General features: G+C 34.4%; 65 protein-coding genes, 6 tRNA genes and 1 rRNA gene (1 of these 72 only partly in view). 28 read left to right on the top strand and 44 right to left on the bottom strand.

From position 1 onward, the window contains the following. Positions 1–682 carry the end of a leucyl aminopeptidase gene (locus C6989_RS04090; RefSeq protein WP_182126397.1) on the top strand. Its footprint begins 785 nt before the window's first position, so 682 of the gene's 1,467 nt are visible here — the last part of the coding sequence; its start codon lies off the left edge, out of view; it ends in the stop codon at positions 680–682. Between the two features lies 1 nt (position 683). On the opposite strand, the gene C6989_RS10210 is transcribed toward C6989_RS04090, so the two are convergent. Next, the gene (locus tag C6989_RS10210) at positions 684–812 is read right to left on the bottom strand and encodes a hypothetical protein (RefSeq protein ID WP_255464631.1); all 129 of its coding nucleotides are present in this window, start codon (positions 810–812) and stop codon (positions 684–686) included. Positions 813–867: 55 nt separating this feature from the next. Next, positions 868–987: ribosomal RNA gene (gene rrf, locus C6989_RS04085) — 5S ribosomal RNA — on the bottom strand. 91 nt (positions 988–1,078) lie between these two features. Here rrf and C6989_RS04080 point away from each other — a divergent pair. Next, positions 1,079–2,866, top strand: coding sequence for a ribosome biogenesis/translation initiation ATPase RLI (locus tag C6989_RS04080; protein WP_148702834.1), 1,788 nt, complete (start codon positions 1,079–1,081; stop codon positions 2,864–2,866). 5 nt (positions 2,867–2,871) lie between these two features. Next, positions 2,872–3,699, top strand: coding sequence for a class I SAM-dependent methyltransferase (locus tag C6989_RS04075; protein ID WP_148704110.1), 828 nt, complete (start codon positions 2,872–2,874; stop codon positions 3,697–3,699). A 1-nt stretch (position 3,700) separates the two neighbouring features. Here the strand turns inward: C6989_RS04075 and C6989_RS04070 are convergent, their stop codons facing one another. Together C6989_RS04070 and rimI are read right to left on the bottom strand one after the other, a co-directional pair. Further along, complete coding sequence (locus tag C6989_RS04070) at positions 3,701–3,919, bottom strand: transcriptional regulator (RefSeq protein WP_148702833.1); 219 nt, start codon at positions 3,917–3,919, stop codon at positions 3,701–3,703. Positions 3,920–3,956: 37 nt separating this feature from the next. Then, entirely contained in the window at positions 3,957–4,454 is a 498-nt protein-coding gene (gene rimI, locus C6989_RS04065) for a ribosomal protein S18-alanine N-acetyltransferase (protein WP_148702832.1), read from the bottom strand. 75 nt (positions 4,455–4,529) lie between these two features. On the opposite strand from rimI, the gene C6989_RS04060 reads away from it, so the two are divergent. Further along, positions 4,530–5,636, top strand: coding sequence for a site-2 protease family protein (locus C6989_RS04060; RefSeq protein WP_182126396.1), 1,107 nt, complete (start codon positions 4,530–4,532; stop codon positions 5,634–5,636). On the opposite strand, the gene C6989_RS04055 is transcribed toward C6989_RS04060, so the two are convergent. Continuing rightward, a complete protein-coding gene (locus C6989_RS04055) occupies positions 5,628–6,710 on the bottom strand; it encodes a nickel-dependent lactate racemase family protein (protein ID WP_182126395.1) in 1,083 nt (360 codons plus the stop codon). The genes C6989_RS04060 and C6989_RS04055 overlap by 9 nt on opposite strands. Positions 6,711–6,760: 50 nt before the next feature. On the opposite strand from C6989_RS04055, the gene pyrE reads away from it, so the two are divergent. Beyond that, complete coding sequence (gene pyrE, locus C6989_RS04050; protein ID WP_148702829.1) at positions 6,761–7,366, top strand: orotate phosphoribosyltransferase; 606 nt, start codon at positions 6,761–6,763, stop codon at positions 7,364–7,366. Positions 7,367–7,478: 112 nt separating this feature from the next. Here the strand turns inward: pyrE and C6989_RS04045 are convergent. Together C6989_RS04045 and C6989_RS04040 are read right to left on the bottom strand one after the other, a co-directional pair. Then, positions 7,479–7,552 (bottom strand) — tRNA-Ile (locus C6989_RS04045). 41 nt (positions 7,553–7,593) lie between these two features. Beyond that, positions 7,594–8,226 carry a TenA family transcriptional regulator gene (locus C6989_RS04040; RefSeq protein ID WP_148702828.1) on the bottom strand — a complete coding sequence of 211 codons (633 nt, stop codon included), beginning with the start codon at positions 8,224–8,226 and terminating at the stop codon, positions 7,594–7,596. 80 nt (positions 8,227–8,306) lie between these two features. Between C6989_RS04040 and C6989_RS04035 the strand changes: the two genes are divergently transcribed. Together C6989_RS04035 and C6989_RS04030 are read left to right on the top strand one after the other, a co-directional pair. Beyond that, positions 8,307–8,400, top strand: a tRNA-Glu gene (locus C6989_RS04035). 44 nt (positions 8,401–8,444) lie between these two features. Further along, positions 8,445–9,296, top strand: a complete 852-nt coding sequence (locus C6989_RS04030; protein ID WP_148702827.1) for a polyprenyl synthetase family protein — start codon at positions 8,445–8,447, stop codon at positions 9,294–9,296. Here the strand turns inward: C6989_RS04030 and C6989_RS04025 are convergent. From C6989_RS04025 to C6989_RS03975, 11 genes are read right to left on the bottom strand one after another with little or no spacing between them, the layout of a single operon-like run. After that, positions 9,286–10,770 (bottom strand): NADH-quinone oxidoreductase subunit N, encoded by a 1,485-nt coding sequence (locus C6989_RS04025; RefSeq protein ID WP_148702826.1) that lies wholly within the window; start codon positions 10,768–10,770, stop codon positions 9,286–9,288. The genes C6989_RS04030 and C6989_RS04025 overlap by 11 nt on opposite strands. A gap of 12 nt (positions 10,771–10,782) precedes the next feature. After that, on the bottom strand, positions 10,783–12,861 hold the full coding sequence (locus C6989_RS04020) for an NADH-quinone oxidoreductase subunit 5 family protein (protein WP_148702825.1): 2,079 nt from the start codon (positions 12,859–12,861) through the stop codon (positions 10,783–10,785). Between the two features lies 1 nt (position 12,862). Next, on the bottom strand, positions 12,863–14,416 hold the full coding sequence (locus C6989_RS04015) for a complex I subunit 4 family protein (RefSeq protein WP_148702824.1): 1,554 nt from the start codon (positions 14,414–14,416) through the stop codon (positions 12,863–12,865). Continuing rightward, positions 14,416–14,721, bottom strand: coding sequence for an NADH-quinone oxidoreductase subunit NuoK (gene nuoK / locus C6989_RS04010; RefSeq protein WP_148702823.1), 306 nt, complete (start codon positions 14,719–14,721; stop codon positions 14,416–14,418). The genes C6989_RS04015 and nuoK overlap by 1 nt, the downstream gene beginning before the upstream one ends. After that, entirely contained in the window at positions 14,702–15,214 is a 513-nt protein-coding gene (locus C6989_RS04005) for an NADH-quinone oxidoreductase subunit J family protein (RefSeq protein WP_148702822.1), read from the bottom strand. The genes nuoK and C6989_RS04005 overlap by 20 nt, the downstream gene beginning before the upstream one ends. Then, positions 15,207–15,704 carry an NADH-quinone oxidoreductase subunit I gene (locus C6989_RS04000; RefSeq protein ID WP_048069014.1) on the bottom strand — a complete coding sequence of 166 codons (498 nt, stop codon included), beginning with the start codon at positions 15,702–15,704 and terminating at the stop codon, positions 15,207–15,209. The genes C6989_RS04005 and C6989_RS04000 overlap by 8 nt, the downstream gene beginning before the upstream one ends. Beyond that, positions 15,704–17,002 (bottom strand): NADH-quinone oxidoreductase subunit NuoH, encoded by a 1,299-nt coding sequence (nuoH, locus tag C6989_RS03995; protein ID WP_182126394.1) that lies wholly within the window; start codon positions 17,000–17,002, stop codon positions 15,704–15,706. Before nuoH ends, C6989_RS04000 begins: the two co-directional genes overlap by 1 nt. After that, a complete protein-coding gene (locus tag C6989_RS03990; protein WP_148702820.1) occupies positions 17,003–18,139 on the bottom strand; it encodes an NADH-quinone oxidoreductase subunit D in 1,137 nt (378 codons plus the stop codon). It abuts the gene before it with no gap. A 2-nt stretch (positions 18,140–18,141) separates the two neighbouring features. After that, on the bottom strand, positions 18,142–18,747 hold the full coding sequence (locus C6989_RS03985) for an NADH-quinone oxidoreductase subunit C (RefSeq protein WP_148702819.1): 606 nt from the start codon (positions 18,745–18,747) through the stop codon (positions 18,142–18,144). Next, positions 18,747–19,271 (bottom strand): NADH-quinone oxidoreductase subunit B, encoded by a 525-nt coding sequence (gene nuoB / locus C6989_RS03980; protein ID WP_014962545.1) that lies wholly within the window; start codon positions 19,269–19,271, stop codon positions 18,747–18,749. The genes C6989_RS03985 and nuoB overlap by 1 nt, the downstream gene beginning before the upstream one ends. Before the next feature lie 40 nt (positions 19,272–19,311). After that, the gene (locus C6989_RS03975; RefSeq protein WP_048069033.1) at positions 19,312–19,644 is read right to left on the bottom strand and encodes an NADH-quinone oxidoreductase subunit A; all 333 of its coding nucleotides are present in this window, start codon (positions 19,642–19,644) and stop codon (positions 19,312–19,314) included. Positions 19,645–19,800: 156 nt separating this feature from the next. Between C6989_RS03975 and C6989_RS03970 the strand changes: the two genes are divergently transcribed. After that, a complete protein-coding gene (locus C6989_RS03970; protein ID WP_148702818.1) occupies positions 19,801–20,265 on the top strand; it encodes a redoxin domain-containing protein in 465 nt (154 codons plus the stop codon). A gap of 16 nt (positions 20,266–20,281) precedes the next feature. On the opposite strand, the gene C6989_RS03965 is transcribed toward C6989_RS03970, so the two are convergent. The 6 genes from C6989_RS03965 to C6989_RS10205 form a co-directional block, all read right to left on the bottom strand. After that, positions 20,282–20,794 (bottom strand): acyl-CoA carboxylase biotin carboxyl carrier protein subunit, encoded by a 513-nt coding sequence (locus tag C6989_RS03965; RefSeq protein ID WP_182126393.1) that lies wholly within the window; start codon positions 20,792–20,794, stop codon positions 20,282–20,284. 6 nt (positions 20,795–20,800) lie between these two features. Beyond that, positions 20,801–22,288, bottom strand: coding sequence for an acetyl-CoA carboxylase biotin carboxylase subunit (locus C6989_RS03960; protein ID WP_182126392.1), 1,488 nt, complete (start codon positions 22,286–22,288; stop codon positions 20,801–20,803). 6 nt (positions 22,289–22,294) lie between these two features. Next, positions 22,295–23,842 (bottom strand): acyl-CoA carboxylase subunit beta, encoded by a 1,548-nt coding sequence (locus C6989_RS03955; protein ID WP_148702815.1) that lies wholly within the window; start codon positions 23,840–23,842, stop codon positions 22,295–22,297. Between the two features lie 103 nt (positions 23,843–23,945). Then, complete coding sequence (locus C6989_RS03950) at positions 23,946–24,257, bottom strand: hypothetical protein (protein ID WP_255464630.1); 312 nt, start codon at positions 24,255–24,257, stop codon at positions 23,946–23,948. Then, positions 24,254–25,411: an AAA family ATPase gene (locus tag C6989_RS03945; RefSeq protein ID WP_148704108.1), complete on the bottom strand. Its 1,158-nt coding sequence runs from the start codon at positions 25,409–25,411 to the stop codon at positions 24,254–24,256. The genes C6989_RS03950 and C6989_RS03945 overlap by 4 nt, the downstream gene beginning before the upstream one ends. Before the next feature lie 8 nt (positions 25,412–25,419). Continuing rightward, positions 25,420–26,535, bottom strand: a complete 1,116-nt coding sequence (locus C6989_RS10205) for a hypothetical protein (protein WP_255464629.1) — start codon at positions 26,533–26,535, stop codon at positions 25,420–25,422. 82 nt (positions 26,536–26,617) lie between these two features. On the opposite strand from C6989_RS10205, the gene C6989_RS03935 reads away from it, so the two are divergent. The 3 genes from C6989_RS03935 to C6989_RS03925 all read left to right on the top strand — a co-directional run bounded on the left by C6989_RS03935 (position 26,618) and on the right by C6989_RS03925 (position 28,603). Further along, complete coding sequence (locus C6989_RS03935; RefSeq protein ID WP_148702814.1) at positions 26,618–27,418, top strand: inositol monophosphatase family protein; 801 nt, start codon at positions 26,618–26,620, stop codon at positions 27,416–27,418. A gap of 83 nt (positions 27,419–27,501) precedes the next feature. Next, on the top strand, positions 27,502–28,344 hold the full coding sequence (locus C6989_RS03930; RefSeq protein ID WP_148702813.1) for an FAD-binding oxidoreductase: 843 nt from the start codon (positions 27,502–27,504) through the stop codon (positions 28,342–28,344). 91 nt (positions 28,345–28,435) lie between these two features. Then, positions 28,436–28,603, top strand: coding sequence for a DUF1059 domain-containing protein (locus tag C6989_RS03925; RefSeq protein ID WP_014962534.1), 168 nt, complete (start codon positions 28,436–28,438; stop codon positions 28,601–28,603). A gap of 6 nt (positions 28,604–28,609) precedes the next feature. Here C6989_RS03925 and C6989_RS03920 read toward each other — a convergent pair whose 3' ends face one another. The 3 genes from C6989_RS03920 to C6989_RS03910 form a co-directional block, all read right to left on the bottom strand. After that, positions 28,610–29,686, bottom strand: a complete 1,077-nt coding sequence (locus C6989_RS03920) for a glutamyl-tRNA reductase (protein WP_148702812.1) — start codon at positions 29,684–29,686, stop codon at positions 28,610–28,612. A gap of 12 nt (positions 29,687–29,698) precedes the next feature. After that, positions 29,699–30,412 carry a hypothetical protein gene (locus C6989_RS03915; RefSeq protein WP_148702811.1) on the bottom strand — a complete coding sequence of 238 codons (714 nt, stop codon included), beginning with the start codon at positions 30,410–30,412 and terminating at the stop codon, positions 29,699–29,701. A gap of 136 nt (positions 30,413–30,548) precedes the next feature. Then, a tRNA-Asp gene (locus C6989_RS03910) sits at positions 30,549–30,626 on the bottom strand. A gap of 96 nt (positions 30,627–30,722) precedes the next feature. Here C6989_RS03910 and C6989_RS03905 point away from each other — a divergent pair. After that, positions 30,723–30,796: transfer RNA gene (locus tag C6989_RS03905), tRNA-Lys, on the top strand. A 16-nt stretch (positions 30,797–30,812) separates the two neighbouring features. On the opposite strand, the gene argH is transcribed toward C6989_RS03905, so the two are convergent. After that, positions 30,813–32,273 carry an argininosuccinate lyase gene (gene argH / locus C6989_RS03900; RefSeq protein WP_148702810.1) on the bottom strand — a complete coding sequence of 487 codons (1,461 nt, stop codon included), beginning with the start codon at positions 32,271–32,273 and terminating at the stop codon, positions 30,813–30,815. 49 nt (positions 32,274–32,322) lie between these two features. Between argH and C6989_RS03895 the strand changes: the two genes are divergently transcribed. Next, positions 32,323–32,646, top strand: coding sequence for a metal-sulfur cluster assembly factor (locus C6989_RS03895; protein ID WP_148702809.1), 324 nt, complete (start codon positions 32,323–32,325; stop codon positions 32,644–32,646). Here C6989_RS03895 and C6989_RS03890 read toward each other — a convergent pair. Genes C6989_RS03890 through C6989_RS03875 form a run of 4 tightly spaced genes read right to left on the bottom strand, consistent with a single transcriptional unit; the run spans position 32,643 to position 35,885 of the window. Further along, positions 32,643–33,392, bottom strand: a complete 750-nt coding sequence (locus tag C6989_RS03890; RefSeq protein ID WP_148702808.1) for a succinate dehydrogenase/fumarate reductase iron-sulfur subunit — start codon at positions 33,390–33,392, stop codon at positions 32,643–32,645. The two genes, C6989_RS03895 and C6989_RS03890, sit on opposite strands and share 4 nt — an antisense overlap. 2 nt (positions 33,393–33,394) lie before the next feature. Then, a complete protein-coding gene (locus C6989_RS03885) occupies positions 33,395–33,739 on the bottom strand; it encodes a succinate dehydrogenase/fumarate reductase transmembrane subunit (RefSeq protein WP_148702807.1) in 345 nt (114 codons plus the stop codon). 1 nt (position 33,740) lies between these two features. Continuing rightward, on the bottom strand, positions 33,741–34,172 hold the full coding sequence (locus tag C6989_RS03880; RefSeq protein WP_148702806.1) for a succinate dehydrogenase/fumarate reductase transmembrane subunit: 432 nt from the start codon (positions 34,170–34,172) through the stop codon (positions 33,741–33,743). Continuing rightward, positions 34,173–35,885: a succinate dehydrogenase/fumarate reductase flavoprotein subunit gene (locus C6989_RS03875; protein WP_182126391.1), complete on the bottom strand. Its 1,713-nt coding sequence runs from the start codon at positions 35,883–35,885 to the stop codon at positions 34,173–34,175. Positions 35,886–35,979: 94 nt separating this feature from the next. Between C6989_RS03875 and C6989_RS03870 the strand changes: the two genes are divergently transcribed. Together C6989_RS03870 and C6989_RS03865 are read left to right on the top strand one after the other, a co-directional pair. Continuing rightward, complete coding sequence (locus tag C6989_RS03870) at positions 35,980–36,489, top strand: PadR family transcriptional regulator (protein WP_182126390.1); 510 nt, start codon at positions 35,980–35,982, stop codon at positions 36,487–36,489. 288 nt (positions 36,490–36,777) lie between these two features. Continuing rightward, positions 36,778–37,626, top strand: a complete 849-nt coding sequence (locus tag C6989_RS03865) for an isocitrate lyase/PEP mutase family protein (protein WP_148704105.1) — start codon at positions 36,778–36,780, stop codon at positions 37,624–37,626. A gap of 25 nt (positions 37,627–37,651) precedes the next feature. Here the strand turns inward: C6989_RS03865 and C6989_RS03860 are convergent, their stop codons facing one another. Further along, positions 37,652–37,939 carry an AlbA family DNA/RNA-binding protein gene (locus tag C6989_RS03860; protein ID WP_016939700.1) on the bottom strand — a complete coding sequence of 96 codons (288 nt, stop codon included), beginning with the start codon at positions 37,937–37,939 and terminating at the stop codon, positions 37,652–37,654. A 115-nt stretch (positions 37,940–38,054) separates the two neighbouring features. Here C6989_RS03860 and C6989_RS03855 point away from each other — a divergent pair, with 115 nt between their 5' ends. Then, positions 38,055–38,594, top strand: a complete 540-nt coding sequence (locus tag C6989_RS03855) for a HEAT repeat domain-containing protein (RefSeq protein ID WP_148702804.1) — start codon at positions 38,055–38,057, stop codon at positions 38,592–38,594. Here C6989_RS03855 and C6989_RS03850 read toward each other — a convergent pair. After that, positions 38,595–38,668, bottom strand: a tRNA-Ala gene (locus C6989_RS03850). 123 nt (positions 38,669–38,791) lie between these two features. On the opposite strand from C6989_RS03850, the gene C6989_RS03845 reads away from it, so the two are divergent. The 6 genes from C6989_RS03845 to C6989_RS03820 are packed head-to-tail and all read left to right on the top strand — an operon-like array spanning position 38,792 to position 42,925. Then, entirely contained in the window at positions 38,792–39,637 is an 846-nt protein-coding gene (locus C6989_RS03845; protein WP_148702803.1) for a ferredoxin--NADP reductase, read from the top strand. Positions 39,638–39,688: 51 nt separating this feature from the next. Then, complete coding sequence (locus C6989_RS03840) at positions 39,689–40,291, top strand: hypothetical protein (RefSeq protein WP_148702802.1); 603 nt, start codon at positions 39,689–39,691, stop codon at positions 40,289–40,291. A gap of 34 nt (positions 40,292–40,325) precedes the next feature. Then, positions 40,326–41,243, top strand: coding sequence for a branched-chain amino acid transaminase (locus C6989_RS03835; RefSeq protein WP_148702801.1), 918 nt, complete (start codon positions 40,326–40,328; stop codon positions 41,241–41,243). Beyond that, the gene (locus tag C6989_RS03830; RefSeq protein ID WP_182126389.1) at positions 41,244–42,179 is read left to right on the top strand and encodes a Gfo/Idh/MocA family protein; all 936 of its coding nucleotides are present in this window, start codon (positions 41,244–41,246) and stop codon (positions 42,177–42,179) included. It begins immediately after the preceding gene. Next, entirely contained in the window at positions 42,176–42,445 is a 270-nt protein-coding gene (locus C6989_RS03825; RefSeq protein ID WP_148702799.1) for a Trm112 family protein, read from the top strand. The genes C6989_RS03830 and C6989_RS03825 overlap by 4 nt, the downstream gene beginning before the upstream one ends. Positions 42,446–42,448: 3 nt before the next feature. After that, positions 42,449–42,925: an acyltransferase gene (locus C6989_RS03820; RefSeq protein WP_148702798.1), complete on the top strand. Its 477-nt coding sequence runs from the start codon at positions 42,449–42,451 to the stop codon at positions 42,923–42,925. Here C6989_RS03820 and C6989_RS03815 read toward each other — a convergent pair. Genes C6989_RS03815 through C6989_RS03795 form a run of 5 tightly spaced genes read right to left on the bottom strand, consistent with a single transcriptional unit; the run spans position 42,922 to position 48,862 of the window. After that, positions 42,922–43,152: a hypothetical protein gene (locus C6989_RS03815; protein ID WP_148702797.1), complete on the bottom strand. Its 231-nt coding sequence runs from the start codon at positions 43,150–43,152 to the stop codon at positions 42,922–42,924. The genes C6989_RS03820 and C6989_RS03815 overlap by 4 nt on opposite strands. Beyond that, positions 43,149–44,141: an MraY family glycosyltransferase gene (locus C6989_RS03810; RefSeq protein WP_182126388.1), complete on the bottom strand. Its 993-nt coding sequence runs from the start codon at positions 44,139–44,141 to the stop codon at positions 43,149–43,151. Before C6989_RS03810 ends, C6989_RS03815 begins: the two co-directional genes overlap by 4 nt. Then, the gene (locus C6989_RS03805) at positions 44,138–46,267 is read right to left on the bottom strand and encodes a DEAD/DEAH box helicase (protein WP_182126387.1); all 2,130 of its coding nucleotides are present in this window, start codon (positions 46,265–46,267) and stop codon (positions 44,138–44,140) included. The genes C6989_RS03810 and C6989_RS03805 overlap by 4 nt, the downstream gene beginning before the upstream one ends. Further along, a complete protein-coding gene (locus C6989_RS03800) occupies positions 46,264–48,351 on the bottom strand; it encodes a minichromosome maintenance protein MCM (protein ID WP_148702794.1) in 2,088 nt (695 codons plus the stop codon). The genes C6989_RS03805 and C6989_RS03800 overlap by 4 nt, the downstream gene beginning before the upstream one ends. Further along, a complete protein-coding gene (locus tag C6989_RS03795; protein WP_148702793.1) occupies positions 48,344–48,862 on the bottom strand; it encodes a DNA replication protein Gins23 in 519 nt (172 codons plus the stop codon). Before C6989_RS03795 ends, C6989_RS03800 begins: the two co-directional genes overlap by 8 nt. 194 nt (positions 48,863–49,056) lie before the next feature. On the opposite strand from C6989_RS03795, the gene C6989_RS03790 reads away from it, so the two are divergent. After that, positions 49,057–50,007 carry a replication factor C small subunit gene (locus C6989_RS03790; protein ID WP_182126386.1) on the top strand — a complete coding sequence of 317 codons (951 nt, stop codon included), beginning with the start codon at positions 49,057–49,059 and terminating at the stop codon, positions 50,005–50,007. Between the two features lie 3 nt (positions 50,008–50,010). Here the strand turns inward: C6989_RS03790 and C6989_RS03785 are convergent. The 3 genes from C6989_RS03785 to C6989_RS03775 all read right to left on the bottom strand — a co-directional run bounded on the left by C6989_RS03785 (position 50,011) and on the right by C6989_RS03775 (position 51,319). Next, positions 50,011–50,094: transfer RNA gene (locus C6989_RS03785), tRNA-Ser, on the bottom strand. An 81-nt stretch (positions 50,095–50,175) separates the two neighbouring features. After that, positions 50,176–50,712 (bottom strand): 4Fe-4S dicluster domain-containing protein, encoded by a 537-nt coding sequence (locus tag C6989_RS03780; protein WP_148702791.1) that lies wholly within the window; start codon positions 50,710–50,712, stop codon positions 50,176–50,178. Between the two features lie 115 nt (positions 50,713–50,827). Beyond that, the gene (locus C6989_RS03775; protein WP_148702790.1) at positions 50,828–51,319 is read right to left on the bottom strand and encodes a 4Fe-4S dicluster domain-containing protein; all 492 of its coding nucleotides are present in this window, start codon (positions 51,317–51,319) and stop codon (positions 50,828–50,830) included. Between the two features lie 108 nt (positions 51,320–51,427). Here C6989_RS03775 and C6989_RS03770 point away from each other — a divergent pair, with 108 nt between their 5' ends. Beyond that, positions 51,428–52,093: a translation initiation factor IF-6 gene (locus tag C6989_RS03770; protein ID WP_148702789.1), complete on the top strand. Its 666-nt coding sequence runs from the start codon at positions 51,428–51,430 to the stop codon at positions 52,091–52,093. Here the strand turns inward: C6989_RS03770 and hisS are convergent. Then, positions 52,074–53,357 (bottom strand): histidine--tRNA ligase, encoded by a 1,284-nt coding sequence (hisS, locus tag C6989_RS03765; RefSeq protein WP_148702788.1) that lies wholly within the window; start codon positions 53,355–53,357, stop codon positions 52,074–52,076. The genes C6989_RS03770 and hisS overlap by 20 nt on opposite strands. Positions 53,358–53,437: 80 nt before the next feature. Between hisS and C6989_RS03760 the strand changes: the two genes are divergently transcribed. Then, the gene (locus C6989_RS03760) at positions 53,438–53,614 is read left to right on the top strand and encodes a DUF1059 domain-containing protein (protein ID WP_148702787.1); all 177 of its coding nucleotides are present in this window, start codon (positions 53,438–53,440) and stop codon (positions 53,612–53,614) included. 424 nt (positions 53,615–54,038) lie between these two features. Here the strand turns inward: C6989_RS03760 and C6989_RS03755 are convergent, their stop codons facing one another. Beyond that, positions 54,039–54,578, bottom strand: coding sequence for a DedA family protein (locus C6989_RS03755; RefSeq protein WP_148702786.1), 540 nt, complete (start codon positions 54,576–54,578; stop codon positions 54,039–54,041). Positions 54,579–54,678: 100 nt separating this feature from the next. Here C6989_RS03755 and C6989_RS03750 point away from each other — a divergent pair, with 100 nt between their 5' ends. The 3 genes from C6989_RS03750 to C6989_RS10200 form a co-directional block, all read left to right on the top strand. Further along, positions 54,679–55,047, top strand: a complete 369-nt coding sequence (locus C6989_RS03750; RefSeq protein ID WP_148702785.1) for a VOC family protein — start codon at positions 54,679–54,681, stop codon at positions 55,045–55,047. Positions 55,048–55,089: 42 nt separating this feature from the next. After that, positions 55,090–55,506 (top strand): archease, encoded by a 417-nt coding sequence (locus tag C6989_RS03745; protein WP_182126385.1) that lies wholly within the window; start codon positions 55,090–55,092, stop codon positions 55,504–55,506. Between the two features lie 78 nt (positions 55,507–55,584). Beyond that, on the top strand, positions 55,585–56,389 hold an 805-nt coding region (locus C6989_RS10200), incomplete at its 3' end, for an Ig domain-containing protein (protein ID WP_255464628.1).

Here is a 56,389-nt window from a genome sequence, read left to right as displayed (position 1 = left end):
TTCGTTAAAGCTTGGAGCAGGTATGGACGAAATGAAATTTGACAAATGTGGAGGTTGTACAGTTTTGGGAATTATGAAAGCAATATCAGAATTAAAATTACCAATCAATGTAATTGGAATTATCCCATCTGTTGAGAACATGCCAGGGGGGGAATCATACAGGCCTGGAGACATCATAAAATTATACAATGGGAAAACTGCTGAAATTCTCAACACAGATGCTGAAGGAAGATTGATTTTAGCTGATGCACTAGCGTATGGTGAAAAACATTATTCACCTAAAGCAATTATAGACTTTGCAACTTTAACTGGAGCATGTATTATCGCATTAGGCACTAATGTGGCAGGTATGGTTTCAAATAATGAAAAACTATCAAAAAAAATTTTTAAATCATCAAAAAACACTACAGAACAAATTTGGGAACTCCCATTAAATCAAGAGTTTATGGATATGATCAAGTCAGATGTAGCAGATATGAAAAATATGGGAATTGGTAGAGCTGCTGGAACAATAACTGCTGCAGCGTTCTTAAGAAATGCTATTGAAAATACACCATGGGTACATTTGGATATTGCAGGAGTTGCTTGGACACAAACAGCTACAAAAGAAAAATCATACAATCCAAAAGGCGCTACAGGTTTTGGAGTAAGATTGGTTTTAGACTATTTACAGAATATGTAGTTCAGTAACCTCTACTATTTCTATCAGGAGTTCCAACATTTGGATTTCTCCAACCATGTTTTTCCATCATGTGGTTTAATAGCCGAATATCATTATCACAATTTTCTCCACATACACTACAATTTGGCATTTGAAATCACATCAACCAAATTAATTGGATATTAAAAGATTGATTCAAAATTAGAAAATGCCAGCACTGTTGCTTCCCAAGGGCTCTCGCATCTTAGTAGCACAACAGCGACGTCAGGTTTGACTTCCAAGTTCGGAAAGGGATTGGGTCGCACCCTAACGCTATGGCCGGCTTGAAGATTAATGTCAGATTCTCATCTATTAACGTAACGCATCCTTCAAGCATTCCAAAATAGGTATAAAGCAAAGAAAATACCCGATTACGACATGACACATAGGGTAGGTGTTCTAGATCATGAGCTTTGTCAGCCTAAAAAATGTGGTTTAGAGTGCATAAAATATTGTCCAGTAAACAAATCAGGGGCAGATTGTATTGTTCTAAATGAAGAATCAAAAAAGGCCCAGATTGATGAAGATATTTGTAATGGTTGTGGAATATGTGTCAAAGTATGCCCATTTGATGCAATAACAATTGTGAATTTGGCAAGTGAGTTAGCTACTGATAAAATTCATCAATATGGTCCCAACTCATTTAGACTATTCAAATTACCAACACCAAAGAAAGGAGAGGTAGTCGGACTACTTGGAAGAAATGGGATGGGTAAAAGTACAGTTGTTAACATTTTATCAGGAAACCTAAAACCAAATCTAGGAAGATATGAAAACCCACCGGAATGGGATGAAATTTTAAAATATTATAGTGGAACAGAACTTAAACAGCATTTTGAAAAAATTGAACAAAACCAAATTCGTGCATCAATAAAACCTCAACAAGTTCATCACATTGCACAAGCATTTGAGGGAACAGGAAATGAACTAATTGAAAAATATGATGAGCGAGGTGTTTCTAGACATCTAATCAAAGAATTAGGATTGGAAAATTCTATGGATCATAGTCTAAAAGAATTAAGTGGAGGAGAATTACAACGAATTGCAGTAGCTGCTGCTGCATCAAAAGATACTGAATTCTATTTTTTTGATGAGCCGTCATCATACAATGATGTTTTTCAAAGAACAGGAGTTGCACGTGTAATTCAAGGTTTAGCTAAAATTGGAAAAAGCGTCATGGTAGTAGAGCACGATCTTACTTTACTAGATTTTCTTAGTGATTATATCGAAGTGTTATATGGAGAACCAGCCGCATATGGAATTGTTTCAAATATTCTATCTACCAAAGTTGGAATTAATGTATTTCTTGACGGATATCTGCCAAATGAGAATGTTAGATTCAGAGATAAGAAATTTTCATTTGATGTTTCATCATCATCTACAGATGAATTTCAAGAAGGTAGTGAAGTTGTCACATATCCAAAACTAGAAAAAAAATATCCATCATTTTCAGTTACAATTGAGCCTGGGCAAGTTAGAAAAGGTGAGGTATTAGGCATAATGGGAGCTAATGCCTTAGGGAAAACAACTATGATGAAAATGATTGCAGGTGTTGAAAAACCAGATTCCGGAAGTATTGATAAAAAAATCAAGATTGCATACAAACCACAATATCTTCAAAATGACATAGACGTTGAAGTAGTATCAGTATTAGATAAGGCAAATGGAGATCAGGTAGAAGGTAGTCTTGAAGAAGAACAGATTCTTGATCCATTAAAAATAAAAAAATTATACAATAAATCAGTCAAGAATCTTTCAGGAGGAGAATTACAAAAAGTTGCAGTTGCCTCATGTTTATTGCAAAAAGTAGATTTGTATGCATTAGATGAGCCTTCAGCATTTTTAGATGTAGAAGATAGAATAGCAGTTGCAAAATTCTTGCAAAAATTTGTTCGCTCTTTTGGAAAATCAGCAATAGTTATTGATCATGATTTACAATTAATGGATTTAATTTCAGATTCAATGGTAATTTTTGAAGGAGAATCAGGTGCGGCCGGTGTAGCTACATCTCCGTTACCAAAAGCAGATGCAATGAATAGATTCCTCAAATCACTTGATATGTCATTTAGACGTGATGAGAAAAGTCTCAGACCTAGAGTGAATAAACTTGAAAGTAGATTAGATAAGGATCAAAAATCATCAGGTAATTTCTATTACAAGAATTGACTCGAATGCTAAAAAAATCACTTGAAAGTATACTGTCACCAAAAGAGAGTGAAGAATTAATTTCAGCATTTGATCAAATTGGAGACATCATTATTGTGAGAATACCAGAATCTCTTCTATCAAAAAAGAAAATTATCGGAGAGACATTATTGGATGATGTAAAAATTGCTAGAAGTGTATTTTGCCAGGCCTCTGCAGTAGAAGGAGATTTTCGTACGCGTAATCTTGAGATCATAGCAGGAGAAGACAATACAGAGACAGAGTACAGAGAATTTGGATGTAAATTCATAGTAGATGTTGAAAATGCATTTTTTTCACCTAGGTTATCTACTGAAAGAGATAGAATAGCAAATATGATTCAAGATGGAGAAATAATGACAAACATGTTTGCAGGAGTGGGGATGTTTTCAATTATTGCTGCAAAAAAGAAAAAATGTACAGTCTATAGTTTAGACATCAACCCAATTGCATCAAAGTTATGTGAGAAAAACATTAAGCTAAACAAACTTGCAGGGCAAGTTATTTCAATAAATGGGGACGCAACTCAAATTATCAATGAACAACTTGTAGACAAGTCAGATAGAACTCTAATGTTACTACCAGAAAGATCAGATGAGTTTTTAGAATCTGCAATAAGGACAACCAAAAACAAAGGAATTATTCACTATTATTCACACATACATGCAGATAAAAAATCAGATGCAGGTAAACTATCTGAAGAGCATTATCTTCAAGTTACACCAGTTAAATCAGAGATATTGGGATCAAAAATTGTTAGACCAGTAGGTCCTAGATATTATCAAACTGTTGTAGATGTAAAAATTTTCAAATGAGTTAATCGTCTGAAGTAATTGATGCAGATGAAGGTTTTGTTGTTGCCATAACATATCCTATCCATGCAACAACTCCAAGAATTCCTCCTGCAATCATCAATACAGATAATTGCAAAACAATAGGACTCCATTCAGATAGCATTAACAAATAAGCATAAAGAAAAAACCCACCAATACAAAGAAGAAATATGGTAACACCCATTCCTTTACGTTTGTCCATGGCGGAGAATTTTTCGAGAGTTATTTATTGGTTTTAACTAATCTAGCTCAATTGCCATAAGATACGCATCTTCACCATCACGATAGTAGGCGTTAAGTTGCTGTCTAATTACAAATCCAAGTTTTTCATACAATCTAACAGCTTCATTATTACTACACCTCACTTCTAGATAGAACTCATCACACTTTCTAGATTTTACGCCTTTTACAGATTCTTCAACCAGTGCATTTCCAATTCCCCTCTTCCTATATTCATCAAGAACTGCAATCGATACGACATGACCTTTCTTGACAAAACCCAGTTTCTTAAAATTTGAAAAACCATACTCAGTTTTACACATTATGTACCCAACGTGCTTTCCACCAATCTCAGCCACAATAAATGCCTCTGGAAGTTCCGCAAGTAGGCTTTCATAGAAATAATCAGAGTAATGCTCAGGAAGTGTTTTCAAATTAATTTCCATCACAGGAATGAGATCACTTGGCTCAGCACGTCTAATATTACAATCACCTAATTGTCTTAGAATTACTTGCATACTAAGGAATAGGTCCATCAATATTTAATTTTAAACCAAAAGACCATTTAATGGATAGATTTAGTCTTAAAACATATGGATGACCCATCTCAAGAAGAAATTATTTCGATAGTAAACTCTATTTTTAAGGTAAGTGATTTTACAAAATCTGAATTTGCTTTAGAATTTAGAATAGATGATAATGATTTTACAGAAAAATTTGAAAATTTGGCTAGAAGACTAGAAGACATGAGTTATTTTTGCAAATTAGAAGAAGTTAATGAAGAAAAGTATGTCATTATCCAAAAATTTACTATGAAAAAGCAAAGGATTTTGGGCAATCCATGGACCCCTAGGATTTTGTTTGCAATTGTAGTAGGATTCGTTATGTTTGATGGGTATCACAAAACATCAGTTGCAAATTCAATTATAGATATTGGAGATCCATTGGAAACAGCAGCATGGTATACACTAGCATTATTAGGAATTTTAGGAGTTCATGAACTTGGTCATATTTTTGCTGCCAGATGGCATAAATTGAAAACAACATGGCCATTTTTCATTCCAGGTTTACCGGTAATAGGCATTCCAACATTTGGCGCATTCATCCAATCAAAAGGAGTTACTATCAACAGAAGAATATTGTTTGATATAGCGATTGCCGGACCAGTCGCAGGTCTAGTTATTGCAATTATTGTTTCAGTTTATGCTGCATATACAGCACCAGTTTTAGAAAATATAATTGATGGTAATATTTCTGATGATTCAAGATTAAGTGAATGGAGTTTGGGAGAACCCCTCTTAATGACAGCTAGTTTGGCCATGTTTGGTAAGGGTGAAATTCACGGTAACACTCCTTACTTGACGCCGTTTTTGTTTGCGTCATGGGTAGGTTTCTTGGTGACATTTTTGAATTTGCTTCCAGCATGGCAGCTTGATGGAGGACATATGGCAAGAACATTTCTTAGTCCCAAATTCCACAAAATTGCAACTTTTGGAAGTATAGGGATCTTGTTTTTGCTAGGTTATGAAGTAATGGCAATTTTTATTTTGTTTATGAGTTTTACACGTCCTAGTGCGACCCCACTTGATGAGATCACACCGCTTTCAAGAAATAGAAAACTTGCTTATTTGGGAATAATTGGATTAGCAGTTTTATGTGCGCCATTGCCATCAGATTTTTTGCCTAGTTTCTTATCTTAGTAAAAGTCGGGCACCATCAGATACTACTGCAACTTTTTGTCTGGCACCTTGTGTTTTTATGATATAATCCATAGAATACTTGATCCCAGGCAATGAAATCATGTTTAGTTTCTTTGCATAGAACTCAGGCAGAATTGAAACTAGTCCAATCTGAAAATTCTTTTGGATTTCTGAAAGAAACAAGAGATCTTCCATTCCACTAATGTATTTTGTAGGATTCCGTAATTGATCTAAACTCAATCTGTCTTCAATGTATTGTTGAATTGCATTAGATCCCAATCCACCCTTACATTCAGCAACTAAAATTGCAAGGCCATCTTTTTTTATGGCATTAGAACAATTCCAAAGAGATGAAAAAGATTTTCCTAGATTATCATTACTAGCATCTTTTCCAGTACTGATTATCATTGTTTTATGCTGGCCTACATCTTTAATCGAATTAGATTCAAGAATTTTTGTATTAGAGATAGTTTCTGATGGGTGGCCAAGTGAAAAATCAATTATTCCTTGGGAATTTGCAATAATTTCAATTCCCTGAATTTCAAAGTTGTCAGAGAATTTCTTTGCTTCTTGAAGACTTTCAGGATATTGACCTGGAACAGGAAGATTTCCTTGTCTTTTTGCATATGCTGAAAGCATAGATTCTAAGCCAAACTTTTTGATTAGTCGTGTAGAGATGGTTTCATAACCAAAAAGACCATCAAACTCCATTTCACTCATAAATACAAGGTTTGAGTTTGGGTTTTCCATATTATCAAATTCATTGATAGAGCTGCCTTCGGGCAGTCCTGCTTTAACTTGATTTAGAATTTTTTTATCAGTAAGAATTCTTGGAAAAGGTTTTGATTTTTGTTCACATAGTAAAAACATAGATGAAATAATTTTTTGAATAGATTTTGAATTATGTAAAACTACAAGTTCCATAGGTTTGGAAAAATCAATGGCATTCAATTTTTCATTGATCGCTGAATCATCTAGGATTTTACCATCAGAATCAATTTTTTGCTCTAAATTCTCTGCCCTTATGTCCAAAACAACGTCTGTAATACCATAATTTAACCAGATTTCAGGCATGATTCATTCATAATACAAACCAAAATAAATCCAGTGTAGTTAATTTTGGTATGGAATTTGTAAAAGAGTTTGCAACCTTTTTGCACCAAAAAGGCATCATAAAATTTGGGGATTTTACACTAGCAAGTGGAAAAAAGAGTTCATACTATGTGGATTTAAGACTGGTTCCAAGTTATCCACATGAATTTAGAAAAATGGTAAAATATCTAGAAAATGAGATTGCTCAAAATATAGGATTAGACAAGTTTGATTCAATAGTTTCAGTACCTACAGGGGGTTTAGTTATTGCATCTGCATTAGCAATTGAAACTGTAAAGCCATTGATCTATGTCAGAAGTAAACCAAAAGATTATGGGACTTCAAAATCAGTTGAAGGTAAAATTCATGATGGAATGCAGGTAGTTATGATAGATGACGTGGCAACTACTGGAGGTTCAGTTGTAAATGCAATAAAATCATTAAAAGAAGTCAATATTTCCATTAAAGATGCATATGTTATTGTTAATAGAATGGAAGGAGCTGATGAAGCCTTGGAAGAATTGGGAGTCAAGATGCATTCAATTCTAAATATTTTACAAATTACAGAAGCCCTACATGAACAAAATCTAATTGATGATAATACTTTAGATAAAGTGAAAAAGCAAATTGATAAATGAGTTTTGGCAGCTCAGACAAATGCCTTCCAATCATCATTCAGATATAACTCTGATTCTTCATTGCAGCCAGTAAAATTTGAATTTGCTTATTTTAAAACTAATTGAAAATATATGGGCCCGAAGGGCTTCGATCCCTTGGCTCACCGGTTATGAGCCGGTTACTCTACCAAGCTGAGTTACGGGCCCTAAGCAGATGAATTTTTTCTTAGGTATAAAATGTTATGAGATTAACAGTATTCGTCAAAACAACTGTCCAACAACAAATTCTGTGCAGATATTGATTTTTCTGCAATTTCAATTAATTTGTCATAGTCAGTTGAAGATTTTTCAAGAATATTTCTCCAAGATGCTGCATGTCTGATGTCCGCTTCGGTATGTAGCTTAAAGTATTCTGTGGCTTCATCACTAGTCATACCATAGAATTCTGATAATCCATCAAGTTTTGTTTGACTGATTTTAGGGATTTCTTTCTCAAATGCATACATTGCACAAGCCCCATTTTCAAATGAATCCATTAACTCATTCAAATCAGATACAGCTCTTCTGGTTTTTGGTAAACCTGAATATGACAATAATTCCTCTTCAGAAATTCCAAGATCTCCTGCAAAAGCAATCCATGGTTTAATATGATCAGACTCTTCTTGTTGATTTTCAACCAATTCTTTTACAACTGATTCTGGAGCTTTTTCAATTATAGGAGCCATAAAAGATGGAACTTCTTTTACTAGTTGAAAATATTCTTTTGAATATCCTGCAAGGGATTCTTTTGTTAATTTACCATCAGACCATGCTTGGTAAAATGGATGTTTTAGTAAACTTCTTTCTTCAATCATTTCATCAATTTTTTTAATTATGTTCATGAATTGACTGCAAATCTGCCAATAAAAAAATCTTTGTGGTTTACAAAAGATTTTATGGTCAAAATACAGAATTTTCTTGGGTTCCAGTGGTGTAGACCGGTCAAGCATACTGCCCTTTCAAGGCAGTGATCCCGGGTTCAAAATCAATCGATGAAAATCCCGGCTGGAGCACCAAGATTTAATTAACAATGGGAAAGTTTTTTCAGTAGAGGCTCATCTTGGACAGAAAGAATATCGAGATTAATCCTTTACTTGAAACGTACGGAGAGTATATTAGAAAAATTGATCAGGCACTAGACAAAGAGCTAGATCTCTATTCAGAATCAGAATTTATTGAACCGTTAAAATATTCCTTGGAAGGCGGGAAACGAATCAGACCAATTATTCTGACTTTATCAGCTGAAAGTATTGGTAAAACTGATGAAAATACGTTTGCTGCATCTTGTGCAGTTGAATTTTTGCACATGGAATCCATAATTCACGATGATATTATTGATAATGAAACAATGAGGAGACAAAAGGATCCATTCCATATCAAATACGGATATAATACTAGTGTACTTACAGGAGACTTTGTTTTAGGGTTAATTTTAGCAATATGTTCTAGATTAGACAATCCAAGAATAACTAAAGATTTGGCAACTACAGCAATGTTGATGAGTGAAGGAGAAATGATTGAAAGTAGATTAGAGACAAGTGAGGATGTTACATTTGATGATTATCTCAAAGTAATTGAATACAAAACTGCAACTGCATTTGAGGTAGCAGCCAGAACAGGGGCAATTATTGCAAATGGAACTGAAGAGCAAATTGAAGGACTAACTGAATATGGAAAAAATATTGGAATTGCGTATCAAATTAGAGACGATTTGCTAGATTGGAAAAATGAAGATAAATTGTTTAATACATTGATTAAGAAAAGTTCAGATCCAAGAGATGTTTTTAACAAAATGGAAGAATTGTTAAAAGAATATTCTGAAAAAGCAAGGACTAGTTTAAGAAAGATTCCAGATAATGATGCAAAAATAAATCTAGATAATTTAATTAAATTTACTTCGTTTAAGGCATAAGTCCTAAACTAACTATTGGTGTTGCAAATTCTACAAATTTAAGAAGTGGTTCTGGATATACACCAAATCCTACTAAGAAGATTATAGAGAATATCATTACCGCAACAATTGATTTTGGTTCTGAAACCCTCTTTTCTGTTTCTCCTTCAAAGTACATCTTTCTAGTTATCCAACCATAGTAAGCAAGTGATAATGCACTGTTAAGAACTCCTGCTATTGCAAGCCAAGGAGCCCACCATAATGCAGAACTTGCATCTAATGCACTTCCAAATAGCATCAATTTACTCCAAAATCCTGAAAGTGGAGGAACACCTGCAAGTGCAAATAAGGAAATCACCATACCTAAGGCAGTTATTGGCATTCTTCTTCCTAGTCCTTTTAATTTATCAATATGAGTAACAGCAAGAGTTGTTACAATTCCTGCAATTGCAATAAAGGCAGCACCCTTCATCACTGCATGATTAAAGATTTGATACAAAGAACCTTGTAATCCAAGAGAACTGTATGGTGCAACTGCCAATCCAATCAAAATGTATCCTGCATGTGCAATACTAGAATATGCCAACATTCTTGAAAGATTCTTTTGCATTATAGCTGCAACATTACCAATTGTCATTGTCATTATTGCAATAATTCCAAGTGCTAAAGTCCAATCAAGATTAAGAACAACCATTCCAAGAATTACAATTCTAATGGTTGCAGCAAATCCTGCTTTTTTGGTTGCTGCAGCAAGAAGAGCAGTAACTGGAGAAGGTGCACCCTCATAAGTATCTGGAAGCCATTGATGGAAAGGAACAAGTCCCATCTTAAATCCAAATCCTGCGATAAACATTCCAACTGAAAGTAATGCAAGTGGTAGAAGTGAAGGATCAAGTGTCGAATAACCTTCAATGACTTCACCAATGTTTGTAGAACCAGTTAATCCATAAGATAATGCAATTCCGTAAACAATTATTGCTGAAGATAATGCACCAAACAGGAAATACTTTAGTGCTGCTTCATTTGAACTTGGGTTCTTTTTCATGAATCCAACTAAAATATAAGTTGGAATACTCATGAGTTCCCAAGCAACAAACAGCATCACAAGATCAGTTGAGTATGCAACTAGAATCATACCAATTGTTGCAAGTAAGATTAGAGAATAGTAAACAGCAGGAGAATTGTGTTTTCTCATATAGTTAAAGGAGCCAACTGTTGTGAACAATGCAACTATAAGCATTGCAATTGCAAAGAATCCACCAAATGCATCATCAGCAAGTACATCCTCAGAGAAAAGCGCAGATGCAGTTACACTATTGTTAATGAATTCATATCCAACATATCCCATAGACACGATTAGTGCTGCAAATGCAATTACAGCATAAAATGAGTTAGAGCCTTTCTCTTTTCTTGCAATACTAATTATAGGAAGAATAACACCTACAGTTCCTAAAATTGCAATTAATACCAATGGAGTTGAAGTAATTTCTAACATTTCATGTCTCTCCTATATCAACAATATCAGAACTACAAATAGTAATCCTGCTCCAAATACGAATAGATAAGATTGTGAAACACCAGTTTGAGTTCCTTGGACGACTTTAGCACTCCATCCAACTGCTTTCTGGAATCCATCGTTCATACCGTAATCGATAGCTGTCTTTTCAAAGTATCTGAATACACCTCTTGCCAACCATAATGGGGCTACTACAAAGCACCAATACACTATTGCATTAAGATACCATCTGCTTAAGATAACTTTGTGAATTGCGTAAAAGAAAATGTTAGAGTTTACAAATTTGACAGGATCAACCCATCTGCCAATATAGAATATGTATCCTAATCCAATTCCTATTGCAAATGCAACAAGTGAAGCACCAAGTGCTACGGGGTTGATTCCTTGCAGGAATTCTGGCAATATTGAGGATTCAGTTTTTGCATATTCACTGTGGATTCCAAATGAATCTTCAAGATATACTTCAAACATATGATGTAATCCGTGTTCTGTGGATAATCCGATTAATCCAATTCCAATAGTTAAAACTGCAAGGATTCCGTATGGAGCCCACATTGATAATGATGCTTCATGGATGTGATGTCCTTCTTCTTCCATTTTTTGGATATGTTTACTCTTGTTACCAAAGAATACCATACCAATCATTCTTGTAGTATAGAATGCAGTAATTATTGCAGTCAACACTGCAATTGCAAATAGCGGTAATGCCCATTCGTTTCCTGATGTATAGACTGCTGCAAAGATTGCATCTTTACTCCAGAAACCTGTTGTGATAAATGGGGCTCCCATCAAACCAAGACCTGCAGCCCACATGAAAGCATATGTCTTTTTCATATGTTTTCTCAGACCACCCATATCAGTCATAAATCGAGAACCAACAATATGCAGCAACGAACCTGCTGCCATGAATAATGATGCCTTGAACATTGCGTGAGAAATTAAGTGGAAAAATCCAGCAGTATAACCATCAACGTATTGCTGAGATAGTCCTGCAACACCTAATGCCATCATCATGTAACCAATTTGTGAACCAGTTGAATATGCAAGAACCTTCTTAATTTCAGGATTAACCATACCCTGTGTTGCAAGTAACAATGCAGTAATTGCACCAACCCATGCAACAATCTCAAAGAATTGATCAGCCATAATTCCTGCTGCACCTAATGCAAAAACAATAGGTCCTATTCGTGCAACCAAGAACACACCAGCTTTAACCATTGTTGCTGCGTGAATCAATGCAGAAACTGCAGTTGGACCAGTCATTGCTTCTAAGAGCCATTCATTTAATGGGAATTGTGCAGATTTACCGACTGCACCACCAAATAACAATACAAAGGCAGGGACCAGTAGACCTTGTGCATTCATAGCAATAGCCCATTCATGATCTCCCATCAGTTCCTTGAAACCAAATGTTCCAGCGAACAAGAATATCAAAAGCATACCAGCAATCATCATCACGTCACCAACTTTGGTCATGATGAATGCCTTCATACCAGCATGAGTTGGAGCATAGTAATCTAGCAGACCAAGAACAGTACGTCCTTCTTGTCCAACATGATCTTTCTTTTTATCACGATACCAGAAGCTGATTAATGCATAAGATGCGAGACCCACACCTTCCCATCCAAAAAAGACTTGTAGTAAGTTATCAGATAACACAATTAATTGCATTGAACCAATAAAGAACATCATCCAGAACCAGAATCTTGTAATGTCTTTATCACCTTTCATATATCCAGTACTGTAAATCATAATCAAGAATGAAATCCAAGCAACAACATTTGCCATAATTACTGAAAGCGGATCAGCTAATACACCGCCCTTCAAACCGATTGCTTCAATCCACATAACCTGTTTGTGAATTTCACTTCCTTCAACTGCAAGTGGTAACAAAGATGCTGCAGATAATGCACTCATTAATGCAAATCCAACTGCAACATAGCCTGTTGTTCGTTTTGAGAATTTTCCAATACCTGGCATGATGAGTGCAGCAGCAAATGGTAAAATCCAAACAAGCCATGCTGCAGCAGATGTCGCTTCAAATGGTAAACCAATAGCTTCAGTTGCCATATTAAACTCCCAACACTCCGTTCATGTAAGGCATAATTGTGTTCAAGAAGATGTCTGGATAAATTCCAAGTACAATAGTAAATCCAGCTAGTACCATCATTGGTGCTGTCATGTACCAACTTCCTTCTTTGACCTTCTCTAGATGTTCTGGTGTTTTACCAAAGAATACTCGTTTTAACATCCACAACATGTATGACATTGTAAGTGCAGTTGCTACAAGTCCAAGACCAAATGTTACTGCTCTAACCGTAGAACCTTCTTCAATTGCAGTTTCTAATGCACCGTAAAAGAGAATCCATTCTCCCATAAATCCACTGGTTGGGGGAACTCCCATAATTGTAAGTGCGCCAATAACTGCACAAACAGCAGTGATTGGCATTTTTCCAGCAAGACCACCAAGTTTAGAGATACTGCGTGTACCTACTTTAACAATAATAATTCCAGCCATCATGAAGAGAATGCCTTTTCCAAGTCCGTGAGTGATATACATCATCTCAGCACCTGCAAGACCCATTGCAGACATTGAACCTATACCAAATAGCAAATAACCCATCTGACTGATACTAGAATAAGCAAGAAGACGTTTTAGATCATCTTGCATTAATGCCATTGCACCACCATAGATCATTGTAACAAGACCCCAGATATGGAACCAAATTGAGAGTTCTGCGAATGTAGATGGTAAGAATTCAACAATTAATCTAAAGATACCATATGCACCAATTCCGATCATTGCAGGGGACAAAAGTGCACTGATTGGGGTAGGTGCTGAACCGTGGACATAAGGTAACCAAACATGGAACATAAAGACAGCCAATTTTACTCCAAGACCAATTGCAATCGCAATTGCTGAAATCATTACAATATCTTGAGGAATCTCAGATTCTTTGATGTCAGCAAAGTCAAAGCTGCCAATTGTTAATCCAATCATCAAGAATCCCAGTAGTAAAACAACTGCACCAGCGTGGGTCCAAAACAAGAACATCAAACCAATCTTTCTTCTTGGACCATCACCCCAAAGAGCAACTAAAAAGAAACCAGGAATCAACATAACTTCAAAGAATATGTAAAATTCTATCAGGTTTGTTGAGAGTACTGTTCCAAGCATTCCCATTGCAAATACAAGATAAAGTGCAAAGTAGAGACCAGATTTTGCATTTACATAATTAGAAAGTGATGATGATTCAACAACAGAACTTTGCCCACTTGAAGAAGGATTGATTTTTTGTTCTTCTTCAAACTGCTCATGGAATTTGTGAATCATATATGGTTTTGAATAAAGAACCAAAATTGTGGATAATACATAGATAATTATTGCAAATGGAGATGCTAAACCATCTAGTAAGAAACCAAATTCACCAAATTGTTCTGTCCATGGATAGTGTTCTTCAACAGTTCCAGATAATGCTGCATTGATTACAAGAATTGTTGTATAAAGTAAGATTGCAAATGTAAACCACATAGCAGGAGTTGGTCCTGCTTTTCTTCCTAGAATATAGGCTACTGGAGATAAAAGTAATGGCAAGAAAACTGCCTGTAATAATGCATATTCCATTATCCTTTCAAACTCCTAAAGTCTGCAATATCGACATTTTGATACATACGATAGGCTACAATAATTAATGAAAGTCCAACTGCTACTTCTGCAGCTGCAATAGCAATAGAGAACAGAGCTAATGTTTGACCACCACTATGTGGCAAAAATCTACCAAATGCAACTAAGTTAAGATTGGCAGCATTAATGATAATTTCAACTGCAAATAGCATTCTGATAAAATTACGTTTAACTGCTAGACCGTAGATTCCTATGCCCAATAAGGCAACGGATACTAATGTAAAATCAATTAGTTCGTTGGTCATTCTCCACATCCTCGCGTTTTGCTAATACAAGTGCACCAGTAACAGAACCAGCTAAAATTAATCCCATTAAAATCAGGGCAGGCCAATAATAGGTTACAAAGTCAGTACCAATATCTCTAAAATCAACAGGAGGTTCATCAGTAGTAATTGTCTTAATTCCAGAGTCTAGAAAGACTGCACCTAATGCAACCATAACTACAAGCATCAAACCAATTCCTGCAAACTTTCTTCTTTTATCTTCAATTTTTTTGAATATGAGTTCTCTTTTTACGAGCATGACAGTAAACAAAATCAAAACAGCAATAGAGCCAACATAAACTGCTAATTGGAATAATGCAACAAATGGAGCATCTAGTAAAAAGAAGAATCCTGCAATACCGCCAAGAGTTCCCATTAATGCAATTGAACCATAAATTAATGATCTTAATTCAAGAGCAGCAATTGCAGAACCAATTGTGATTACAGTAAGGGCTAAAAATGCAGCATCAGCCATGTGTTGCACCTCTATCAGTAATTTGGATTTCACTGTCTTGAGTAAGATATGGTTTTACTGCAAGTTGGGCAGGGGTATAGATAAGACCCTCTTTGGTAAAAGAAGATAATTCATAATCATTTGTCATGTATAGCGCATAGAATGGACATGCATCAACACAAAGACCACAGAAAACACATTTTCCATAATCAATTTGAGGCATGATAGATTTTTTATTTTGTTTTTGTTCTTCAGGAACCTTTACCATTGCAATTGCTTCTGCAACCCCTTCACAGGCAATTGAACATAATTGACATCCAGTACAATGATCATGAAATAGCATGTGTCTGCCTTTTAATCCAGCTATACCAACACCAGTAGAAGGATCAAACTGATAACCATCACCTACAAACTTGAGTTTTTCTTCAGGATAACGAAGTGTAAATCGTTTAATTGCAAGATGTTTGATTCCTGAATTTAATGCACGAATAATTCCAGTTGCAGTTCCCATTATTGTAATCCTCCTGGTCCCAAGACTCCAGCGTAAAGCAATCCTAGTGCAATAAAGATGTTAACGAATGCTAATCCAATTAATTTGGTCCAACCAAGACTCAACAGCATATCAATTCTGATTCTTGGGAAGACACCTCTTGGTAGGAGAATAAAGAAAATCACACCAACTGTTTTTAGAACAAACCAAAGTGTTCCATTCAGCATTTCTTGATCAAACAGAGGTAATCCTGGAATCTTTGCAGTGATTGGTCCCATTACAATACCATCAGTAAGTATTTCTTCTGGGAATGGAGGTACAACCATAGGGCCATTCCAACCACCTAAGAATAAAACAACAAACAATCCTGCGAATGCATAAAGTTTCAGATATGTACCTAATTGAACTAGACCATACATCATTCCAGAGAATTCTGTTAACCAACCAGCAACAATCTCACTTTCTGCCTCTGGGAGATCAAATGGAATTCTTTCCAACTCTGCAAGCATCGTAATAAAGAAAACAATTGCACCAACTGGCAAAAATATAATCCATGGGAAGTTAGATTGACTTGCTGCAATTTCAGATAAGTTGAGAGTTCCAGTAAGAATAACAACTCCCAACAAAGACAATATTAATGGAATTTCAAATGAGACCATTTGGAATAGAGCTCTAATTCCACCAATGAATGGGAATTTACTGTTTGCAGACCATGCTGAAAGAATTGTTATGATTGGGAAGAATCCAATTACTGCAAAAACTCCTAATAATCCCAAGTCTACATCTGCTACCACCCAACCAGGGGCTACAGGAATTAATGCTACAAATGCAGCTGCAGTTGCAACAAATATCACAGGAGCCGCCCAAAATATGGGTTTGTCAGCTTTTGCAGGAATAATAATTTCCTTAGAAATTAGTTTTAGACCATCACCCATTAATTGTAAAATGCCTTCAATTTTTCCACAATAGAAAGGACCAACTCTTAGCTGTAATTTTGCAAGCATCTTTCGTTCAACAAAAATTGTTCCAGCAGCAATTAGAGCAGCAAATCCAAAGCCAGGAAATGCCACAACTCTGAACATATCAGTTGCCATGAATGCTTTTAGAATTGGGAGACTACGTGACGGATCTGCCAACCACGTCAATGCAAGAAATGGTGTAAGTAATTCGCCATTGATTACAGGCATTTCGATAAAGAACAAAACTACTTGAATTGCAGGGATACCAATTAATGATAAGAGTAGTACTATCCAAAACAGATTATCAAGAAGAGACTTGATAAATTCACTTAGTTTGAATTTTGGCGCTATAGCTGACATTTATCTATCTGCCTCCACTGGCCAATAATTCAGACTCCAATAAACAGATGGCATATTACCAAGTTTTTCGCCAATCAAAAGATTAGGTAATGCAAGTAAGTTTCTAAATGAGGGAACGCTCATTTTTACTCTATAAGGTTCAGGTTTACCATCAGATACAATATAACAACCAAGAGAACCTCGACCAGATTCTACACGTTTGTAAACGGTTGCAGGACCTTTTGTCTTTGGATTTGGTTTTAGTTTAGCACGAACAGAACCAGATTTTGGCATTTTTTGTAATGCTTGTCTAATAATATTACAACTCTCAATCATATCAAGCCATGGAATTCTAGATCTTGCATAAGAATCACCTTCTTTCATTACATTGGTATGAATATCTAATTCGTCATAGACATCATATGGTGCCTTTACTCTTAGATCATAATCAACACCACTTGCTCTAAGTACGGAGCCAGTTACTCCGTATCTAATTGCATTTTCACGTGATAATACCCCAGTATCCCTAGTTCTTGAAATCAAAATAGGGTTATCATAAAATACTGCTGCATATTCTTTGATACGTTTTTCAAAATAGTTTACTTGACGTAAACAAACATCTTCAAAGTTTGCTGGTAAATCATTTCGTACTCCACCTGGAATAAAATGAGCATGAGTTACTCTAGCTCCAGATACTTTCTCCATAAGATCAATTAGGAGTTCTCTGTCACCTGCAGGCCACATAAACATTGTAGAATGCCCTAAGAAAATTCCATAAATTGCAAGCCAATACATGGTATAGATACAACGATTTAGTTCTGAACAAATTACTCTAACATACTTTGCACGTTCTGGAACTTCGATTCCAAGAATTTCTTCAGCTCCTAAAACATAAGGATAGAGAACATTACATGAATCATGAATTACGGGTCTCTCTAAGTGAGGAACATTTGTGATATAGTTTCTATATTCTGCCATCTTTTCTTCTCCACGATGCACATATCCTGGATCTGGATCACATGCAACAATATAGTCACCATCAATTTGAACAACAATTCTCATATGGCCTGAACCTGGATGTTGTGGTCCAACATTGAGAGTCATTATTCTCTCATCTACTTTTTTGAGTGCTAATCCTGGTGGCATTATATCAGTCATGATTATCTTCCTTTTATTGCAAAGTCCTTTCGAAGTGGTGGCAAGTCTGCCCAATCTTCGGGCAAAAGTAATCGTCTATTATCTGGATGACCATCAAAGAAAACACCTAGCATCTCAAAAACTTCTCTTTCACCAAACTCTACGCTGTAAAATACATCTCTAAGACTAGGAAGTTTTGTAGAGTCCTGTCCAGGAATTGGATTTGTTTCTCTAGGAGCTCTAGTCGATAATGTAAGAATTTGCTTTGCAAGAGATGATTCAGTATAAGATCCAAGATGATAAACTACTTCAATCTCATTATCTGCTGGAAAATCAACGCCTGAGACTGATTCTGCATGATCATAATGTAAATCATCACGAATGAACTGGGCTACATCATGAACATTTTCCCTACTTGTTTTAATTCCAATTCTATCTTCTTTTACAAAATTTACTTCGACTTTATCTCCAAACTTTTCTACTAATTTATCTGAAATTCCTTTCTCAAATGCTGGAAGTTCAACTGGTTTTTCTTCAGCTTTTGCGGCTGGTTTTGGTGCAGGTTTAGGAGGGGTCGGTTTCTCTTCAGGTTTTGCCTCTGCTGCTGGTTTTTCAGATTCACTACTCATTATACAAACTTCCTAGCCTTCATTCTCTTGATTTTTTCTTGCAGTAAAATACATCCTTGTATGAGAGTTTCAGGTCTAGGTGGGCAACCTGGAACATAGACATCAACTGGAATCACTCCATCAATTCCTGGAAGTACATTGTATGAATCAAAATACAATCCTCCAGTAATTGCACAAGCTCCCATAGCAATTACATACTTTGGTTCTGGCATTTGATCATAAACTAATCTGAGACGTGGTGCCATCTTTCTTGTAATAGTTCCTTGAACAACAACTAGATCACATTGTCTAAGTGATCCAAATGCTTCAATGATACCAAATCTTTCAACATCATATCGTGGACTTGATGCTGCACCAAATTCTACACTGCAACAAGCTGTTTCAATGTGAACAGGCCAGAGTGACCAAATTCTACCCCAATTGATGGCGTAGCCCAATGGTTTATCGATTGCTCGTTCTAAAATATCCCCTAGTTTTCCTACAAAGACATTTGCATTTTCTGGTGTTACCAAGTCTTTAAGCAATCTTATCCCCTAACCTCGTTAATTTGATTTGTATAAAAAACTACCATATTCTTCTTCTCCCTGATTGGTACAATGCAAAAGCCATTGCACCGAACATTATTGCTAAAAATCCCATCATTGGTAAAGTTGCACTCTTGGGAAGTTCCAAAAGAGCACTTCCCCATGCATACAAGAAAATTGCCATTACATCAAATACTACAAACATAAGAATATACGGATAATACTGCATCATGAAATGCGTTCGTCCTTCTCCAGATGGAACCTGACCACATTCCATTGGTAAAAATTTTACAGGGTTACTTCGTTTTCGGGGAGAGACCATTCGTGAAATAATCAATGCAGGTGCCATTGCTGCTATACCAAAGGCAAACATCAATACCACAGTACTGTAATTGCCCGCTAATTCCCCGACCAATTTAGCTTTTCACCCTGATTTTTGTATAAAAAGGTATGTTTCCTTTTTTGGATCATTTTTCGGAAAAAAGAATTTTTTCTAAAGTACTTTATAGAACATTGATTAATTGCGATCATGTCAGTGAATATTGGAGATATTGCTCCAAATTTTGAGCTTCCAGATACAGAACTAAAAATGCGGACTTTGGATGAATTCAAAGGAAAAAAAATCGTTCTTTCATTCATAGTTGCAGCTAGTTCTCCTGTATGTGAAACTGAGCTATGTACATTCAGAGACTCTTGGCAAGAGATTGCAGATATGGGTGCACAAGTAGTAGCAATAAGTAATGATGGGCCTTTTGCAAACAAAGCATTTGCAGAAAAACACAACTTTAATTTTCCATTATTGGGAGATTACAACAGTAAAACAATTAGAGATTACGACATATTGATGAAAGATCTGCTTCACATCAAAGACTACAATGCTGCAAAACGTTCTGTTTTTGTAATTATGGAAGATGGTAAGATTGGTTACAAATGGGTTTCAGAAGATCCATTAAAAGAACCAAACTATGAAGAAATTAAAAATTTCCTCAAGTAGGAAAAAATTTCTTTTTTTATTCTAAATCGGCAATGACGTCGCCTTTTGCGACAGTTGCACCTTCTTTAATTTTTAAATTTTTAAGCGCACCATCTTTGTGTGCTTTGACTGCAACTTGCATCTTCATTGATTCTAGAGTACAGATAACATCACCTTTCTTAACGGAATCACCTTCAGCAACTGCAATAGATACAACTTTTCCCGGGATTTGGCTTTTGAGTGCTAATTGCGCACCACCTGAACCACCGCCACCAGAATTTTTGAAAACAACTTCATCAAAATGAGTGTTCATGTTTAGTGTTACTGGAACATGATCAATTACAAGATTCATTTCATTAGTTGAAGTCTCAAGATATTTTGCTTTATGATATTGTTGATCTAAGATAAATTCTATTCCTTTTGCATCCATGTTAAGAATTCTTAATTGGTGATCCTTGTCATTAATCTTAATTACATAATCATTGTTACCTAAATTTTCAACAATTTTTCCTTCAAATGATTTTTCAATGTCAGATATCTTATAGTTCATTAATCATCAATCCAATTTGTGTTTCCAACTTGTACTGTTAGCATCACTGTTTTGAACTCTACTCTTGAAATATTCAGAATGAATTATGGCAGCAGCCAAAGCAGCTTCACTCTTCTCTTCTTTCTCTTTTTTAAGGTCCTCGGTTAATCTATTAATCATATCATAACGTTTCAAAAAGTCAGTTGACAATTCTCCTTTTTTGTATTCTTCCGAATTTAGAATTGTTTTGTAAAGTGGAATTGATGTCTCTACACCTTGAACGTACATGTCATTTAATGCAGTAAGCATTCTTGTTCTAGATTCTTCAAATGTAGGTCCCCATGTACAGAGTTTTGCCATTAATGAATCATAAAATGGAGACACTGTACATCCAGAATATAGATATGTGTCACATCTAACATTTGGCCCTGCAGGTATTGTTACATCTGGAACAGGTCCAGTTGAAGGTGCAAAGTCCAAGAAGGTATCTTCTGCATTAATTCTACATTCAATAGCATAACCATTCATTTTTAGATCTTTTTGTTTGAATGGAAGTGGTTCTCCATTGGCAATATCAATTTGTAATTTAACAAAGTCTAATCCCGAAACCATTTCACTAATAGGATGTTCTACTTGGAGTCGTGCGTTAATCTCAATAAAGTAAAATTCTCCATTGTCTGCTCTTAAGAATTCTGCAGTACCAAGATTTGTATAATCAACAGCTTCTGCGGCCCTAACAACTAGTTCACCAATTTCCTCTCTTTTTGCTGCATCTACAACAGGGGAAGGGGTTTGTTCGATTAGTTTTTGATTTCGTCTTTGAATTGAGCATTCTCTTTCAAAGAGATGAACTGCATTACCATGATGATCCCTACACATTTGGTATTCAATGTGTCTTGTTTTTTCTAGAAACTTTTCAACGATGATTGCAGATTTTCCAACAGCAGATATAGATTCAGATGTAACAGTTTCAAATCCTTCTCGTAATTCTTTGTCATTAGTAACTAATCTAATTCCACGACCTCCACCACCATAAACAGATTTCAATAGAACAGGATAACCAATGTCATTTGCAATTTTTTCTGCTTCATCAGCATCTTTTACTAGTCCTGGACTTCCAGGTACTGTTGGAACTTTAGCTTTTAACATTGCAGCTTTGCATTCCATTTTATCACCACAAAGATTCATTGAATCTGCAGATGGGCCAATGAAATTGATTTTATTTTTTTCACAAAGTCTTGCAAAGTCATCATTTTCAGAAAGGAAACCATAACCTGGATGTACGGCATCTGTTCCAGAAGATAACATTACATCGAGGATTTTTTCTTGATTAAGATATGATTTTGCAGGAGCGGCCTCGCCAATGTGATAAGATTCATCAGCTTTCTTTACATGTAATGAATTGTAGTCCTCATCAGAATATACTGCAACAGTTTTTATTCCTAATGCATTACATGTTCTAATTACTCTTAGAGCAATTTCTCCTCTGTTTGCAATTAGTACTTTTTCAATCATCTTTAATCACAGGTTAATATTTCCATGTTTTCTTGGAAGTTGTTTTTCTCTTTTGTTTGCAAGCATTTTAAGTGCTTTAATCAACATAGGTCTAGTTTCAGCAGGATCAATTACGTTATCTACAGTTCCATGTGAGGCTGCAACGTATGGGTTCTCAAACTTTTCTGCAAATTCATCAATTAGTTTTTTCTTTAGTGCTTCAGCATCATCTGTATTTTGAAGTTCTTTTCTGTACATGATTTTGACAGCGGCCTCTCCACCCAATACGGCACAACGTGCAGTTGGCCATGCGTAATTAACGTCAGTTCTAAGGTTTTTGCTTCCCATTGCAATGTATGCACCACCATAAGCTTTTCCAATTACCAAAGTGATTCTTGGAACAGTTGCCTCACAATATGCATAAAGTAGTTTGCTACCATGTCTGATGATACCATTGTGTTCCTGATTTGAACCTGGCATGTAACCAGGAGTATCTACTAAAGTAATTAAGGGGATGTTAAATGCATCACAAAATCTAATGAAACGTGCTGCCTTGTTTGATGAATCAATATCTAGTGCACCTGCAAGATGCATTGGATTGTTTGCAATAATTCCCACTACTTGCCCATCCATTCTTCCATAACCTACTACAACATTTGGTGCAAACAATTCATGAACTTCAAAGAATTTATGGTCATCTACAATTGAATTTATAATTTCTTTCATGTCATATGGTTGTAGTGGATTTTCTGGAATAATGTTAATGAGATTATGGTCTAATCTATTTGGATCATCATCAGTTGTAAGTTTTGGGGGATCTTCAGAATTATTTTGAGGAAGAAATGAAATTAATTTTTTAATATAATCCATACATTCGTATTCATTTTGTGCAACAAAGTGTGCAACACCACTTTTTGAACCATGTGTCATTGCACCACCAAGATCATCAAATGAAATTTCTTCTCCTAGTACAGTCTTGACAACATCAGGACCTGTAACGAACATGGTACCAGCTTTGTCGACCATAATAACAAAATCAGTCATAGCTGGAGAATACACCGAACCTCCAGCAGAGGGTCCAATACTTGCAGTAATTTGTGGAATTACTCCTGAAGCTAGTTGATTGTGATAAAAGATATCTGCAAACCCATCAAGACTCATAATTCCTTCTTGAATTCTTGCTCCACCTGAATCCATTATTCCAATAATGGGACATCCAGTTCTAACTGCATGATCCATTAATTTAGTAATTTTTCTGGCACCCATCTGACTCAATGTACCACCAAGTACAGTGAAATCATATGCAAAGACAAAGATTTGTCTACCATTTACTGTTCCATAACCGCCAACAACACCATCTGTAAAGAATTTCTTTTTTTGCATATCATATTCATGGTAATGATGAGTTGTCATTGGATCCATTTCAGTAAAGGAACCCTCATCAAGTAAAAGATCAATTCTCTCACGAGCAGTTAACTTACCCTTTTCATGTTGTGCCTTAATTCTGTCTTGACCGCCGCCCTGAAGAGCAGTATTTCTCTTTTTTACATAGTCTTCAATTTTTTCAGAATGCATGACGTAATCTACAGCAATGTGTTTTCCTATATTAATTTAGTTTGAAAGAAAAGTATTACTTATTTTTTAAAATAATTTGGAGATCATTGAGGATTTTAGAAAATCAGGAGTTAATAATTGGAAATTTTTTGTTTGTGGCCTTCTGATATAACCCAAAGACATCATTTTGCTCACCACATTTTCTACACACACAAAATTGAGAAACATTAGGAATGTCACAATTTTCCTGAAACTCACATTGGGGACAACCAGCAGGGGAGCCACATACAATGCATTGTAATTCATTGACTTCGGCACATTTTTCATGTTTTACTCCAAGTCCTTTTGCCCATAGACCAATTTCGTTGATCTCTATTTTTTCATTGCATACAATACAAGTTCCTGGAAATCTCATGGGAATCTTTCTCCAACTCATTGCATTAACTCAATCTCCTTATCAATAATATCTCCAAATGTTTCTTCTAATTCTAACTCTAATGTTTTATTTTTAATACAAAATAAAACAAAAGGCAAACCAAATGTTACAAATGCGCTAGAAGATAAGTGTAATTTTTTTGCCATAATAGATGAAAGTGATTTAATTTTTGCACCATCCCAACGAATACGATTAAGCAAAGGCCATGAAAGATTGTATTGTGAAAATCTTATTCTATCATCATTGTGATATAGTTTTATCAAGATATCATTTAGATATCTTAGTAATCTCCAATTTTGTGTTCTAATAATTTTTCCATAGAGTACATCAGCTTCTGAAATAATGTTTAGATATTTTGCAAATGTGTCATTATCAAGATTACTAGTAACAATACTAGAATAAAATGCATTAATTTTTTCTCTAGGATCAATTTGCATTGAATACAATACACTTCTAGCTTCATCAACAGATTTTGATTTAAAAAATGCATTAACACCTTCTTCAACATCAATTTTTTCAAATGTTGTTTCTGTTTGTGGATTAAAACCAGTTACCAAAGATTGAGTTAGATTTATCATAGAACGAATGTCACCACGTGATTTATCAATCACTTTAATCAAAGAACCAGGGCTAAGTTTTGCACTTTCTTTTTTCAAAATATTTTCCAGGTATACCCTAAGTAATCGTGGAGGAATTCTTTTGAAATATATTGTCTTTACAACTTTTTTGATGTTTTTCATTTTATCAGCAGAGTCATTATTTGCAGCTAGAATAATTGGAACCGTTGGTTCTTTTAAAATATCAACAAGTGCTGCAACCCCACCATAGTCACCACGACCATGAATTCCATCTACTTCATCTACAAAAATCATTGGAGTCCCAAGTACGCTTACATTCCCTAAAACAGGAGTAAGAATGTCATTTATTCGAGATTTGTTTCGCACATCACTTGCATTAAGGCCAATCATATCATATCCAAATTGTTTTGCAACAAGAAAAGCCATAGTTGTCTTTCCTATTCCAGGTGGGCCAACCAAGAGCAAAGGCTTTGTACCTTTCTTCCATTTTGCAAACCATTCCATGATTAAAGCACGAGATTCTTCATTTCCAACCATATCAGAAATATTCTGAGGTCGGTGTTTTTCAGACCACATCAATGCTATCACTTGGGGAGTTTTGATTCAAATTCAGACCATTTATTGGCCTTTTGTAGTTGGTTATACCAATATTGATTATAATGATCTACAGTTAAGAACAGAAATTCTAAAAATTCTTTGTGAGAAAACTCTTCTGGAAGTAATTCTATTGCAAGTCTTGCATCTTGTAAATACAAATTACTCTTCTCCAAAGTAATTTCAAATCCTTTTTTGACATCATTTGCTAATAATGAATAGTAAAGTGGCCATGAGGGAATTTTTACAAATCCATTTTTAATAGAATCCTCAATTTCATTTCCACATCCAACACCTTCAGCAGCTCTTGCCATTCCCAAATAGAAAACTTCTCCAAGAGGTCTTTCAGCTAATGCCATATTTCTTCCCGCAGTTCCCATTACTGCACGATATTTTTTGTAAGAAAGTGTCATTTCTTCTTCAGTAATTTTTGTTGGTTTTGATTTTAGTTTTTCATCAAGATATTGTCCGACTCTTGCATCCTTGAAACCTTCTTCAAATTCTTTTAAAACCTCATCACCGCCTTTTGAAATTTTTTCACGAGCTAATTTCAAGATGTATGGATTCATTAATTTGTAATCATCAAGATACTCCAAGTCTTCATCTTTATCTACAATTCGATCCATTGGTTCACTAAGATCAATTGCCAATATGTGACCTTCAACTATATCTTGTCGTAGTTGTGGATCATTTCTACCAGTATATTCTGCAGCACCATCAAAGAGGGCATTAAAAACAGGAAATGTCATTTTGACAAAATTAGAATTCAAAATTCGAAGTACCCTATCTTTTAACACATCAGGACTTTCAAGTTTTGATTTTATAGGCTCAATTTCAGAAGCATTTAGAATAATTTCAGTTGAACCTACTTCATCTGCAAAGGCTTGTTGTGTAGAGTTAGGATCATTGTCAGATTTAATTTCATTTAAAAGACATTTAGCAAATCTCTCAGCAAAATTTGGAAATTCGTTTTCTGTTTCTTCTTTGTATTTATTAAATAATTTGTAACCTTTTGATTTGAATAAACCTTGTTTCATAATTTGTTTTCCAGGTTTCGTACTCATCAAAGCTTCTTTGCTAACAACAGATTGATCTTTCCCACTCACAAACTTTAGCTCCCGTATTGTTATTTATGCTTTCAAGAGAAATATTTTCTTCACTTAAATTACGAACCAAGTATATTTCATTATGGAAGTAATTGATATTCTTCGTGAAGTTTCAAAAAGAATTTATGAAAACGTAAAAGATCTTGCAGGAACTGAACATGCTGCAGGTGATTTTGGAAGAGGTGCAGGTGGAGATATTTCTAGAAACATAGACATCATTGCAGAAAAAACAGTTCTTGATTATCTTAAGGAAGTCAATTTTCCATGTGTGGTTTTAGGGGAGGAATGTGGTAGAGTGGAGTTATCAGAAAACCCAAAAGGTTTTGTAATAATGGATGCAATTGATGGTTCTGCAAATGCAGTTAGAGGGGTTCCTTTCTTTTGTAGTTCATTAGCTTTTGCAACAGAGAACAAACTTAGTTCCATTACAGATGGAGTAATCACAAATCTGAATAATGGTGAAATGTATTGGGCATCAAAAAACAAGGGTTCATTTTTTAATGAGGAACAAATCAAAGTGCACAATAAAGATCCAATTTACAAAATTGTTGGGATCAATACATCAGGTGCAACTACAGAACTAATGAAGAAACTATATCCCATATTTGAGAACCATAATCACACTAGACATTTTGGTGCAAACGCCCTAGAAATGGCATTGTTTGCAAGAGGGTTGATGGATATTTTTATTGATTTACGAGATAAAATTAGAATTCAAGATATTGCAGCAGGTTATCTAATTGTTAAAGAAGCAGGAGGACTACTTTTAGATGAAAATTTGAATCCTCTTGATGCAGATCTAAGCTATGATACAAGAGTTTCTTTTATTGCAGCTGCAAATCAGAAAATTCTTGATGAAATAATGTCTCAGATCAACAAATAGATTTTCAGATTTACGTTAGGAAATTAATTTTCCACAGATATAACAGAAATATATTTATCCAAAGTCACGAAAAAACTTGTTGTATGGTTAGTGAAACAAAGGCAAAAGTTGTTTACAGAGAATTATTAAAAGAAGATCTTGTAATTATTAGATTACTTCCAGAAGGAGGAATGCCTGAATACAAAACAGGTCAATTTTTGACAATAGGTGTTCCAATTCCATCAGAAAAAAAGATTGTAAGAAGAGCATATTCGATTGCATCTCATCCAGAAAATAGGGAATATTTTGAATTTGTAATTAGATGGGTAAGAAAACCACTACCAGGTAGAGTAACTACAGAATTGTTCTATGCAAGTGTAGGTGATGAAGTTTGGTTAGGTGATCCTACTGGAACCGCATTACAAATTAGCGACATACTTCCAAATGGACAAGAAGACAAAAGAAGAATAATTTGTGTGGGCGGTGGAACAGGTATTGCACCCTTTGTTGCATTTGCAAAGCATTTCCATGATACAAACGATAAAAGAGAAATTGTTGTTTTACATGGTGCTAGTTATGTTGATGAATTAAGCTACAAACGTCTCTTTACAGATTTAGAATTGGAAAGTGAAAGAGGAGGAAGAGATCAATGGAATTTCAGATACAGAGCAGCAATCAGCAGACCAAAAGAATTCTTCAATAGATCTTGGAATGGTCATACAGGTAGAGTCGAATCATTTTTTGCACCTAACAAAAAGACAGGATTATCACCCGTAGAGGAGATGGTAGGAGAAAAGATTACGCCAGAAAATACAATTATCTATATTTGTGGTTATCAAGGAACTATTGACGGTGTAATTGATTCCCTAGGTCCACAAGGCTTTGTTACAGAACATGAAAAGAAGCCTGATGGTAGTTTTGGAATCAAATTTGAATCATACGGATAAATAAAAAGGAGTTAATTTTTATTTTTGGCATCTGTAATTTTCCAGTTATTACTACCTGTGGATTTTTATATTGATAGTATTTTTCAAAAGCATGGCAGAACTAAAATGTAGGGATTACGGTTTTGAATGTGATTTTGTAGCTAGTGGCGATATGGAAGAAGTGATTGAGAATTTTAGAAATCACACGGATGAGGAACATGGGATTGATTATTCTAAAGAAGCAATTATGCAATTTCTACTAAGAAAACAAGGACTTTAAAAAAAATTAATTTTCTAATTTTTGCATTCTCATTGACAATACAGGTAATTCTTTATCTATAATTTTTTCAACGGCCGGAACAATACCTTTCCTAGCTTTGACACTTTCATCAAAGATTTCTGCAATTTGGTCTTTGAATAACAATTTGATTCCTGGAAGAGTTGTAATATCCTCATTGACAGCTCTTGGTTCAGAAATATCCATGATCAGAGTACCTTTCTTCTTCTCTTCCATGACTAATCGGATTCTTTCATGAGTGATAATGAAATAGTCAGCTGTGGTTGCAACAAATACTATATCATATTTATCCAAACCAGATAATGCATCTTCAAAGTTTACAGGAGTTCCACCTACAATTGTTGAGAAGCCAGTAGCCCTATCAATAGTTCTACTTGCAACATCATATGCAACTTTTTTCTTGTTGAGAGTTTTTGCAACTTGAGCTGCAGACTCGCCAGTTCCCAAGAGCAATACTTTCTTTTTTGAATCTAAACCAGCTTTTTCATCAACTAATTTTACTGCTATATCACCAAGTGAGACCACATCTTTTTCGATTCCAGTAGCATCTCTCATTTTTGTGGCTAATCTAATAACACTTTCAAATAATTTGTTGAGTATTTTACCTGAAGTTCCTGCTTCTTTTGCTTTATCTAAGGACTGAATAATTTCATCAAAAACTTCTCTTTTTCCTACAACAAATGAGTCAAGTCCTGCAGCTAAACGTAACAGATGAAGATAAACATCATTTCCCTTGTACACTTCAATTGTTTGATCAAAATGATCAATGTCTATCTGTTCTAATGCAGATAATGAAACCCAAGTGTCTTTAATTTTATTTAAGACAAGACCTTTTGCTTCATCTCTTCTTGCATCAGGTGAATCTTCATCTTCAACATTACTTACAGTAAAAATTTCAACTCTACTTGCAGTCTGAATTATAATACATTCATCAACACCTGGAATCTTTTTGAATTCCTCACATGCTGCACCTACATCTTTGAATGCAAATTTAGATAAAGAATGAATTGGAACATTTTTGAAAGTTACTCTTGTATTCACTACATCAAAGCTTACATTACCCAAACCACATCATCCTCATTTTTTGAGCTTGTCTCTACCGCCCCTAGCTGTTCTAAATACATTCATGCCAATAAAGTAATTTTCATGTAAGGATTCTAAGTAAGTAATTTCATCTTCTGCATCTTTAATTTCTTTTTTAGTTGCATCAGGATTATTCTTTAGTGTCTCAAGTTTTAGTTTTGCAACTTCTAAAATTTCATCCACACCTCTTTCATAATTTGAGACTCCTTCAAATTCGGGACTCAGAACATGTTCAGGAACATATCTAGGTGTTTGATCGTGAGGAGTTTCTGCTTGTAATGTAAGAGATTCTTGTTGTTCCGCAGTAAGAATAGGTCGTGGAAAACGTTCCTCTTTTTGTAACCAAAATTCGGGTTCGCCCATTTCACGGCGAAAGATTTCTTCCCCTTGTCGCTTAAACGTATAATCAGGTGCTTTTGCTGCGTCTGCTTTTATTTCAGCAGCAATTGCTTTGTATTCTTCTTCTGCTGCAGCTTCAGCTTCAGCTTTTGCGGCTTCTGCTCTTGCCAGAGCTTCTTTGGCTGCAATCTCAGCTTCTTCAGCTGCTTTTGCAGCAGCTTCAGCCTTTGCAATTGCATCAGCTGCTTGTTTTGCTTCTTCAGCTTCTTTTGCCGCTTTTGTTTTTGCAGTGTCTTCAGCAGATGGCTTAGATGCAGAATCTTCCGTAGTTTTTGATTCTACTTCAGATTCTTTTTTCTCTTCAGACAACAAAATAATCACAAATTTGCCTGAATTTTAATATTCTTGTGATAATGACTGCAAATTATTACTTTTAGAACAACAAAGTGTCAAAATACAAATTTGATCGGTTGTAAAATGATTTTCAAATGAATAAATGAAATAATGGCGCCCTCGGCGGGATTTGAACACGCGTCTCAGCCGTGACAGGGCCGAATTCTAGACCGGGCTATACTACAAGGGCACAAGTTCTTTGAATCAAATTGCCAGATTAAAAGTTTCTGTCACAACAATAAATTTTGTAAAAGACTAAATTATACACGTAAAGCATTTTTCGTGAGGGTCTATGGCGCAGCCAGGTAGCGCACCGGACTTTTAATCCGGTTGTCAAGGGTCCGAATCCCTTTAGACCCGCTACTTTTCTTTTTTATTATCGAATAATTTCATCTATTTGTTTTTTCAAGTCTTCAAGAGAAGAGTTAATTTTATTTTCTCTAAAAGTAATATCAGTTCTAAAATCATTAATTTTTTTAATTCTATCAGAAATCATTCTTTTTTGTTCATCATAGCCTGAAGAACCATAAGATTTTCTATCCCTTAGTGATGAAACAACAGTTGTAGAAGAGATTATTTTTGAAACTAGTTTGGGATCAACTTTTGTATCAGCCACAGATTTTTTTATGTCAGATGGAGTTAATTTTGAAAGTGATTTTTTTGAGGCATGTGCCAATTGGACCAATGAACCAGCGATTTTATGAGTTACACGGAATGGAATACCTTCTTGAACTAATTTTTCTGCAATATCTAGAGCAATAAGATTACTTGATTCGGTTACTTTCTTCATTTGTTTTTCATTAACTTTCAAAGTTAGAAGCATTGATTTTAAAATTAGCAGAGCATTAATTGAAATTTTTGATGTTGACCATATGGAAGATTTTATTTGTTGCAAGTCACGTCCATAACCAGAAGCTAATCCCTTGATTGTAGATAAAATTGCTGTAAGATTTCCAATCACTTCAGCTGTTTTTCCACGAGTTAATTCTAAAATATCAGGGTTTTTCTTTTGAGGCATTACACTTGAAGGAGATGTAAATTCATCAGATAGTTCAATAAAAGAAAATTCAGTTGTTGACCATATTACAAAGTCTTCAGCAATTTTGCTTAGATTAGTCATCAAAATCGAAATCATTGAAACGTATTCTGCTACAAAATCACGTGTGCTGGTCGCATCAATTGAATTTTCAACTATATCATCAAATCCCAACATCTTGGCAGTACTGTGTCTATCAATTGGAATACTAGTTCCGCCAACAGGACCAGCACCAAGAGGGCTTTGATTTATTCTTTCAAAAGTTCCGTATAGTCTCTGAAAATCTCTTGATAAAACATCTGCATGTGCAAGAAGATAATGAGAAAATAGACCTGCTTGAGCTTGTTGAAGATGAGTATAAAGTGGCATGATAGTTTTTTGATGATTTTTAGCCACAGAAACAAGAGCCTCGATTGTATCCAAGAGACAATTACAGATAATATTGATATCATCTCTGATCTTCATTCTAATATCCAAAACAACTTGATCATTTCTGGATCTTGCAGTATGCATTTTACCTCCGCTTGTCATTCCAGCTCTTTTGATTACCAATGCTTCGATTAACTCATGAATGTCTTCTGCGCCTGATGAGGAATCAAATGTTTCATCCTTTAAACTCTCTAGAGAAGATAGTATTTTTTTTGCATCATTTTTTGTGATAATCTTTTGTTGGTATAGCATCAATGTATGAGCTTGACTTCCAAGAATATCATAGAAAGCAATTGCAGAGTCATCATCAATTGAGGATACATAATCTAAAGTAATATCACTCAAATCATTACCAAGACGTGAACGATACATTACCTAAGGTTCTAGAATGGTTATATATAGCATCGACGCTTTTGCCCACATGAGTCAAGACATCAAACAGCTTAGGGTAAAACTATTCGATGAGTTATCAAAGATTGTAGATCCAGAAATCAACACATCAATTGTTGAGCTGGAATTAATTGATGAGGTTGATATCAATGATAGTAATGTAAAAGTTGATTTGCATTTAACAAGTCCATTCTGTCCAGCAGTATTTGGTTTTAAAATTTGTCAAGACATACATGACAATCTTTTGAAAGTAGATGGCGTTGAGGATGTTAAAGTAAATGTCTCAAATCACTTTATGGCCGAACAGATTAACAATCAAGTAAATAATAGCCCAAATCCAAAAAAACAGGATTAACTTCTAAAGCCAAGCATGTATCCTCTAAGAAGCTGAATTCCCATTGCGGGGTCAACACCTTTTGGACATACCTGACTACAAGAGCCAGCAAAATGACATCTCCAAATTCCATGAGAGTCATCAATAATTTTTAGTCTAGAGTCTTTTCCTTTATCTCTACTATCTGCCACATATCGATATGCCTGAGCAAGTGCTTGTGGACCAACAAATGAAGAGTCAGTAGCCATAGTAGGACATGCTGAATTACACAAACCACATTTGATACAGTTTGCAAACTGGATGTATTGTTCTAATTCTTCAGGAGATTGCATGAATTCTTTTGCATCAGATTCTAATTCAGTATCATCTCTATCCAAGTAAGGTTTGATTTTATGATGAGTGTCAAACAGTCTTTCAAATTTGACAGCTAAATCACGAATAATTGGAAAGTTGTTCATGGGTTCAACTGTTATTACATTTGAATCAAGTTCACTGATTTTTGTAAAACAAGCAAGTCTTGGTTTTCCATTAATTATCATTCCACACGAACCACATGTTGCCTGTCTACATGAATAGCGAACTGCAACTGAATGGTCAAAGTGTTTCTTTACATCAAGAATTGCTTCAAGCACGGTAGTCCATTTTTCATAGGGAACAGTAAATTCCATGAATTGTTTTTTAGTGTCTTTTTCAGGATTAAATCTTGCAATTCTAAGAGTGATTGATTTTGATGATTGTTCATCTGCAATACTAGAAACTTGTGCCATCTCTACACCATCCCCATGTTAGTCATAATAATTGTTCGTGAACCATATGCTATTAAGGCAAACATTGCAGCAAGACAGCCATAAGAAACTGCTTTTTCATACGCAGGTCCTTGTTTAAGTTCCAATAAGATCACTCTTAATCCATTAAATCCATGAACAGAAAGTAAGATTAGTATTAATTCTAACATTATTGCATAAGGAATGAATTTGTAGTTTGCAAGAACTGTTTCATACTCTAAAGAGTCAGCAAAGCCCATAGTCATACGCATCAATATGTGGACTGCCACTAAGGCGACTGCTGCCAAAGCAGTTCCATAGTGAATTTTCATTATTGTACTTTCTCTCATTTTACTCACCAAACATTACGGCCAATCCGTACATCATAGCAATAGCAGCAAGAATTATTGCAGAATAGATTCCTATCTTATGTCTATAGTTTTGTGATGCTGGATCATATGGATAATCAGGTCTTGCGGGTTTTCCAACACCAACCCCACCATGTCCTAACATCACTCTAATTCCATTAACAGTATGAAATACACACATTGCAATCACAATTGCCAATAAGATGTGTCCTTCAGTAGTTTGAGTTAATTCTAGAAATTCATTCCACCCTACTCGTCCCCGTAGAATATTACTAGTTTCATAAATGTGACCGATAAAATATGCTAACAATCCTAATCCGCTTAATCTCATTAGCCAATAGGCTACTCTTTCAATTCCATAACGACTTGGATTGGCCATTCCTTTGATGCCTTCTTTGTGTTCGTCTTGAGTCATCTAGTATTTTCTCTCCACAGGCTGATACTTAGTGATTGTTACTGGATGTGTTTTCATGATGGGTTCATTTGGATCATAATAGGCAAGTGTGTGATGCAAAAAGTTTGCATCGTCTCTTTTAGTATAGTCAGTTCTTGCATGTGCACCACGAGATTCTTTTCTATTAATTGCACCAATTAATACAATCTCAGCTACTCTGAACATAGAATCAAGTTCCATCACATTTGAAAAGTTTGTGTTGTACTCTTTTGCTTTATCATCAACATGTTTCCAAGTCTGTGCTTTAAGCTCACGTATTCTCTTAAGACCTGCAACAAGATCAGTTTCGTTTCTGTAAACGTATGCTTTCTCATTCATTGTATCAGTTAATTCTTGTCTAATTTCATATGGATTTGCATCTCCATTTCCCCTAAAGATTCCATCATAGATTCGCTTCTCTTCTGCTGCAACCAAGTGATGAGGCCATTGATCTGCAGTAGTAGTTTTCATTGCATATTCAGCTGCCAATTCACCTGTGATTTTACCCCAAACTATACATTCTGAGGTAGAGTTTGCACCTAGTCTATTTGATCCATGAACACTATTACATGCAGCCTCACCTGCCGCCCAAACACCTTGGATTTCTGTTGCACCATCAATATCAGTATGGAGTCCACCCATCATGTAATGACATACAGGTCTAATGTCAAGTAATTCTTGAGCAGGATCAAGTCCTGAAAACTTGATGGAGATTTCTCTAATTCCACCTAATTTCTCTTTGATCTTTTCATCACCAATATGTCGCAAATCAAGTTTCATACAATCAACACCAGTTTCATGCTTGAATCCACGGCCCTCTTTGATTTCCGTCATTATTGATCTTGAAACAATATCACGTGGAGCTAATTCCATCTTCTCAGCTGCATAATTTTTCATGAATCGTTCACCTTTGTTGTTAAGAAGATAACCGCCTTCTCCTCTTGCACCTTCAGTAATTAAAATTCCAGATGGTAAAATACCAGTAGGATGGAATTGTACAAACTCCATATCTTTTAGTGCCATGCCAGCACGTAATCCCATATCCAAGCCATCAGGAGTTGAAGATAATGCATAGGTTGAAAAACTATACAGTCTTCCAGCACCACCAGTTGCAATAATGAGAGCTTTTCCTTTAATTGTGTAAAATGTTCCCGAACCTAATTCAATTGCAGTAAGACCCATGAATTTTTTTCCATTATGAATAATTGATGTTGCAAACCATTCGTTAAGATATTCAATATTTTCAAATTTCTGACAAGTGTCATACAAGGTTTGCATTTCAAAGAAACCAACTTTGTCTGATGCATAAGTTGCTCTAGGAAAACTATAACCACCAAAGTTTCTTTGATCAATTCTTCCATCTTCTTTTCTAGACCATGGCATACCCCAATGGTCCAACTGATGAATTTCTTGGGGCATCTCAACACAAAGTCTTTCTGCAACATCTTGGTCTGCAAGAAAGTCACTGCCCTTTACAGTATCATAAACATGAGATTCAATTGTATCCCCTGCATCTTCTTGAATTACTGCAGCAGTTCCACCTTCTGCTGAAACAGAATGAGAACGCATTACTTGTAATTTTGATACAATACCGATTTTCAGATTCGGTCCTTTTTTTGCAGCTGCAATTGCTGCTCTAAGACCAGCTAAGCCAGAACCACAAATTATCAAATCAAACTCAATTGAATCGACCATTTTAAGACAAACTTGCTTAGGGCTGGATAAATATGTAGTAATTGTCAGGCATGAATCAAAATATTCATATATATCACTAGTGATATCACTAGTGATGATTTCTGAATGGTTTCAGAGAGTAGGAAGTTCAGTTCCTAGAGGATTTTCAAGGTATTTCATACTAGAGTTACTTAAGAAAAAAGAACATACAGGAAAAGAAATCATAGATTATGCAGTAGAACAGAGTAATGGAATTTGGAAGCCATCACCTGGATTGATTTATCCATTGTTAGGCAGACTATTAGATGAAGGACTAATTCAAGAGACAAAAGATGGAAAATATCAATTAACAAAGAGAGGTGCTGAAACTGCACAAGATGTAGATAAAGTCAATGATATTATAAAAAAGCAATTAGATGTTCTTTTTAGATTAGGAAACGTTGGAAGGTTTGTAGCAATGGATTTACTTGAAAAAATATCTTCAATGGGTGCCATTTTGAGTTCAAATGTTGCAAATATGACTAATGAAGAGACTGAGAAATATAGAAAATTTCTTCAAGAGGAGTTAAAGAAAATTGATGCAAAAGACGTTGAAAAAAAAGGTAAAAAAATCAAAATAGACTAAATCTAACAACGATAAATTATTTTAAAAAATCAGCAATTATGGGCACAAAAGCAGCATATAGTATAATAAAATACAAAAATGAAAAAACTACAAGTTGTAGAAAAACTCATGTAAATAAAAGAAATAAATGAAATTTAGAAAATATGTCAACTGTGTTATGCCAAAGGAATTATTTTATAAGAATAGTGCATAACAACAAAAAAAGAGTAAAAAAATGTTTAACGAGATAATTGCTTAAAATCATAAATAATTCAGAAAAAAAGTAACTTTATGAAAAAATTACGTAGTATGTTAAAAGATAACAAGCCTTTAGTCATTCCTGGAGTCTATGATGCAATTGGTGCAAAAATTGCTGAAAAAGTAGGATTTGATGTTATGTTTCAAACAGGATATGGGACATCTGCAACTCTTTTTGGAATGCCAGATTACGGATTCATTGGAGCAACAGAAACAGTTGACAACGCAAGAAGAATTTGCAGGGCAGTCAAAGTTCCAGTAATAGTAGATTCTGATACAGGTTACGGAAATGCACTTAGTGTTTGGAAGCTTGTAAAAGAATTAGAATCTGCAGGTGCCTCGGGGATTTTTCTAGAGGATCAAAGATGGCCAAAAAGATGTGGACATATGCAAGGAAAAGAAGTTGTCTCCCAAGAAGAATATACAGAAAAACTGAGTGCTGCAATTGATGCAAGAGAAAACAAAGATTTCATTATTGTTGCAAGAACAGATGCAAGAGCAACAGAAGGTCTTGATGCAGCAATAGAAAGAGGATTACAAAATAAAAAAACAGGAGCTGATGCTGTATTTGTGGAGGCACCAAGATCTATTGAAGAGATGAAGAAGATTGGAAAATCAATAAATGCACCATTAGTTGCAAATATGATTGAAGGAGGAGCAACCCCAATTAGTTCTGCTCAAGAATTACACAAAATAGGATTTAAGATAATTTTGTATCCATTATCAGTATTGTTTGCAAATACTTTTGCTACAATGAATATACTTCAAGAATTAAAAAAGACAGGTACGACTTCAAAATATAAAAACAAAGTAGTGAATTTTGATCAGTTCAATGAACTTGTAGAACTTTCTAAATTTAGAAAGATGGAAAAGAAGTATGGATTTTCAAAAAGAGAATAAAATAAAAAAGTACAAGTAAAGTCAGTTATGCCTGATTTCTCTTTACTTCAATTTCTATGGTTGAAACGTTTCGGGTTCTGCCGTCTTGTGACTCTAATGATTCTGAGCCTATTTTGATTTCTCCGATAGAGTATCCTGCATTTTCAGTTTTTCGTGCAATGATTTGAGCTACATCTACAGCACGTCCTATGCTGAGTCCTCTAGCTTTGATGTTGACGGATGGTAAGTTTGCCAATTGAATTAGCGTTGATGTAACATATGCCATCAATGGTTTCTTACCAATGAATATGGTGTCTCTGGCTTCGGTTGACATGAAAAATTTGGTATTTAAGGATAATTTAAAGCTAAAAGTGTTTTTTCCAGTATAAGATAATTTTTTTGAAAATTTTGAACTATTATTAACTAGAAACTAGGATTTTATTTCGAATTTGGAAAATATTTCAAAAGTTTTAGAATCTGGGAGCAGTAAAGAAAAAATCAAAATTTTAGAAACTTTGAATGAAACAGACAATCCTAAAATTTTAGAGAAAATTATTTCAAAATTAGATGATGACGATATTCAAGTGAGAGGAGAAGCATTTAGTTCGCTTGTATTAAATAAAAACAAGATAGCAGGTTTTTTAATTAAAAGTCTAAATTCATCCAGTAAAAATATTCGAGGATTTGTATCTTTAGTTTTAGCAAATAGAAATGAAACATCAGCAATTCCAAATATAAAAAAACTTGTAAAGGATGAACGTTCCATGGTTAGATCTTGTGCAATTGGCGCACTAGGATATCTAAAATACAAAGATGCCCAAGAAATTTTTCTAAATTCAGTTCTAGATGACAATCTTGAAGTTAGAAAAAGTGCATTACAAGCAATAATTAATCTAAAAATATCAATTTCAGAAGAAAAAATTAATGAGATCTCCAAAGATGGAGATTCTGAAATATTAAAAATGCTTTTGGAATTAAAAAAGAAATAGTGGACCGGAAGGGATTTGAACCCTTGATCCGATGCATGCCATGCACCTATCCTACCAGACTAGACGACCGGCCCATATTCAGATTACGAATCATTAACATTTTTTAAATTGGTTATTAACGTTTAGCGGTCAGATAGAAAATACATGTATGAAATTAACACAATATATTTAACCGTCAATATTATGATTGAATCGTTATGGTAGTAGATAACAAAGCAACTATCACATATGTTCAATTATTAAAAGAAGATCTAGTAATTATTAGATTAGTTCCAAAAGAGGGGTCAGTCCCAGAATACAAAGCTGGTCAATTCATTACATTAGGATTACCAAATCCGGTAGAGGGTGGAAAGATTGTAAGAAGAGCATATTCGATTGCATCTCATCCAGAAAATAGGGAATACATTGAGCTTGTAATTAGATGGGTTAGGAAACCACTTCCAGGAAGATTAACCACACAATTGTTTAATGCAAAAGAGGGAGATGAAATTCTTTGGCTAAAACCAACGGGTAGAGCATTATTGATTAATGAAGAACTTCCAAACGGAGAAAAAGACAATAGGAGAATTGTCTGCATAGGAGGAGGAACAGGTCTTGCACCTTTTGTGAGTTTTGCACAACATCTACATGATTCAGGAGATAAACGAGAAATTGTTGTTTTACATGGTGCCAGTTATGTGGATGAATTGAGTTACAAAGATCTGTTAACTGAACTAGAAAATGAGAGTATTAGAAGAGGTAAAGACGAATGGAACTTCAAATACAGAGCAGCAATCAGTAGGCCTCAAGAATGGTTTAACAGATCATGGGCAGGTCAAGTTGGAAGAGTTGAAACATTTCTAAGACCAAGAGATAATGGAATGTCACCATTAGAAGAATTGATTGGAGATAAGGTTACGAAAGAAAATACAATTTTCTATGTTTGTGGTTGGCAAGGTACCATTGACGGTGTTATGGATTTCTTAAAGCCAAAAGGCTTTGTTACTGAACATGATAAACGTGAAGACGGAAGTTTTGAAGTCAAGTACGAATCATACGGATAGAATTTTTAAAAAATCAATCATTGAAATATGAGAATCATTTAGGTGATCTAATTGATTACTGCACTTTATCTTGCACATTTAAATCCAGTAACAAAAGCTCATGTAGAAATCATTGAGGAATTAAAAAAAGATGCAGATGTTGTCAAAGTAATGCCTGTTGTTTTCAGAGATGGAGATAAAGAAATCAATAGTAAAAGTTTCCCATTTAATTTTGAAGTTAGGAAAAAAATGTTAGAATCAGTATTTGGAGATTCTATTCAAATTACAGATGATTATGCATTTTTTGCACCATTTAAGAAGTACATGCCACCATTATTATCACCAAAATCATGGCAATTAAGAAAACAAATTCTACGCGGAGTAGAAGGAAATTTTTTCTCATATACTGGAGACAAAACAGAAGGATACATGTTGAAGATATACAGGTTAAAGCCAAAGGTGGGTGAGAGAAAATCACTTTCCGCAGCATCAGTTAAAGAAAAATTATATGATGCAGCTGTTGGAAAAAAATCATCATGGAAAGAAGATGTACCTGAAAACATAATCAAGGTAATTGAGAATGATTGGAAAACTGTTGAAAAATTTGCAGATTCAGAAGACATGACTACACGAGTTGCTGGAATGAAATTTCCAAAAGAAGGCTGGTCAAAATAAATAGAGATTAATACACTGTATATAAAAAATTTCTATGAAACTTCCAATTTCAAAATATGTTTGGTTTGATGGAAAATATGTTTTAACAGAAAAAGCTCAAGTACCAATCACTACACATGCAATACATTATGGAACATCAATTTTTGAAGGGATAAGGGCATATTGGAATGGAAAAAATCTTCATGTGTTTAGATTAGATGAACATGTAAAACGATTTAGAAGATCAGGGCAATTTTACAATATTTCACTGAATTTTTCAGATAAAGAAATTATTAATGCCATAACAGGAATTTGCAAGAAAAATAAACTCAAAAAATCATGCTATATCAGACCATTTTATTTTGTTGGAGATTACGGAATTAATCTTCATGTAACTGAGAAGGCTCCTACAAGTGTTGCTGTTTTCACATTTCCTTTTGGGGATTTATTCAACAAGAGAGGTATTTCAGCGGCAATTGTTTCTTGGAGAAAGTTTTCAGATAGGTCAACTCCACCACAAGCAAAGATGGGAGGAAACTATCTAAATTCTATTATTGCCACACAAGAGGCAAAAAGAAATGGAGTAGATGAAGCAATCTTGCTTGATCATGATGGCAATGTTAGTGAAGCACCTGGAGAAAACATCTTTATTGTAAGGGAAGGTCAACTTGCAACTCCATCATTAGCATCAGCAGCATTAGAAGGAATTACGCGTGATGCAGTAATCAAAATTGCAAGAGATTTAGATATTGAGGTAGTTGAAAGAGAAATTACAAGAAGTGAGCTTGCAATGTCTGATGAGATATTTTTGACAGGGACTGCGGCTGAGATTACACCTATAATTGCACTTGATGGAAAGAAGATTAGTGGTGGAAAGCCAGGAGACATTACAAAGAAGATGATGGAAGAGTATACAGACATAGTAATGAACAAAAATAATGACTACATTCATTGGTTAACTGCGGTGTATTAGATGAAAATTGTACAAATTGGTACAGGAGGATGGGGTAAAAATCATGCAAGGGTTTTATCAGAATTAGGAGTTCTCAGTGCAATTTGTGATGTAGATGCTCAACGAAGTAAAGAATACGGAGAAAAATATTCTGTTAATCATTATACATCACTTGATAATATGATGATCTCTGAAGAATTCGATGGAGCAATGGTTGTAACACCAACATTTACCCATACCACAATCACAAAAAAATTACTTGAGTCTAAAAAACATGTTTTTGTTGAAAAACCTCTTACATACAAAACAGAAGAGGGTGAAGAACTTGTTAAGATTGCAGGAAAAAATAAAGTAATTCTAACTTGTGGATATATTGAGAGATTTAATCCTGCAGTAGGTGTTGTAAAAAATCTTGTTAAAGAAAAAAAGTATGGCGATTTAATTATGCTTGAATTTCATCGTGAAAATAGAATGCCACTTAACATAAAAGATATTGGAATAATTTATGATACTTCAGTACACGATATTGATACTGCAAATTGGTTGTTTGATGAGATGCCCATAGTAGTTTTTGCTAAAGCAGGAAAAATAAATCACAAATATGAAGATTTTGCGAGTATAATGTTAGGATATAAAGAAAACAAAGTGGCAATTATTTCTTCAAACTGGATTACGCCAAAAAAAGTTAGAACATTTAGTGCTGTTTGTTCAGATGCAATTATTTCATCAGATTTTATTTCACAAGAAGTAAAAATAGAAAAAAAAGATGAGACAGAAATTCCTCGAAATGAGAAACAGGAACCACTATTATTAGAAATTCAAAATTTTCTAGATTCAATAAATGGAGAAAAAGAACAAATTGTAAAAATCCAAGAGGCAGTAAATGTAACAAAAATTGCTGAAGCTGCACTTTTATCTAGCCAAAAGGGGATACCAATCTATCTGAATCTAAAATGAATAAAACAATGATAGATATCTTAGCATGTCCAATTGACAAGAGTTTTCCTTTGGAATTATTTGAAATTGAAGAAAATAATAACATAGTTTCAGAAGGAGTTCTTTTTTGTTCAAAATGTTCTAGATTCTACCCAATAATCGAAGAAATTCCAATAATGCTTCCAGATGAGCTACGAGACAAAAAGCAAGAAATAGAATTTTTGAAAAATTTTAGGGATAAATTACCTGAAAAAATTATTACAAAGGCTAACCCATGGCATTTGTAAGATATGATAACAAATTTTATTTCTGAAAAAGCAAAAATTGGTCAAAATGTTTCAATTTGGCATTTTACGTATATTGGAGACAATGTTGAGATTGGAAATAACGTCAAGATTGGTTCTTTAGTGCATATTGATTACAATGTTAAGATTGGAGAAAATACAAAAATAGAAGGTTCAGCTTACATTCCGCCACTTTCAAAGATTGGAAAAAATGTGTTCATTGGACCAGCTGCAGTTTTGACAAATGATCCTTATCCAATGTGTGATAAGATGAGAGGAGTTACAATTGAAGAAGGTGCAATAATTGGTGCTCGTGCAGTAATTAAAGCAGGAGTAACCATTGGAAAAAACAGTGTTGTTGCAATGGGTGCAGTAGTAACAAGAGATGTACCTGAAAATGTTGTTGTTATGGGAATGCCTGCAACAATCAGAAAAACTAGAGAAGAATATGATATCAAGCAAAAAAAATGGCTAGAAAGTTAAGATTGGATCTCCTTTTGGAAAATCCAATTTTTCAGTTTAGATAGAACAAGAATCCAAATAATAACAAGAATTATTGCAATTACTGCTTTAATTATAGATGCAATTAACCAATTTGCATCTCCAAATCCTGAAATTTCTATAGGACCAAGAATTGTAACAACAATTCCACCTCCAAGAAGCATCAAAAGCCACATTCCAAACAGAAATCCATAGATATTTTTTCTCAAATTCTCACACTCATTAAAGAAGCTGTAATAATTGCAAGTATTCCTGAAAACAAGGCAAGTTTAAAGATTGTAATTCCAACTTGTCTTTCAGTTAATGGTCCTGTAGCAAGAATTAATCTAACCAAAGTTACAGGTGCAGCATTATCATCAGTTGCCTTTAACTTGAAATCTTCTGTATGATCTACAGGTGTTCCCTTGATTTGTCTATGTTCAACTATTTTCTTTACACTTGAAAGGAATAAAAATGAATTAATTACTGCAGGCAACAATGCAACTGCTGCAATAATTTCTACACTACCAACAATTGCAATAGTTCCATACATGACACCCAATGTTAGAGCTCCAGAATCTCCTGGAAAAATTTTACTTGGAATTTTATGAAACTTGTAAAATGCTAAAGAAACAAATCCTAAAGGTAAACTTACAATTGCAATTTCATAGTTTTGTACAATAAACAAACAGATCGATAAAGAAAAACTTGCAATGATCATAAATCCGCTTGCAACACCATTAAGAACATCAATAGAGTTGATTGTATTTCCAGTAATAGGGATTATAAAAATAATTAATGCAAGATAAAGTATGGGAATTTGTACGGTTCCAAACAACGGAAATGATAAATCTGAATCATATACACCAAGAAGGATAATAGGTATGGATATAATTGCAAGTGTAACAGGTTTAAACCAACCACCCATAACTTTTCTATCATCAATATATCCAATTACAAAGGCTGCAGAGGTTGTAAAAATAATTGCAAGTATTTCATTTAATTGTAAAAACAAGTAAAGAATAATTTCAGATGCAATAATTCCCAATATTATTGATATTCCACCAGGTCTTGCAATCATAACATTACCTTTTTTATTTACATCTTTAACAACAAAATCTCTGAGTTCTAAAAATTTTATCAGAGGAGGAGTTAATATAAAAACTACAAAAAATGCAGCCACACAAGAGATTATTGCAGGAAAAAGAAATTCAATCAATATCTAATCTTTCGTAATTCGGACTTGATGTTATCCGCAATGGTTGAACCAATTTTATCAATATCTGCTAATTTATTCACAGGAATCTTTGCTAAATCATCTAGATTCCTAATTCCGTGTTTGAAGAGAATTCGTGCCCTTACTCTTCCAATTCCTTTGATTTGCACTAAATCAAGTAATTCTTCACGAATTCCATAGGTAATTCTTTGCCTAAGATCATCCAATTCTTCCAATAAATCAACCCTTTCAACATGTTTAGATATCTCCCTTAGGCAATAAGCCAGCCAGTTTGCAGTCTCAGTCATTCTATGCACATCACCAGACTCTATTCCTAGACTGTCTGAAAGTGACAATTCTGAAGATTCAGTAATCCAAGCCTGTAAAGCCAAGAGACTTCTTGAACAATCATATTCAGATATGGGTTCTAATAATTCTGAAGAATTGTTTTCTATCATTAAACTAGCTGCCTCATAGTCCTTCTGGCGGAGAGAGAATTTTGGAAAAAATTCTTCACAATTTGAAATTAAATGTAAAAACCCAAAAGTATGTTTCCTGTCTTGAGATACATTTTCAACAGCATCTCTAAAGTATGTTGCAGTTAGAGGATCAATGTAAAGCATAGAAGTCTTTTTTCCAAATTCTGTTGCGGCATACCTATCACCTTTTTTGACAAGCAAGTATTCACTAGAAAGAAATCTTAGAGAAATATCAATTGCAAATTTTATTGTGGGTTTTCTTGATTGTAATCCGCCTAATGTCTCTAAAAAAAACTCCAAGATTTCTTCTTTTTTAATTCCTGGATGAGTAACTACAATGCTTAGTATATGTGTTCGAAGAGATTTATCATCAGTTATTTTGGATTCAATTGGTTCAGGCTCACCATTTATGTAATAATCAATTAAATCTTCAGCGTTACCGTTTCCAACAATAATTGATTCTCCATAATCATCATATTGTGGTCTTCCAGCTCGTCCACAAAGCTGTTTGTATTCTAAAATACTAATAGGTCTGTTTGCCCCTACCTTTGCGTTATATCTATTAACATTTGAAATCACAACTCTTCTTGCAGGAAGATTAACTCCTGCAGCTAAGGTTGGTGTAGACGACAGTAATTTGATGGCACCATTACGGAATTCTTTTTCAATTATTTCTCTACAATTTTGATTTAATCCTGCATGATGGAATGCAACTCCTTTTTTAACTAAAGTTGCTAATGTTTTTACTAATTCTGTATGTTCATTCTCAGACAGGATTTTTTTGGAGGTTTTCTCCAGTTGAGCTATATCCTTTTTTTGTAGAATTTGTGATATTGCATCAGCTGCTTTTGTTGCTAATGATTTTGAGCGTGTTCTAGTTTCTGCAAAAACCAAGGATTGTCCACCATCTTTGACAGACTGTACACCTAAATCGATAGGAGTTCCACGAATGCTACGCTCAACTTCAAATGTTTTTCCACCATTCATTGTAACTTCACCACCATCACAGACACCTTCAGTTAAAGGAACAGGCCTCCAATCATTTTTGACTAGTTTACATCCAAGCCAGTCTGCAATCTCATCAGAATTTGTAATAGTTGCACTAAGACCTACAATCTGAGGTTTTGTTTCTAATAGTTTTAGTTGAGTTAAGATCATCTCTAATGTTGGTCCTCTATTCTCATCACCGATTAGATGAACCTCATCTGCAATCACTAACCCTATTTCATCAATCCATTCTGCACCATGTCTAATTATAGAATCCATTTTTTCATTTGTTAAAATCAAAATATTGTTTTTTTCTAGATTTTTTTCAATATTTTCAAAATCACCAGTAGAAATTCCTACTTTAATTTTCTTACCTAATGCAATTTTTTCTAATTTTTTAAACTCTGAAAATTTTTCAGCAGCTAATGCTCTCAAAGGACTAAGATAAATTATCTTACCCTTGTTTTTTGAAAGATAACTCATCATTCCAATCATTGCAATCAATGTTTTGCCACTTGCAGTAGGAGCAGAAACTAGAATGCTTTTGCCATCAAGTAATCCAGACTTTACACTATCAGCTTGTGGTGGATATAATTTTTCAAAGCCTTGTGATTTTAAGAATTTAATTGCAGAATCAGGGAGTTGTAATTTTTCTATTTTCATACTCGGTTATAATGACCGGGTTTTGATTCATAAATAGATGCTTCTCTAAGCATTCTTCTAATGTAATTTCTTGCCTCTTCTTCAGTGAATTTTTCACTCTTTTCAAGTTCCCTAACAAAGGCTTTTTCTTCAACAGGGATCTTATTATCACCTTCCAGACCTTTTAGTACATCCATGAATAATTGCATCTTTGATACTTCACTGCGAGGCTTTCCTTGTAATACGCCAAGATCAACTTTTCCAGTATTAACATCAACACCTGCATCCTGAAGCATACTTTGAATTAGGAAAATCGCACGCTCTGCATCTTCCTCTTCAACCTTATCTTTCATGAGTAATCTCGCTCTAGCAGTAGAGAGCCTGATGATACCCTCAAGTTGTCTAGGAGTGACTGTTATCATTTCTTCAGATTCTACATTTCTCATTTGTAGATAATAATCAAGGATTTTTTGTTCTGCTTCCTTGGTTAAATCAGGAGAACCACGTTTTGCATATGAGAGGTATTTTGTAAGTAAATCAACATCTACTACAGATTTTTTGTCAGTTCCTTGAGGGGTATGTAATTCAATAATGTGTCTTGCAATCTTTTCATCTTTCTCTTTAGTTGGAATATCTCTTACAACAAAGATCAAGTCAAATCTTGTTAAAAGAGGAATTGGTAAATTGACATTTTCTGTGATGTTTTTGAATGGATCATATTTACCATACATAGGGTTGGCTGCTGCTAAAATTGATGTTCGTGCATTTAGTGTTGCAACAATACCTCCCTTTGCAATACTTGCAGATTGTTGTTCCATAACTTCGTGTAATGCACTTCTATCTTCTGGTTTCATCTTATCAAATTCGTCAATACTTACAAGACCTTGATCACCAAGTACAACTGCACCAGCTTCTAGCATCATAATTCCTGTTTTGTCTCTTACAACAGCGGCAGTAAGTCCTGCAGCAGTTGAACCTCTACCAGAAGTGTACAGACCACGCGGTGCAATCCTAGAACAGAATTTTAGCATCTCACTTTTTGCAGTACCAGGATCACCTACAAGAAATACGTTAATGTCACCTCTAATTTTACTGCCATCACCTAATGATCTTTGATTAGAACCTACAATCAGTAACAAGATTGCTTCTTTGATTAAGGATTGCCCCTGAATATGAGGAGCAAACGAATCAATTAATCTTTGATAAACATCAGGACTATGAGCTAGGGCTTTAATCATTTTTTCTTCTTCAGGAGAAATTTCTTCTCTTTCAATTTTTCTTGCAGTTTTAGAACCACGTCCACCCAAAAATTCGATATTGTTTCCTTCAATTCTCAATCTATACAATCCACTGTGTCCACGAGTTACTCCAGTCACAGATTCTTGCTCTACTCGGACTACTCCGGTAAGGACAATTCTATCCCCAGGCCTAGCATTATCTACTAAATCCTGCCTAATTGTTACATCAATATAATGAGGGAGTTGTCCTGGCGGTAAATCTTCAGGAAGTTCTTGCAATCTTAGAATCTGAAAATCAATGAATTTACTTGCTTCTGGTTTTAAGTCAAAATCACGTTGTTTACAATTCGGGTTATCACATACAACTGGAACTTTAACATCCATTCCTTTAATTTGGATTACCTTAGTTTGATGCTCATCAGGACAAATAAAGATCAATTCTTTTGCAAGTGGTTTTACTTCAGAAGCTCTTACTACCATTCCTGAAACACTGGTAATGGTTCCAATGGTTTCAGCATTAATTTGTCTGAGACTTCGTTCAGAAGGATAGTTAATTAGTCTAACACGAACTTCGTCTTTGATTTTTTCAGCATAATCAGGGAATCTTGTTTGTAGTGCTTCTTTTATTGCTCTTGAGAATGCATCAAATATTCTATCAGGGTTTTCTGAAAATATCGAAATAATTTCTGGCTCAATTATCAAATCATTGTAATCAACAATAATGAATTTAGAATTTTTAGGCATCATCTCATCGATTGCTTGAACATACTTGTATTCACCACTACTATCTTTGAATCTAGTCAAGAATTCTTTTACTTTATCAGATAATGCTGAATCAGTAAAAGTACTAGTTTGAGCACTACTCATCTTTCTCACCTTGTATTTGATTTTCAAATTCTTTGCTATTATCATAAATTGTCTTATAGAAAATTACTTCTTCAACAGTTAGCTTGTTATACAAATCAGAATTTAGTTTTATAGAGTCAGCTAGTTTTACTAGTTTTCCTCTTCTCATTCGAAATAATTCTAGCATCATACTTTCTACTTTATCAAAATCATCTCGATTCAATTCTTTCATAGATTCTTTTAGTTTTATGTAAAAATGGGGCTCTAATGTAGAAATTTGATATTCTCCAACCATCTTTTCTTTGGATAATGCTTGTTTAAGTTCAGTGATCATGTCAGGGGCATCAAGGATTCCCAAATTATTGTCTGCTAGAATTTTACCTACCCATTGAGGTATATTATTTACTTCGCCCTGTTTTCCCTCAGTCTTTAAACCTGCAACATTGAATTTGTAGTCTTGATTTACGGTGACTTTAGCATCCTTTAGGCGGTATCCAATCGAATGTACTTTTTCTATTTTATCAATTTCCATGTGAGATCACTTTTTGTCTTTTAGATCCTCAAGTATCGGATCGATCAATTCTGTTAACAATTTTGTGAGATCAATTGATCCTAATTAATCTCAGCCTGATCGCTCATTATATTGTGCTTAAATGGATTTTAATTTGCTGTATGTTACAATAACCAATTCGGATTTATTAGTGGGAATTGCTTCCAAGTACTCATATGGCTACAACAGGAATGTGGGTAGAAAAATATCGCCCAATGAAGTTGTCTGAAGTAGTTAATCAAACAGAAATTATTGGAAGTTTGGAAGCTTTAATCAAAGATCCTACAGATATGCCTCACTTGTTATTTTCAGGATCAGCAGGTGTGGGAAAAACGACTACTGCACTATGTATTTCAAGACAGATTTTAGGAGACTATTCCAAAGACTATACCCTAGAGCTTAATGCATCTGATGAAAGAGGAATTGGAATGGTTAGGGAAAAAGTAAAAAAGTTTTCAAGATATGCAGGAATGGCAGATGTTCCATTCAAAATTATTATTTTGGATGAAGCAGATGAAATGACATCTGATGCCCAAACTGCATTAAGAAGAATTATAGAAGATACTGCAAAAATTTGCAGATTTATATTAATTGCAAATAATATCTCAAAGATTATTGATCCTATTCAAAGTAGATGTGCAACATTCAAGTTTACATCAGTTCCTGAAGAAGACGTCGTAAAAAGACTCGAAGAAATTGCAAAAAAAGAAAAAGTAAAGGCAGATAAAAAAGGATTAAAAGCAATTTATGATTATTCTGAAGGAGATCTAAGGCATGCAATTAATCTGATGCAAGCAACTGCAAGTTTGGGTGCTATTTCTGAAGAAAATGTAAAGGCATCTACAGGACTAACAAAAACAACAGATGTTGATGAAGTTCTAAAAATTGCATTATCTGGAAAAGTTCCAGAGGCAAGAGAAAAAATGATTGAGTTAATCAAAGTTTATGGAATGTCAGAATCAGACTTTTTGAAATATCTAAACTCTGCAGTATTCAAATCAAAGCATGACAAACTGTCAGATATTTTAGAAGTAATTGCAAAATATGATTACAGAATTTTAGTTGGTTCTAATTCTGAAATTCAATTGTCTGCAATGCTTGCAGAACTTGCAAAAATAGAAAATTAAAAACGCAGAGAGAGGGATTTGAACCCCCGTATGCTTGCGCACACAGGCTCTCAAGGCCCGCGCCCTACCGAGCTAGGCGACCTCTGCAAGAGATTGTGGATTATAGACATTAAAATTTGTTGAGGATGAAATTAAATTTGTAAAAATAAGAAAAAAGAAAAAAATTCTTTAATCGTGTGCGTGTGGATTTACAGAGGTTGATTCCATTTTTACATAAGAGCCATCAGCTTTTTCGTGATACTCTTGGTAAGATGGTTCAATCAAGATTGCATGTGTAGGACATGCTTCTTGGCAAGCCATACATTGTGTACAATCATGTTCTCTGATTGGCATTGATTTATCTGTGTAATCTAGACGTTCATCTTGTTCAGTCAAACCAGTTCCATCAAAAGTTGCATTAAGAACATCTTTTGCAGGAATATCTTTTTCAGTTCTATACCACTGGAAGGTTTGAACAGGACAGACACTCATACAAGAACCTGCTGCAACACAAGAATCCCAGTCAACTGCTACAGTTGTACCATGAATTCCAAGAGGAACTTGTTCTTCGCCTCTTGCTTCATATGCTGCTTTGACATTTTCATCTGAAAATGCTTCACCGTCAGTTCTGCCTTTACCCCAGATAAAGTGTTTATTTTCACCATCTGAGTGCAATGTCTTTCCAACGACTTCTAGATTTTCAACAAATTTTTCATCTATTGGCATAAAGTAATTTATTTCAAAATATTATTTAAAGCTAGATAAAATTAGTCGCGACTAAACAAAAATAGATCGATAAAATTCAATAAAAAATAAAAATTTCTAAGAAGGATTTTCGAATCTACAGAGTTTTTGCAGCATTTTCATGCTTTTCAACATTTGATTGATCTACTTTGATTGCTTGCGGAGGACAAACAGAAACACAAGCCATGCACCAAATGCAATCGTGTTCCCTAATTGGATCGGCCTTATCAGTCATGTCCTTTCGTTCATCTTTAACAGAACTTCCAGTTCCTTGAAAAGTTTGACCAACTACATCTTTTGCAGGAATATCTTTTTCAGTTCTATACCACTGAAAGACTTGTACAGGACATGCTTCAATACATGCACCATCTGCAACACAAGAGTCCCAATCAACGGCAACCATAGTACCACTTACACCAAGAGGAACTTGTTCTTCGCCTCTTGCTTCATATGCTGCTTTAACATCAGCATCGGAAAATGCTTCTGCATCTGATCTACCTGGACCCCACATAATGTGAAAGTGTCCTTCTCCATCTGAAATCTTTCCTAAGGGTTTTAGTCCTTCAGGGAAATTTTCTGCTATTGGCATGATGAGGTTTTGTCTCAGTTATTATTTAAAGCTAGACTAATGTAATTCTAGATTCTAGTCAGGAGAGATCCCTTACGTTCATAACGCTGTACGATCAATTTTGCAGATATGGATATTATCAAGTTTGATGTGTATCGCGGTCCTAACATAGGAGTTTACATTAGTGTTAATGATAGTGTAATTTTACTTCCAATGGGATTTGCAAAAACTAAAGCAGAAAAACTTTCAAAGCATCTAGGAGTAAACTATCTTTACACTTCAATTGCAAATACCAGATTAATTGGTGCATTATGTGTTATGAATAACAAAGGGATCTTGTTACCCAAAACAGCATATCAAAATGAATACGATTTACTCAAAAAAGAAACAGATTTAGAAATTGGAGTGTTAGATTCAAAATTTACAGCATTAGGAAATGTAATTTGTACAAATGATAAAGGAGCTGTTGTGTCACCATGGTTATCAAAAGAAGATTGTCAAACTATTTCAGATGTTTTAGGGGTGGAAACAATTCAGAAAAAAATTTCAGGGTTTAATCAGACAGGGGTTGTGATGGTGGCAAATAATTCCGGGGCGGCCATACATCCGGAGGCAGACGAGGAAGATATGAAGACATTTTCTAATTTATTAGGCGTAAAAGTGGAGCAGAGTTCTATCAATAATGGAATTCCATACGTGTCATCAGGAATTTTGGCCAATAATAATTGCATCGTGGTAGGATCATTAACAACAGGTCCAGAGATAATGATGTTAACTAGGGCTTTTCTAAACTAAGAACAGAGTTAGGGTCTTCAGTTAGTTTTTCTAGAGAAATTGTTCCCTCCTTTCCATCTCTCATGTCATGCAACAATACATTTCCATTTTCAAGTTCTTGAGGTCCCACAATAATAGAATATCTAGCATTTCCTGCATTATCCATTTGTTTTTTTAGACTACGTCCTGCCAAATCAATATCAGCAGGAATATTATTCAATCTTAATAGTGACGTAATGGAATGGGCAACTTTTTGCATATCATCATTAATGTAAACTACTGCAACTCTATTTTGTGAAACTTCGGGAATAATTTTTTGCTCTTGCATTGTGAGAATTATTCGCTCCACCCCACCTGCAACACCTGTTGCGCCAATATCATCTCTCCCAAATGCTTTTGTTAGCGTATCATATCTTCCTCCACCAGCTAAAGCACCAAGTTTTGAATTTTTATCAAATACCTCAAATACTACTCCAGAATAATAATCTAATCCACGAACTATACCAAAATTGATTCTTACATTTGAAACTCCTCTATTTTCTAGAGAGTCAAATAGTTGTTTTAGTTCATTCCACGATTCAAGTTGTGTTGTATCAAAATTTTGTTCTATTTGAGTAATAGTACCTTTTACTTGGGAGAATTCTAGAATTTTTTCAAGTTTAGAAGTATCATATCCTTTTTTGGTAAATTCAGTTAAAATTTCATCTTTTGATTTTTTTGCAATCTTGTCAATTGCTCTTAGAATATCTGCCACTTTATCAGAATCCGTTGTTTCAAATATTTTGTTAATATATGATTCAACTAGATTACGATGATTAATGTCAATTACAATATCTTTGAGCAATAACGAATCAAAAAGTCGTGATGTTAATTCAATTATTTCAGCCTCAGATTCAAGGGTTTTTTTGCCATAAATTTCAATGTCCCATTGATGAAAATATCGATATCGCCCTTTTTGAGGTTCATCATATCTAAACACACCACCAAATGCAGAAATCTTTGCAGGAAGTTTCATTGATTTTTGTGCAGTTGCATATCTTGTCAAACCCATTGTAAAGTCAAAACGTAATGCTACTTCACGATCTCCCTTATCTTTAAAATAATAAATTTCATCCCTAATTGCAGGACCAGATTTTGTCTCTAATGTTGATAATGATTCTAAAACAGAGGGCTCCATAAATGAAAATCCATACAAATTAGATAACTTTTTGAAATGATTTCGAATGTGTTCAATGTTTGAGTTTTCATTAGCCTCAAAATCTTTCATTCCTCGTGGGAGTTCCATTGATTATCCCATAATGAGTTATGATTTAGATATTTCTTTATTGGAAAATCAGATAAATATCTCTAAAAATTATTAACTCCATGACAAAAACCATTAGTTGTTCAGACGCAGGTAAGGATTGTAAATGGTCAGCATCGTCAGATTCTGAAGAAGAATTGATGAAAAAAGTTACAGAACATGTTTTAGCAGAACATAAAGAGATCGAACTTAATGCAGAGAGCATTTCTAGTATAAAATCACTAATCAAAGAAATCTAGTTTAGTACAACTATGCAAGACTAAGCAGTTTTTCAATTTTTTAGAACGAACAAAAATGAACAATTGATTAGTAATTTCTTTTATTGTATTATTCTAGAATAATTCATGTTTGTACAAAAAGACAATGGATTTTTAGAAAAATTAGTCAAGTGGGCTGAATTAATTGGGGTTAATTTAGATAGAGATACAGAACAAGTTAATTCCTAAATATGGGAATTTTGAATTACCTTAAAATTCTTTAATCACTAATTAAGATCAAATGAGATTAGTTAGTACCCATTGTGGTAAAAAATTTGAAGATAGTAATGAAAAATTTTGCCACATTAATTGTCAAGACGCACACATTATTTCATTAGAACGCAGAATCAGTGAAAGAGGATCTTAGTCACATTAAAAAAAATAAGTAGTGAGTAAGAATCAATTTTTATGATGTAAGAGCAGTTGCAAGCCCCATTGCTTCTCCAAAGTAGTATCCAGATAGAATAGTACCTGCAGACCAAACACAAGAACCTGCAAAGGTGTACAAAATAAATTTTGGAATTTTCATTTTTAGCAAACCAGCAGGAACTGAAATCATTTCACGCATGACAGGAACCATTCTTCCAAGAAAAACTGCCTTATCTCCATATTTTTCAAACCAATCTTCAACACGTTCTAATTTTTTTTCAGAAATTTTGAAATATTTTAGATAACGTAGTAAAACGACTCTTCCAAGTTTAAGAGCAATTAGATAGATAGATGACGTTCCTATAGTCGCACCAATTGCACCCAGAATTATCATAGGAATTATTCCAATAAGTGAGATTCCTTGTTGAGATGCCAAAAATCCAGCTGTTGGAAAAATAGCTAGAGTTGGAATTGGAGGAACTATAGTTTCAATTAAAGCCGCTAAGAATATACCTTCATAGAGATGATCTCCTAAAAAGTCTGTAATAAATACAAGAAATGAATCAAAAGGTTCCATTTGATTCTGAAAATAAAATCGCATTAAATTACTTTACGAGTAAAATCTGTAATTAGAAATTATTTTATGACTAGGTTTTCAATAAATAGTGGAGAAAGATTTGCCTAGAATTTCACATTTTGACATTCCATCAGACAATCCAGAAAGAGCACAAAAATTCTACAGTGAAGTTTTTGATTGGAAGTTTGAGAAATGGGATGGGCCTATGGATTATTGGATGGTTACAACAGGATCTGATAAGGAACCAGGAATTAATGGGGGATTATCAAAAAGAATCCCAGGACAAATTGGCATAACAAATACGATTACAGTTACATCAATTGATGAATTTTCAAAAAAAATTGTTGAGAAAGGAGGGCAATTAATTGTTCCAAAGATGGCAATACCTAAAGTTGGATGGTTTGCACAATGTGCCGATACAGAAATGAATATTTTTGGAATTATAGAGATGGATGCAAAAGCAGAATAAAACCAACTAGATAAATAATTAGAAAGAAATCAAAAAATACAATTGAGTTACAGATTTTTAGATCATGCAACAGATGCAATAATTGAGGTTACTGCAAAAGATCTCAAAGAAGCATTTTTAGTAACAGCAGACGCTGTAATTAATTTGACACTTGATCAAGACAAAGTAAAAGAAAAAGACAAAAAGAGATTTTCAGCCCAAGGAAAAGACTTACGGTATCTCTTATTTAGTTGGCTAGAAGAAATTCCTTTTTTACTAATTACTGAAGGATTTGCGATTAAAAGAATTGAATTAGAAATTATTCAAAATAAGGACTACAAAATTAATGCCACAGTATATGGTGAACCACTTGATTTCAAAAAACATAATTTCAAAGTCGAGATAAAGGCTCCGACATTTTATGACATGGAAATTAAGCAAAATGGAGGAGTTTTTATGAGATTTTTACTTGACTTGTAAAGTTGTGAATATTTCTTTGCAAATCTTTAGGATAAATTATACGTGTTTTTTAAAAGCCTCAAAAACAAAAGAACTTTGTTGAGCACAAAATTTGGAATATTTGGATTATTTTCATTATCTTTGCTGATCATGACACCAGCATATGCCGATGTAACATCAATTTCATTAGAAAAAAGTTTTTTCACCATAGATGAGAATTTTAGTTTTATTGGAGAACAAGATGGAAAGGATATTGTTTTTGTCATAATTCGGGATTCAAATGGGAATTTTAAGGGAATGTTATCTGATCCGGGACCATCCCAAGGAGAATTTAGTGTAATACCAAGACCAGTTTCAAATTTCTTTAATAATGAAGGAATCTATAATGCAACTGCATTTACTGATGATCAAAAAGAAGAAGAGGGAATTGTTATAAAAATAGAGTTTGACGGAAAGAAGATTTTTGAAATTCCAGATTCTGTTTTGGAGTTAAAGCCTATTCCAGATGTTGAAATAGATGAGTTAAAGACAGTTTCATTTACCGTTAGTGTAACTGATAGTTCTATTGAAAATGTAGTTTATAGTTTGGAGGGAAATGTTCCTAGTGGAGCTACAATAAATTCTGATACGGGTAAGTTTGTTTGGACTCCAACAGGATCACACGGAAATAATCCAGGAGCCGAATATACTTTTGATATTGTTGCAACCAGTGGCAGTCAGATAGATAGAGAATCAATAACTATAACAGTCAATGAACCAACAGCTGTTCCACCTGAACCAAAAGAGAAAGAATCTGAAAAAGAAACAGAACCAAAACAAACAACACAAGAACCTGAAGAATTAGAGATTCCAGCGCCATTTGTTGATGAATCAAAAGATCCTCAAAGTTATGTTGACAGATACA

It is taken from the genome of Nitrosopumilus sp. b2 (assembly GCF_014078535.1).
Classification (GTDB): domain Archaea; phylum Thermoproteota; class Nitrososphaeria; order Nitrososphaerales; family Nitrosopumilaceae; genus Nitrosopumilus; species Nitrosopumilus piranensis.
The sequence above is the reverse complement of the archived record's forward strand: the minus strand, read 5'-3'. Positions and strand labels throughout refer to the sequence as shown.

What these genes read in the sequence shown, in the direction of transcription:
- C6989_RS10210 (WP_255464631.1), bottom strand. Translation starts at nt 812, where the DNA reads ATGCCAAATTGTAGTGTATGTGGAGAAAATTGTGATAATGATATTCGG.
- C6989_RS04080 (WP_148702834.1), top strand. Translation starts at nt 1,079, where the DNA reads ATGACACATAGGGTAGGTGTTCTAGATCATGAGCTTTGTCAGCCTAAA.
- C6989_RS04075 (WP_148704110.1), top strand. Translation starts at nt 2,872, where the DNA reads ATGCTAAAAAAATCACTTGAAAGTATACTGTCACCAAAAGAGAGTGAA.
- C6989_RS04070 (WP_148702833.1), bottom strand. Translation starts at nt 3,919, where the DNA reads ATGGACAAACGTAAAGGAATGGGTGTTACCATATTTCTTCTTTGTATT.
- rimI (WP_148702832.1), bottom strand. Translation starts at nt 4,454, where the DNA reads ATGCAAGTAATTCTAAGACAATTAGGTGATTGTAATATTAGACGTGCT.
- C6989_RS04060 (WP_182126396.1), top strand. Translation starts at nt 4,530, where the DNA reads ATGGATGACCCATCTCAAGAAGAAATTATTTCGATAGTAAACTCTATT.
- C6989_RS04055 (WP_182126395.1), bottom strand. Translation starts at nt 6,710, where the DNA reads ATGCCTGAAATCTGGTTAAATTATGGTATTACAGACGTTGTTTTGGAC.
- pyrE (WP_148702829.1), top strand. Translation starts at nt 6,761, where the DNA reads ATGGAATTTGTAAAAGAGTTTGCAACCTTTTTGCACCAAAAAGGCATC.
- C6989_RS04040 (WP_148702828.1), bottom strand. Translation starts at nt 8,226, where the DNA reads ATGAACATAATTAAAAAAATTGATGAAATGATTGAAGAAAGAAGTTTA.
- C6989_RS04025 (WP_148702826.1), bottom strand. Translation starts at nt 10,770, where the DNA reads ATGTTAGAAATTACTTCAACTCCATTGGTATTAATTGCAATTTTAGGA.
- C6989_RS04020 (WP_148702825.1), bottom strand. Translation starts at nt 12,861, where the DNA reads ATGGCAACTGAAGCTATTGGTTTACCATTTGAAGCGACATCTGCTGCA.
- C6989_RS04015 (WP_148702824.1), bottom strand. Translation starts at nt 14,416, where the DNA reads ATGGAATATGCATTATTACAGGCAGTTTTCTTGCCATTACTTTTATCT.
- nuoK (WP_148702823.1), bottom strand. Translation starts at nt 14,721, where the DNA reads ATGACCAACGAACTAATTGATTTTACATTAGTATCCGTTGCCTTATTG.
- C6989_RS04005 (WP_148702822.1), bottom strand. Translation starts at nt 15,214, where the DNA reads ATGGCTGATGCTGCATTTTTAGCCCTTACTGTAATCACAATTGGTTCT.
- C6989_RS04000 (WP_048069014.1), bottom strand. Translation starts at nt 15,704, where the DNA reads ATGGGAACTGCAACTGGAATTATTCGTGCATTAAATTCAGGAATCAAA.
- nuoH (WP_182126394.1), bottom strand. Translation starts at nt 17,002, where the DNA reads ATGTCAGCTATAGCGCCAAAATTCAAACTAAGTGAATTTATCAAGTCT.
- C6989_RS03990 (WP_148702820.1), bottom strand. Translation starts at nt 18,139, where the DNA reads ATGACTGATATAATGCCACCAGGATTAGCACTCAAAAAAGTAGATGAG.
- C6989_RS03985 (WP_148702819.1), bottom strand. Translation starts at nt 18,747, where the DNA reads ATGAGTAGTGAATCTGAAAAACCAGCAGCAGAGGCAAAACCTGAAGAG.
- C6989_RS03975 (WP_048069033.1), bottom strand. Translation starts at nt 19,644, where the DNA reads ATGTTTGCCTTTGGTATAGCAGCAATGGCACCTGCATTGATTATTTCA.
- C6989_RS03970 (WP_148702818.1), top strand. Translation starts at nt 19,801, where the DNA reads ATGTCAGTGAATATTGGAGATATTGCTCCAAATTTTGAGCTTCCAGAT.
- C6989_RS03965 (WP_182126393.1), bottom strand. Translation starts at nt 20,794, where the DNA reads ATGAACTATAAGATATCTGACATTGAAAAATCATTTGAAGGAAAAATT.
- C6989_RS03960 (WP_182126392.1), bottom strand. Translation starts at nt 22,288, where the DNA reads ATGATTGAAAAAGTACTAATTGCAAACAGAGGAGAAATTGCTCTAAGA.
- C6989_RS03955 (WP_148702815.1), bottom strand. Translation starts at nt 23,842, where the DNA reads ATGCATTCTGAAAAAATTGAAGACTATGTAAAAAAGAGAAATACTGCT.
- C6989_RS03950 (WP_255464630.1), bottom strand. Translation starts at nt 24,257, where the DNA reads ATGAGTTGGAGAAAGATTCCCATGAGATTTCCAGGAACTTGTATTGTA.
- C6989_RS03945 (WP_148704108.1), bottom strand. Translation starts at nt 25,411, where the DNA reads ATGTGGTCTGAAAAACACCGACCTCAGAATATTTCTGATATGGTTGGA.
- C6989_RS03935 (WP_148702814.1), top strand. Translation starts at nt 26,618, where the DNA reads ATGGAAGTAATTGATATTCTTCGTGAAGTTTCAAAAAGAATTTATGAA.
- C6989_RS03930 (WP_148702813.1), top strand. Translation starts at nt 27,502, where the DNA reads ATGGTTAGTGAAACAAAGGCAAAAGTTGTTTACAGAGAATTATTAAAA.
- C6989_RS03925 (WP_014962534.1), top strand. Translation starts at nt 28,436, where the DNA reads ATGGCAGAACTAAAATGTAGGGATTACGGTTTTGAATGTGATTTTGTA.
- argH (WP_148702810.1), bottom strand. Translation starts at nt 32,273, where the DNA reads ATGTATCGTTCACGTCTTGGTAATGATTTGAGTGATATTACTTTAGAT.
- C6989_RS03895 (WP_148702809.1), top strand. Translation starts at nt 32,323, where the DNA reads ATGAGTCAAGACATCAAACAGCTTAGGGTAAAACTATTCGATGAGTTA.
- C6989_RS03890 (WP_148702808.1), bottom strand. Translation starts at nt 33,392, where the DNA reads ATGGCACAAGTTTCTAGTATTGCAGATGAACAATCATCAAAATCAATC.
- C6989_RS03885 (WP_148702807.1), bottom strand. Translation starts at nt 33,739, where the DNA reads ATGAGAGAAAGTACAATAATGAAAATTCACTATGGAACTGCTTTGGCA.
- C6989_RS03880 (WP_148702806.1), bottom strand. Translation starts at nt 34,172, where the DNA reads ATGACTCAAGACGAACACAAAGAAGGCATCAAAGGAATGGCCAATCCA.
- C6989_RS03875 (WP_182126391.1), bottom strand. Translation starts at nt 35,885, where the DNA reads ATGGTCGATTCAATTGAGTTTGATTTGATAATTTGTGGTTCTGGCTTA.
- C6989_RS03870 (WP_182126390.1), top strand. Translation starts at nt 35,980, where the DNA reads ATGATTTCTGAATGGTTTCAGAGAGTAGGAAGTTCAGTTCCTAGAGGA.
- C6989_RS03865 (WP_148704105.1), top strand. Translation starts at nt 36,778, where the DNA reads ATGTTAAAAGATAACAAGCCTTTAGTCATTCCTGGAGTCTATGATGCA.
- C6989_RS03860 (WP_016939700.1), bottom strand. Translation starts at nt 37,939, where the DNA reads ATGTCAACCGAAGCCAGAGACACCATATTCATTGGTAAGAAACCATTG.
- C6989_RS03845 (WP_148702803.1), top strand. Translation starts at nt 38,792, where the DNA reads ATGGTAGTAGATAACAAAGCAACTATCACATATGTTCAATTATTAAAA.
- C6989_RS03835 (WP_148702801.1), top strand. Translation starts at nt 40,326, where the DNA reads ATGAAACTTCCAATTTCAAAATATGTTTGGTTTGATGGAAAATATGTT.
- C6989_RS03830 (WP_182126389.1), top strand. Translation starts at nt 41,244, where the DNA reads ATGAAAATTGTACAAATTGGTACAGGAGGATGGGGTAAAAATCATGCA.
- C6989_RS03825 (WP_148702799.1), top strand. Translation starts at nt 42,176, where the DNA reads ATGAATAAAACAATGATAGATATCTTAGCATGTCCAATTGACAAGAGT.
- C6989_RS03820 (WP_148702798.1), top strand. Translation starts at nt 42,449, where the DNA reads ATGATAACAAATTTTATTTCTGAAAAAGCAAAAATTGGTCAAAATGTT.
- C6989_RS03805 (WP_182126387.1), bottom strand. Translation starts at nt 46,267, where the DNA reads ATGAAAATAGAAAAATTACAACTCCCTGATTCTGCAATTAAATTCTTA.
- C6989_RS03800 (WP_148702794.1), bottom strand. Translation starts at nt 48,351, where the DNA reads ATGAGTAGTGCTCAAACTAGTACTTTTACTGATTCAGCATTATCTGAT.
- C6989_RS03795 (WP_148702793.1), bottom strand. Translation starts at nt 48,862, where the DNA reads ATGGAAATTGATAAAATAGAAAAAGTACATTCGATTGGATACCGCCTA.
- C6989_RS03790 (WP_182126386.1), top strand. Translation starts at nt 49,057, where the DNA reads ATGGCTACAACAGGAATGTGGGTAGAAAAATATCGCCCAATGAAGTTG.
- C6989_RS03780 (WP_148702791.1), bottom strand. Translation starts at nt 50,712, where the DNA reads ATGCCAATAGATGAAAAATTTGTTGAAAATCTAGAAGTCGTTGGAAAG.
- C6989_RS03775 (WP_148702790.1), bottom strand. Translation starts at nt 51,319, where the DNA reads ATGCCAATAGCAGAAAATTTCCCTGAAGGACTAAAACCCTTAGGAAAG.
- C6989_RS03770 (WP_148702789.1), top strand. Translation starts at nt 51,428, where the DNA reads ATGGATATTATCAAGTTTGATGTGTATCGCGGTCCTAACATAGGAGTT.
- hisS (WP_148702788.1), bottom strand. Translation starts at nt 53,357, where the DNA reads ATGGAACTCCCACGAGGAATGAAAGATTTTGAGGCTAATGAAAACTCA.
- C6989_RS03760 (WP_148702787.1), top strand. Translation starts at nt 53,438, where the DNA reads ATGACAAAAACCATTAGTTGTTCAGACGCAGGTAAGGATTGTAAATGG.
- C6989_RS03755 (WP_148702786.1), bottom strand. Translation starts at nt 54,578, where the DNA reads ATGGAACCTTTTGATTCATTTCTTGTATTTATTACAGACTTTTTAGGA.